Annotated in this window: 43 protein-coding genes and 1 pseudogene (1 of these 44 cut by a window edge); 24 read left to right on the forward strand and 20 right to left on the reverse strand. The window is 73.4% G+C overall.

Features of this window, described 5'->3' with window-relative positions; all coding sequences use genetic code 11:
• The 6 genes from OO63_RS21355 to OO63_RS21380 all read right to left on the reverse strand — a co-directional run.
• On the reverse strand, positions 1-1,608 hold the 5' portion of the coding sequence (locus tag OO63_RS21355; RefSeq protein ID WP_051811054.1) for an acyl-CoA reductase. The gene continues 951 nt to the left of window position 1, outside the view; 1,608 of the gene's 2,559 nt are visible here — the first part of the coding sequence; it begins with the start codon at positions 1,606-1,608; its stop codon lies beyond the left edge, outside the window.
• Positions 1,605-2,774 carry a LuxE/PaaK family acyltransferase gene (locus tag OO63_RS21360; RefSeq protein WP_030360595.1) on the reverse strand — a complete coding sequence of 390 codons (1,170 nt, stop codon included), beginning with the start codon at positions 2,772-2,774 and terminating at the stop codon, positions 1,605-1,607. The genes OO63_RS21355 and OO63_RS21360 overlap by 4 nt, the downstream gene beginning before the upstream one ends.
• The gene (locus tag OO63_RS21365) at positions 2,771-3,934 is read right to left on the reverse strand and encodes a GNAT family N-acetyltransferase (RefSeq protein ID WP_051811055.1); all 1,164 of its coding nucleotides are present in this window, start codon (positions 3,932-3,934) and stop codon (positions 2,771-2,773) included. Before OO63_RS21365 ends, OO63_RS21360 begins: the two co-directional genes overlap by 4 nt.
• Positions 3,931-5,190: an MFS transporter gene (locus OO63_RS21370; protein ID WP_051811056.1), complete on the reverse strand. Its 1,260-nt coding sequence runs from the start codon at positions 5,188-5,190 to the stop codon at positions 3,931-3,933. Before OO63_RS21370 ends, OO63_RS21365 begins: the two co-directional genes overlap by 4 nt.
• Positions 5,187-6,449, reverse strand: a complete 1,263-nt coding sequence (locus OO63_RS21375) for a phenylacetate--CoA ligase family protein (protein ID WP_030360598.1) — start codon at positions 6,447-6,449, stop codon at positions 5,187-5,189. Before OO63_RS21375 ends, OO63_RS21370 begins: the two co-directional genes overlap by 4 nt.
• A 330-nt stretch (positions 6,450-6,779) precedes the next feature.
• Positions 6,780-7,760, reverse strand: coding sequence for a ScbA/BarX family gamma-butyrolactone biosynthesis protein (locus tag OO63_RS21380; RefSeq protein ID WP_234311294.1), 981 nt, complete (start codon positions 7,758-7,760; stop codon positions 6,780-6,782).
• A 109-nt stretch (positions 7,761-7,869) separates the two neighbouring features.
• Between OO63_RS21380 and OO63_RS21385 the strand changes: the two genes are divergently transcribed.
• Both OO63_RS21385 and OO63_RS47390 read left to right on the forward strand, forming a co-directional pair.
• Complete coding sequence (locus OO63_RS21385; RefSeq protein WP_030360600.1) at positions 7,870-8,499, forward strand: ScbR family autoregulator-binding transcription factor; 630 nt, start codon at positions 7,870-7,872, stop codon at positions 8,497-8,499.
• Positions 8,496-9,530: an NAD-dependent epimerase/dehydratase family protein gene (locus OO63_RS47390; RefSeq protein ID WP_030360601.1), complete on the forward strand. Its 1,035-nt coding sequence runs from the start codon at positions 8,496-8,498 to the stop codon at positions 9,528-9,530. The genes OO63_RS21385 and OO63_RS47390 overlap by 4 nt, the downstream gene beginning before the upstream one ends.
• 52 nt (positions 9,531-9,582) lie before the next feature.
• On the opposite strand, the gene OO63_RS42340 is transcribed toward OO63_RS47390, so the two are convergent.
• On the reverse strand, positions 9,583-10,350 hold the full coding sequence (locus OO63_RS42340; RefSeq protein WP_078619267.1) for a TetR/AcrR family transcriptional regulator: 768 nt from the start codon (positions 10,348-10,350) through the stop codon (positions 9,583-9,585).
• A gap of 359 nt (positions 10,351-10,709) precedes the next feature.
• On the opposite strand from OO63_RS42340, the gene OO63_RS21400 reads away from it, so the two are divergent.
• Both OO63_RS21400 and OO63_RS21405 read left to right on the forward strand, forming a co-directional pair.
• Entirely contained in the window at positions 10,710-11,732 is a 1,023-nt protein-coding gene (locus tag OO63_RS21400) for an IS701 family transposase (protein WP_033264324.1), read from the forward strand.
• Between the two features lie 117 nt (positions 11,733-11,849).
• Positions 11,850-14,819 carry a helix-turn-helix transcriptional regulator gene (locus tag OO63_RS21405; RefSeq protein WP_030360604.1) on the forward strand — a complete coding sequence of 990 codons (2,970 nt, stop codon included), beginning with the start codon at positions 11,850-11,852 and terminating at the stop codon, positions 14,817-14,819.
• 34 nt (positions 14,820-14,853) lie between these two features.
• Here OO63_RS21405 and OO63_RS47395 read toward each other — a convergent pair whose 3' ends face one another.
• The 5 genes from OO63_RS47395 to mpaB are packed head-to-tail and all read right to left on the reverse strand — an operon-like array spanning position 14,854 to position 21,458.
• Positions 14,854-16,926, reverse strand: coding sequence for a YcaO-like family protein (locus OO63_RS47395; protein ID WP_030360605.1), 2,073 nt, complete (start codon positions 16,924-16,926; stop codon positions 14,854-14,856).
• Positions 16,923-18,113: an iron-containing alcohol dehydrogenase gene (locus OO63_RS21420; RefSeq protein ID WP_051811059.1), complete on the reverse strand. Its 1,191-nt coding sequence runs from the start codon at positions 18,111-18,113 to the stop codon at positions 16,923-16,925. Before OO63_RS21420 ends, OO63_RS47395 begins: the two co-directional genes overlap by 4 nt.
• Positions 18,110-19,423, reverse strand: a complete 1,314-nt coding sequence (gene mpaD / locus OO63_RS21425; RefSeq protein ID WP_078619268.1) for a daptide-type RiPP biosynthesis aminotransferase — start codon at positions 19,421-19,423, stop codon at positions 18,110-18,112. Before mpaD ends, OO63_RS21420 begins: the two co-directional genes overlap by 4 nt.
• On the reverse strand, positions 19,420-20,310 hold the full coding sequence (mpaM, locus tag OO63_RS21430; protein ID WP_157854021.1) for a daptide-type RiPP biosynthesis methyltransferase: 891 nt from the start codon (positions 20,308-20,310) through the stop codon (positions 19,420-19,422). The genes mpaD and mpaM overlap by 4 nt, the downstream gene beginning before the upstream one ends.
• A 2-nt stretch (positions 20,311-20,312) precedes the next feature.
• Positions 20,313-21,458, reverse strand: a complete 1,146-nt coding sequence (gene mpaB, locus OO63_RS42345; protein ID WP_157854022.1) for a daptide biosynthesis RiPP recognition protein — start codon at positions 21,456-21,458, stop codon at positions 20,313-20,315.
• Between the two features lie 290 nt (positions 21,459-21,748).
• On the opposite strand from mpaB, the gene OO63_RS45470 reads away from it, so the two are divergent.
• The 10 genes from OO63_RS45470 (at position 21,749) to OO63_RS21465 (ending at position 29,280) form a co-directional block, all read left to right on the forward strand.
• A complete protein-coding gene (locus OO63_RS45470; protein WP_157854023.1) occupies positions 21,749-21,916 on the forward strand; it encodes a hypothetical protein in 168 nt (55 codons plus the stop codon).
• Positions 21,917-22,092: 176 nt separating this feature from the next.
• A complete protein-coding gene (locus OO63_RS45475) occupies positions 22,093-22,251 on the forward strand; it encodes a hypothetical protein (protein ID WP_157854024.1) in 159 nt (52 codons plus the stop codon).
• Positions 22,252-22,439: 188 nt separating this feature from the next.
• Positions 22,440-22,589 (forward strand): hypothetical protein, encoded by a 150-nt coding sequence (locus tag OO63_RS45480; RefSeq protein WP_157854025.1) that lies wholly within the window; start codon positions 22,440-22,442, stop codon positions 22,587-22,589.
• Between the two features lie 148 nt (positions 22,590-22,737).
• Positions 22,738-22,896 carry a hypothetical protein gene (locus tag OO63_RS45485; RefSeq protein ID WP_157854026.1) on the forward strand — a complete coding sequence of 53 codons (159 nt, stop codon included), beginning with the start codon at positions 22,738-22,740 and terminating at the stop codon, positions 22,894-22,896.
• 27 nt (positions 22,897-22,923) lie between these two features.
• Positions 22,924-23,646 carry an ABC transporter ATP-binding protein gene (locus OO63_RS21440; protein WP_033264325.1) on the forward strand — a complete coding sequence of 241 codons (723 nt, stop codon included), beginning with the start codon at positions 22,924-22,926 and terminating at the stop codon, positions 23,644-23,646.
• A 44-nt stretch (positions 23,647-23,690) separates the two neighbouring features.
• Positions 23,691-24,413 (forward strand): ABC transporter permease, encoded by a 723-nt coding sequence (locus OO63_RS21445; RefSeq protein WP_030360611.1) that lies wholly within the window; start codon positions 23,691-23,693, stop codon positions 24,411-24,413.
• A 1-nt stretch (position 24,414) separates the two neighbouring features.
• Complete coding sequence (gene mpaP, locus OO63_RS21450; RefSeq protein WP_051811062.1) at positions 24,415-26,112, forward strand: daptide biosynthesis intramembrane metalloprotease; 1,698 nt, start codon at positions 24,415-24,417, stop codon at positions 26,110-26,112.
• 218 nt (positions 26,113-26,330) lie between these two features.
• The gene (locus tag OO63_RS21455; protein ID WP_078619270.1) at positions 26,331-27,866 is read left to right on the forward strand and encodes a DUF2252 domain-containing protein; all 1,536 of its coding nucleotides are present in this window, start codon (positions 26,331-26,333) and stop codon (positions 27,864-27,866) included.
• Positions 27,867-27,875: 9 nt separating this feature from the next.
• Entirely contained in the window at positions 27,876-28,799 is a 924-nt protein-coding gene (locus OO63_RS21460) for a J domain-containing protein (protein ID WP_030360614.1), read from the forward strand.
• A gap of 151 nt (positions 28,800-28,950) precedes the next feature.
• Positions 28,951-29,280: a rhodanese-like domain-containing protein gene (locus OO63_RS21465; protein WP_030360615.1), complete on the forward strand. Its 330-nt coding sequence runs from the start codon at positions 28,951-28,953 to the stop codon at positions 29,278-29,280.
• A gap of 127 nt (positions 29,281-29,407) precedes the next feature.
• Here OO63_RS21465 and OO63_RS21470 read toward each other — a convergent pair whose 3' ends face one another.
• The 6 genes from OO63_RS21470 to paaA all read right to left on the reverse strand — a co-directional run bounded on the left by OO63_RS21470 (position 29,408) and on the right by paaA (position 34,472).
• On the reverse strand, positions 29,408-30,559 hold the full coding sequence (locus OO63_RS21470; protein ID WP_030360616.1) for an acyl-CoA dehydrogenase family protein: 1,152 nt from the start codon (positions 30,557-30,559) through the stop codon (positions 29,408-29,410).
• Positions 30,560-30,735: 176 nt separating this feature from the next.
• Positions 30,736-31,803 carry a 1,2-phenylacetyl-CoA epoxidase subunit PaaE gene (paaE, locus tag OO63_RS21475; protein ID WP_030360617.1) on the reverse strand — a complete coding sequence of 356 codons (1,068 nt, stop codon included), beginning with the start codon at positions 31,801-31,803 and terminating at the stop codon, positions 30,736-30,738.
• Positions 31,803-32,330, reverse strand: a complete 528-nt coding sequence (gene paaD, locus OO63_RS21480) for a 1,2-phenylacetyl-CoA epoxidase subunit PaaD (protein WP_051811066.1) — start codon at positions 32,328-32,330, stop codon at positions 31,803-31,805. The genes paaE and paaD overlap by 1 nt, the downstream gene beginning before the upstream one ends.
• Before the next feature lie 59 nt (positions 32,331-32,389).
• The gene (paaC, locus tag OO63_RS21485) at positions 32,390-33,175 is read right to left on the reverse strand and encodes a 1,2-phenylacetyl-CoA epoxidase subunit PaaC (RefSeq protein WP_078619271.1); all 786 of its coding nucleotides are present in this window, start codon (positions 33,173-33,175) and stop codon (positions 32,390-32,392) included.
• Positions 33,172-33,462, reverse strand: coding sequence for a 1,2-phenylacetyl-CoA epoxidase subunit PaaB (paaB, locus tag OO63_RS21490; RefSeq protein WP_030360620.1), 291 nt, complete (start codon positions 33,460-33,462; stop codon positions 33,172-33,174). Before paaB ends, paaC begins: the two co-directional genes overlap by 4 nt.
• Positions 33,459-34,472 carry a 1,2-phenylacetyl-CoA epoxidase subunit PaaA gene (paaA, locus tag OO63_RS21495; protein WP_030360621.1) on the reverse strand — a complete coding sequence of 338 codons (1,014 nt, stop codon included), beginning with the start codon at positions 34,470-34,472 and terminating at the stop codon, positions 33,459-33,461. The genes paaB and paaA overlap by 4 nt, the downstream gene beginning before the upstream one ends.
• A 252-nt stretch (positions 34,473-34,724) precedes the next feature.
• On the opposite strand from paaA, the gene OO63_RS21500 reads away from it, so the two are divergent.
• From OO63_RS21500 to OO63_RS21510, 3 genes are read left to right on the forward strand one after another with little or no spacing between them, the layout of a single operon-like run.
• Positions 34,725-35,654 (forward strand): DUF5819 family protein, encoded by a 930-nt coding sequence (locus OO63_RS21500; RefSeq protein ID WP_033264326.1) that lies wholly within the window; start codon positions 34,725-34,727, stop codon positions 35,652-35,654.
• Entirely contained in the window at positions 35,651-36,952 is a 1,302-nt protein-coding gene (locus OO63_RS21505; RefSeq protein WP_030360623.1) for an HTTM domain-containing protein, read from the forward strand. Before OO63_RS21500 ends, OO63_RS21505 begins: the two co-directional genes overlap by 4 nt.
• Before the next feature lie 46 nt (positions 36,953-36,998).
• Entirely contained in the window at positions 36,999-37,811 is an 813-nt protein-coding gene (locus tag OO63_RS21510; RefSeq protein WP_030360624.1) for a TrmH family RNA methyltransferase, read from the forward strand.
• A gap of 34 nt (positions 37,812-37,845) precedes the next feature.
• Here the strand turns inward: OO63_RS21510 and paaN are convergent, their stop codons facing one another.
• The gene (paaN, locus tag OO63_RS21515; RefSeq protein WP_030360625.1) at positions 37,846-39,537 is read right to left on the reverse strand and encodes a phenylacetic acid degradation protein PaaN; all 1,692 of its coding nucleotides are present in this window, start codon (positions 39,535-39,537) and stop codon (positions 37,846-37,848) included.
• A gap of 216 nt (positions 39,538-39,753) precedes the next feature.
• Between paaN and OO63_RS21520 the strand changes: the two genes are divergently transcribed.
• Together OO63_RS21520 and OO63_RS21525 are read left to right on the forward strand one after the other, a co-directional pair.
• Positions 39,754-41,268, forward strand: a complete 1,515-nt coding sequence (locus OO63_RS21520) for a 3-hydroxyacyl-CoA dehydrogenase (protein ID WP_030360626.1) — start codon at positions 39,754-39,756, stop codon at positions 41,266-41,268.
• Entirely contained in the window at positions 41,265-41,858 is a 594-nt protein-coding gene (locus tag OO63_RS21525; protein ID WP_030360627.1) for a TetR/AcrR family transcriptional regulator, read from the forward strand. The genes OO63_RS21520 and OO63_RS21525 overlap by 4 nt, the downstream gene beginning before the upstream one ends.
• A 72-nt stretch (positions 41,859-41,930) precedes the next feature.
• Here the strand turns inward: OO63_RS21525 and OO63_RS21530 are convergent, their stop codons facing one another.
• Positions 41,931-42,431 (reverse strand): Lrp/AsnC family transcriptional regulator, encoded by a 501-nt coding sequence (locus OO63_RS21530; RefSeq protein ID WP_234311295.1) that lies wholly within the window; start codon positions 42,429-42,431, stop codon positions 41,931-41,933.
• Between the two features lie 192 nt (positions 42,432-42,623).
• On the opposite strand from OO63_RS21530, the gene pdhA reads away from it, so the two are divergent.
• The 5 genes and pseudogenes from pdhA to OO63_RS42350 all read left to right on the forward strand — a co-directional run.
• Complete coding sequence (pdhA, locus tag OO63_RS21535) at positions 42,624-43,766, forward strand: pyruvate dehydrogenase (acetyl-transferring) E1 component subunit alpha (protein ID WP_030360629.1); 1,143 nt, start codon at positions 42,624-42,626, stop codon at positions 43,764-43,766.
• Positions 43,763-44,767, forward strand: coding sequence for an alpha-ketoacid dehydrogenase subunit beta (locus tag OO63_RS21540; protein WP_030360630.1), 1,005 nt, complete (start codon positions 43,763-43,765; stop codon positions 44,765-44,767). Before pdhA ends, OO63_RS21540 begins: the two co-directional genes overlap by 4 nt.
• Entirely contained in the window at positions 44,767-46,440 is a 1,674-nt protein-coding gene (locus OO63_RS21545; protein WP_030360631.1) for a dihydrolipoamide acetyltransferase family protein, read from the forward strand. Before OO63_RS21540 ends, OO63_RS21545 begins: the two co-directional genes overlap by 1 nt.
• A gap of 90 nt (positions 46,441-46,530) precedes the next feature.
• Entirely contained in the window at positions 46,531-47,796 is a 1,266-nt protein-coding gene (locus OO63_RS43670; protein WP_078619272.1) for an NTP transferase domain-containing protein, read from the forward strand.
• A pseudogene (locus OO63_RS42350) lies at positions 47,793-48,663 on the forward strand (hypothetical protein); the annotation flags it as partial. The gene OO63_RS43670 and the pseudogene OO63_RS42350, both read left to right, overlap by 4 nt.

A 48,663-nucleotide genomic window follows, 5' to 3' on the forward strand; every position in this document is an offset into this window, starting at 1 on the left:
GAGGTTCGCCGCCCGGTCGTGGCGAGGGTCGAAGCCCGCCGCGAGGAGACCCTCGCCGGCGGCGCGCATCTGGGCGTCGTAGTCGTCCCAGGTGTAGACCCAGGTCGCGGGGCCGCTGGTGCTGCCGCCGCTGCGGACGTACAGCTGCGCGTGGTCGGGGTGGACGGAGTCGAGGGCGGCGAGCGCGTCGGACTTGGTCGTCAGGGGGCCCTCGGGGGCGGGGAGCCGGGGACCGGGGGCGGTCAGGTCGTCGAGGCAGCCGTCGGTGGCGAAGCGTTCGTCGGCCTGGAGGCTGACGCGGCGGCTGTAGCGCTGCAGGGCGTACACGCCGTCGTGCGGCTCGCCGGAGTAGCTGTCGAGCTGGCCGCCGGGGGCGGTGACGCGCAGGGCGCCCGCGCCGAAGAACGTCCTGGCGAGTTCGGCGGTGTCGGGCCGGTCGGCGGCCAGGCCCACGGTCTGGAGGTAGCGGCGCATGGGGTGCAGGACGGCCGGGATGTCCTTGCGGGGCAGGGGTTTGACCCACACGCTGCGGAACAGCGGCGAGGCGCGCAGGGCGGAGCGGGTGTCGGCGATGATCCGCCAGGAGCCGTCGGGGGCGGCGATCACGCGGGTCAGGCCGAGGTGTTCCTCCAGTTCGGCCACGATCTCGGTGTTGGTGATCTCCGCTTGTTCGGCGAGGCCGAGGTCGGGTGCGGGGGTGCGGGCGGAGGCCTCGGACAGGGCGGGGGCGAAGCGCTCGGCGAAGGCGAACACCTCGTCGGTGTCGTCGGTGTCGAGGTAGATCACCTGCGGGCTTGAGCAGGCCTGCTGTTCCATGCGGCACACGTCGTCGGCGAGTGCCCGCAGGGTGTCGGGCCGCGCCCACGCGTCGGCGGTCAGATACGCGAAGGAGATCTTGTGGCCCCACTCCACGAGGCGGCAGCCGGGCGGGACATGGGCGGCCACCCCCTCGACCGCGGCCTCGCCTCCCCACACGGCCACCGCGTCGGCCGCCCCGCACAGCAGCCGCAGCCAGTCGGTGCGGCCGGAGCCGAAGCGCAGCACGACCGTGTACGCCCCGATCAGGCCCGTCGGGTCGCAGTCGGCGAGCGCGGCGAGGAGCTCGTGCGTGAACAGGCCGTCCGAGCCGGGGACCTTCACCACGTTGACGTTGCCGGCCAGGAGGCCCTCGACGACGGTCAGGGCGCCGACGGTGGGCGCGTTGCCCGGCGCGATGTGGACCACCAGGCCGACCGGCGCCCAGGTCTCGAAGGTGAGCCTGCGGGGGTCGGGGCGGGTGAGCCGGTCGGGGCGTACGTCACCGAGCTCGGCGCGCAGTTTGCGTTCCAGGCCCTCCCGGCCCAGGAACGAGGTCAGGACGGCGAAGGCCGCGTCCGCCTCGTCCGTGGACTTGCCCGCGGCGTACAGGAGTTGGGCGAGTTTCGCCCGGGTCGGATGGTCCGCGGTGTCCAGGACGCGGGCGAGGCGGTCGCAGGCCTCGATCACGACGTCGGTGGGCAGCGGGCGGCGCAGGGCGTCGATCACGAGGTCCGGCAGGCCGGGAAGGCGGCGGGCCGCCTCGGCGTCGTCGATCCGGGTTCCCTGCCAGAGGTGGTTCAGCTCGCTCACGCGGCTGCTCCCTTCATGAGTTCGGCGGCGGCGACGGCGCAGCTGCGGTTCTTGCCGGTGCCTGCCCGGCCGTGGATGGTGAAGTAGGGGGTGTCGATGCCGCAGCCGCACTCCGAGCCCGGGTACTGGGACACCAGGTCGCCCATCAGGACGCTGTGCACGGGGGCCGACGTCATGTGCGGTGCCAGGAAGTGCGGATAGCCCTGCTCCCCGTACGGCAGGACCTGCCGGGTGCGTACGTCGCGGACGAACAGCCGGGACCAGACGGGCACATGGAAGCGGTGACGGGCGCACTCGGTGTAGGGGACGCTGTGTTCCACCGAGCCGTAGCCGTCCCTGACCCGGTCGGCCGGTATGCCCAACTGCTCCTCGACGAGCGCGTGCAGCTCCTCCTTGCCGATCTGCTGGTCGGCGTGGCCCTTCCAGCCGCCGCCGAGCAGCACCAGGGAGTCGGCGGGAAGGCGCAGGGGCGGCACGCCGCGCGCGCGGAGCTGCTTGAGGGTGAAGTACAGGAAGGACGGGAAGCCGAACATGCGCACCGGCAGCCCTTCCTCGGCGTACCGGACCAGGGTGTCGACGCAGCCGAACGGGTCGAAGGCGTGGTCGGTGCCGTTGTGGCGCAGGGCGTGGAAGACGCCCTTGGCCGGGGCGAAGTCGCAGAAGTAGTGCGTGGTGAACGCGGTGCCCCGGGATGCGCCGGGCGCTGGTTCGTAGCCGAAGACGAGGTAGTTGACCGGCTGGTCGGGGGTGATCCAGCCGTAGTGGTCGAAGATGCGGGCGACCATGCGCTGGCCGGCCCGGATCGACCAGGTGTCGAAGAACATCTGCGAGCGCTGGCCCGTGGTGCCCGAGGAGGTCAGGTGCAGCACCACGTCCTCGCGCGGGATCGACAACACCTCGTGCTGCTTCAGGAAGTTGGCGTGCAGGTAGGGCAGGTCCGCGGCGTCGGCAGCGGTGGTCAGCGGTGTACGCGGCCGGGACCGCCACAGCCGGCCGAAGAACGGTGAGCGCTCCGCGTGCCAGGCGTTGGCCTCGTTCAGGGCCTCGGTGAACAGGGCGTCGGTGGCGGCGGGGGCGAGGTAGGGCTCGGTGAGGTCGCCCAGGCGCTGGACGGCGGACAGGGCGGACCCGTCGGGGACGTCGAGGGGGGCCAGATGCGGATTCACGCTGATTCCTTGCTGTCCGTGGTGGTCAGATAGGTGGAGGTCCAGGCGGTGCAGTAGTGCTCGATGTAGGGCCGCAGGCTCGGGTCGATGTCCGCCGTGCGGAAGTCCAGGTGGTGCGGGGCGCGGGAGACGACCACGTAGTCCTCGAAGCTGTCGCCGACGCGGCGCATCGCCGGATAGAGGGCGCTGGGCACGAAGCCCTGGGCGTGGAAGGCACGCAGGGCGTCCTGGTCGCGCAGCGGCAGCAGCGCCTCGACATAGCGGGCCCCCGCCGCCTCGACCGACTCGACGATCTGCTCCAGGAGCGAGGCCGTCAGGAGGACGTCCGGGGTGATGTCCACCAGTGCGCAGGTGAGCAGAGACGGGTCGAGGGCGGCATAGACCTCGAAGCCGCCGCCGACCGGCGTGAGCATCGTGTTCGGCTGGTGGAAGGGGTAGAAGACGTTCCCGCGCGCCCCCTGGAGCTCCTGATGGCGGCGGCGTACGAAATCGGCCGCCTCGATCCGCTCGAACTCCACCTGCCGCTCCCGCGGCCTGGCGGGCGGCGGGGCGGGTATCGCGGTGGGCACGGCGGGGCTGACGCCGATGCCCGCGGCGCGTTCGGCGGCCTGCGCCAGGGGCCGTACCTCGGGGCTCAGCCGGGGCGGGACCGCGCGCCGGGCCAGGACGCCGTCGCGGTGGCGGACCATGAGCGCGATGTGTTCCCTGCGGCGGAAGAGCGTCGCGTTGGGCAGGACGCCCATCGGCCGGAAACCGGTGCGCAGGAGCATCCGCTGGGGGCCGCGGGTGGCGGTGCGGGCCGCGGCGTACACCGAGTCCAACTCGCCCGCGGGGCCCAGGGCTTCGGCGCAGAGCCGCTCCAGCATCCCGGCGGCGAGCCCGGCGACGCGGTGGTCGGGGTGGACGGCGACGCCTTCCAGGCGGCCGATGCGGGCGGCCGGGTCGCGGCGCAGCAGGGCGGAGGCGATGACCTGGCCGCTGCCGTGCAGGCGCGCGACCAGCCAGGTCACGGCCGGGTCGGCGATGGTGTCGGCCATGGTCTGCGGGCAGGTGCCGAGCTTGATGCGGTAGTCGGAGCCGTACACGGCGAAGTAGAGCTGCCGCAGCTCGGCGACGTCGTGAGCGGTGGCACGCGTGATGAGAGGGGCAGGGGTGGTCACGCCTTGCCTTCCAGGAGCGCGGTTCGGGTGGGCGGGGCCGTGGTCAGGGCGTGCTCGCGGCCGCGCAGCGCGTACAGCGCGCAGGCGGCGGGCAGCACGCCGACGGCCTGGATCAGACAGAGCGTCTGGGGCGAGAGGTGGTCGCCGAGCAGGCCGAAGACCAGGGACGCGACGGGGAACGTGGCGCCGATCATGGCCTGCATGAGGGCGAAGAAGCCCGGCTTGTCCGCCGCGGGCACGGCGCGCTGGAAGAGCGCCACGAAGCGCACCCCGACGGCCCCGACGCACCACCCGGCCACGACCAGGCAGCCGATGACGACCGGCCGTTGGGCGATCACGCCGGGCAGCGCCAGGGCGACGGCGAACCCGGTGACGCACACCGCCCCGACGCTCGTGGCGCGCCCCGTGAGGTGCTTGCCGCTGAGCGCGCCGAGCAGGGTGCCCACGCCGAGCCCGGCTTCGAGCAGGGCGAAGGTGGTGGCGTCGGCGTGCAGCACCGACTTGGTGTACAGCGGGAAGATCACGAAGACAGCGGTCGAGAAGAGGTTCACCGCGGCCAGGCACAGCAGGATCGAGCGCAGCAGCGGCAGGCCGGTGAGGATGTCGCGCAGTCGGCGCTTGTCGGGGGCCGACGCGGGCGTGGGCGGAGCCTGCGGGGGCCGGAAGCGGGCCAGGCCCGCCGCCGTCCCGGAGAGCGCGTAGCAGGCGGCGCAGGCCAGGACGAGTCCGGCGAGGCCGGTGTGCTCGACCAGGAGCGGCGCGGTGAACGCCCCGGCGAGACCGGCCATGGACAGCGTGGCCAGGGTCACCGCCGTGGCGTTCTCGATGTCCTCGGCGTCGACGAGCGCGGTGACCGACGTGGGGATGCACGGGTCGAAGAAGGCCTGGCAGACGGCGAGCGCGAGGGCGACGGGGTAGACGGCTGCCAGGGGCACGGTGCCCAGCGCGGCCCAGGCGGCGAGCGCGGCGGCCACGCAGGCGGCGACCCAGGTGGTGCGGCGCAGCACGTCTCGGCTGGCGTGGCGGGCGAGGACCCGGGCGACGACGGGGACGAGCAGCGCGGCCGGCAGGGTGCCGAGGACCATGAGCAGTCCGGTGGCGAGACCGCGGCGTTCGGCGGCCACATGGCTGACGATCCACCACACCAGGCCGACCTGGAGCATGCGGAAGGCGCCCTGGGCCGCGACCTGTGCCGTCCACACCTTGGCGAAGTCGGCGTTGCGCAGCAGCAGCGGGCGGGTGCGTACGTCGGTCACGAGGCCACCCGCTCGTCGACGACGCCGATGAGTTTGCCGGAGCGGGAGTTGACGACGAGGTCGCGGTGGGAGCTCCACTCCACCTCCAGCGGGTGCAGCTGACCGGCGGCGACGAACTGGTCGTACTCCGGGCGGGCCGCGCGGATCCCGGCGGCGATGGCCTCGCCGAGGACCGCCGGGGGGTGCTCGTGCCGGGCCGTGGCCAGGCGCAGCGCCAGCAGATCGCGCCCGTCGCGGCGGCGGGCGACCAACTGCACGCCGGTCACCAGGCCCTCGGTGTCGCAGGCGGCGATGATCTGCCGTACGTCGGCGGTGTAGAGGGTGACGCCGCTGACCCGGGCCCCTTCGCCGGAGCGGCCCGCGAGCCGGAAGGTGCCGTCCGCGCGCTCGCTCCAGGCGGCCCGGTCGCCGACGGGGTAGCGGATGACGGGCATGAGGCGACGGGTCAGTGCGGTGACGACGAGTCGGCCCGCGCGGCCGGGCTCGGTGATCGGCTCGCCGGTGTCCTCGTCGAGGATCTCGACGAGTGTCTCGGGGTGGTACGGGCGGTGCAGCGACGGGTCGTCGCCGGGGACGGGTTCGCCGAGCAGGCCCGCGTCCACGCTGGCGCAACCGAGCGACTGGACACGGGCGTTGGGGAACGCCTTGGCCAGGAGCGGGCGCTGGTCGTCGAAGAAGGCCTCCCCGGCGAACAGCAGCAGCTCGACGCCCGGCAGGGTGCGGCCCTGGGCCAGCAGGTGGTCGGCCAGTTGGCACAGCTTGGTCGGCAGGGTGGCGAGGACCTGGGCGTCGAAGTCCTCGACGACGGCCGCGGTGTAGGCGGGCGAGGCGCTGCCGCTGACGGGCAGGCGGACGTTGGTGACGGGCGCGTGCTCCAGGGACATGTGCGTGAACAGGAAGCTGGAGTACAACTCCCCCGCGTAGAAGGCGTTGACGACCCGGTGGTCCGGGCGCAGTCCCGCGGCGGTCATGCCGCGTCCGTACGCGGTGACGAACTCCCGCCACTCCTCTCGCGCGTAGCAGGAGAACTTCGGCGCTCCGGTCGTGCCGCCGGTCTTGAAGACCGAGGCGTCGGTCAGCGGTCCGGTCAGGACGCGGTTGTCGCGCAGGGTGTTGGCCGCCCAGAAGGCGGCGTGGTCCACCACGGGCAGGGCGGTGGGCTCGTCCACGCCCTGGGGCAGGCCCGCGTACAGCTCCTGGTAGTAGGGCGAGCGTTCGCGGGCGAAGGAAACCAACTCGCGGAGCGAGGGGGCAGGCATCACGGGGCTCCTTTTTCGGTCTTTCTGGTTCGGGTTTCTGCTGCGGAGGCGGTACGCGGTGGGGGAGCCCGTGCGGACGGCGCGCCGGCTGGGGACGCGTCGGCTGAGGAGGGTTCGCTTGAGGGCGCGTCGGCTGGGGACGCGCCGGCTAAGAGCGGGTCGTCGGCGGCCGTGTCGGCCGAGGCCCCATAGGCGTACAAAAGTGACTCCATGGGCAGCAGGGAAGGCGCGCACGGCGCCGGTGGGCAGGCGGACGCGCACCGGGCGGGGCGGCGGAGGCAGGGCGCGCCGGACGGGGCCCCGGTCGGTGGGGCCCCGTCCGGCGATCGGTCAGAGGTCGGTCAGCGTGCTGGTGGCACGGAACATCAGTCGGCCCTCCTGTACGGCGTCGACGCGCACGCCACGCGGCGCGTCGGCCGTGTCGGCCGGGACCTCCGAGGCCTCGATCCAGCAGGGGGAGTCGAATTCCACGTAGTGGTGGAAGACCGCCTCCATGGAGACGGGCGCCCGGCTGCCGTCCCCGGGCCGCAGGGCGTGGCCCGCCTGGCGCACCGCTTCCAGGAGCAGCATCCCGGGCACATGGTCGACGGCGTGGTCGAACAGGACGGGGTGGGTGGTATCGGCGCGCAGCCGCCAGCGTCCGGGGCCCGGCGCGTGGGCCAGGACGATGTCCTGGCGGCGGCCGCGGCCCGCGCCGGCGCGGGTCACGGGCGGCGGCGGGGGCGGGGCGGCGGCGAAGACGCGCCGGGCGTCGCCGCGCGGACCGCGCAGCCGCTGGTAGACGGCGGGCGCGAGGACGCCGAAGCGGGTGGCGGCCGTCGCGAACGGCTCGCCGTCCCGCAGGACGTCGACGGACATGCTCATCGCGGTGGGCAGCTCGCGCCGACGGCGGATGTCGAAGCAGCGGACGCGCAGTTCGATCTCGGCGGGCGCGGCCGCGAGGGCCATCGCCCGCGGGTCGAGCGAGTACTGGAGGTGGTGCCAGGTGAGCTGGTGGCCGAACGGCACGCCGTACGCGGCGTGGCTGAGCAGTGGAAAGGTCTGGCGGAAGGTCTCGCAGAGCATGAGCGGGTCGTACGACCCCTGCCCGGACTCGTAGAGCTCGTAGAAGCCGTGGCAGCGCGGCCACTGCGCGGTGACCTTGAAGGTGTCGTCGCCGACGGCCTCCCAGCCGGTCAGGAAGACCTCCGACAGCGCCGCCCGGTGCACGTACTCCCGGGGCACGGTGGTGGTCAGACGCCGCTCCCCCTCGTGCCCGAGCCTGTCCTGCCGGTGCGGGAGCGTGCTCCGCTCCCCCTTGTGTGTGAGCACAACGAGTTCCCCCCTGTGTGTGAGCACAACGAATCCGCGACAGCTCCCCTGCTGACGCGGCAGTAGTAAAATAATGGTTGTTCGTTTTCTTTGTCGAGGGAGAGACCGCATGGCGCCGCTCACGGAGCCGAAACAGGAACGGGCGGTGCGCACACGGCAGATCGTCCTGCGCGCCGCCGCCGAGGTGTTCGACGAGCACGGCTACGGCGGCGCCAGCATCAGCAAGATCATGCAGCGGGCCGGGGTGACCCAGGGCGGCATGTACTTCCACTTCAAGTCCAAGCTGGGCCTGGCCGAGGCCGTCATGGCCAGCCAGCAGGACTTCATCGAGCTGCCTCCCGGCGAGGACGGCCTGCAGCGGCTGATCGACATCACCGCCCACATCACCCATGAGTTGCAGCACAATGTCCTGTTCCGCGCCAGTGTGCGACTCGCGGTCGAGCAGGAGGAGTTCGGCCGCAACGACGACACCGCCTACCAGGAGTGGGCCGAGCGGTTCCGCGTCCAGCTCGTCGCGGCCCGCCGGCGCGGTGAACTCCTCGACGACGTGGACGAGGGGGAGTTCGCGAACGTCCTGGTGGCCGCGTACACGGGCACCCAGATCTTCTCGACCATGGCCAGCAAGCGCGCCGACCTGCCCGAGCGGACCCGCACCCTCTGGCGCTACCTGCTGCGCGCCATCGCCACCCCGCAGGCCCGCGAGACCCTGCGCCTGCCCGAGGCCGGTACCGCCACGTGAGCGGTACGCGCGTCGTCCTCACCGGCGCCACGGGGTTCATCGGGTCCACGGTTCTGCGGGAACTCGCCTCCGTCGGCGGGCGTGAACTCGCCTCCCCCGGTGGGGCGGACGGCGGGGGAGGCGCCCCGCACGGCCGCCCGCACATCACGGCCGTCGCCCGTTGCCCGCCCGCGCACCGGGACCTGGCCGACCGCTGGGTGGCCGCCGACCTCGCCCGCCCCGACACCCTGCGCGGCCTGTGCGACGGCGCCGACGTGCTGCTGCACCTGGCCTGCGCCCTGGGACCGGACGCCGAGACGTGCGCGGCCGTCAACGTGGCGGGCACCGCGGCCCTGATGGAGCAGGCGCGCCGGGCCGGGACCCCGCGCATCGTGCACCTGTCGACCGCCGCGGTCTACGGCCCGGGACCGCACCGCGGCGCCGACGTCCACGACCTGGTGCCCGCCCCCGTCTCACCCGCGAGCCGCACCCGCCTGGCCGGTGAGGCGCCCGCGCTCGCGGCCGGGGCGACCGTGCTGCGGCCCGGCCTGGTGCTCGGCCGGGGGGACCGCTGGGTGGTGCCCGCCCTGGCCGAGCTCGTCGCCCGCGTCCCCGCACGCTGGGACGGCGGCCGTGGCCTGCTGTCCGCCGTCGGCGTCACCGCCCTGGCCCGCCTGATCGCCCGCCTCGCCCTGGCCGCGCCCGGCGCTCCGGCGGGCGTCTTCCACGCCAGCCATCCCGAACCGGTGCGCTGCGGGGACCTGTTGGCGGAGCTGGCCGCCCACGGGGTGCTGCCCGTGGCCGACGGTGATGTCTCCGGGGGCGATCTCGCCTGGCGCGATCTCTCGTGGGACGAGTGCGTCGCGCGGCTGCGTGCGACGCCGGGCCGGGTCAGCGAGCGGCAGTTCGCGCTGCTCGCACGCGATCACTGGTACCGCAGTGACCGGGTCTGGGAGGTGGCGGGGTGCGCGCCGGGGCCCGGCCCTGTGGAGTGCGTGGGGGAGGCGGCCGGTTGGTATCGGGCGTTGGTGGCGGAGTCTCGGGGGGACTGAACGGGGGTGTCTGGGCGGGGTGTCTGGCCGGGGTGGCGGGGGGCCGTCCGGGCTAGGGCACGGCGTCGGTCGCGGTCGCGGTCTCGGTCTCGGTCGCGGCGCCGTCCGTCCGCCGGGGCCGGGGGGCGGGAAGGATCTGCTGGTCCGGCTGGCTCGCCCGATCCGGCTGGCCTGCCTGGCTCGCCTGCCCCGTCGTCGGAGGGGCGACCCCTTCCAGGACAAGGCTCCACACCCGCCGGAGCCGCGCCGCCGCGTCCTCGTACTCCTCGCGCGTACCGGCCGTCTCGCGGGCACCGGCTTCCTCCTGCGCACCGACCCCACCGATCCGGTCCCGCAGATACGTCTCCGTCCCGCCCACCAGATGCTCCACCAGCGTCGAGAGGTCCTCCGGACGGGCCGAATCGCGCAGCTGCCCCTCCTTGTGGGCCTCGACGAGCAAGGTGTGCACGGTCGGGAGCCACAGCTGGGACCACTGGCCCGCCCCCTGCCGCTCCCGCATCAGCCGCAGCGCGGCCCACGCGCAGACGTCGTCCTCCAGGAGCCGGGTGAGCTCGACGGTGAGGGCGAGGACCTGCCCGAGGGCGGGCCCGCCCGCGTCCGTGACGCGTTCGACAGCCGCCCGCGCGGCTTGTGCGCCCTCGGCCTGGACCGTGTCCGCCAGCTCGCTCTTCGAGGCGAAGTGGAAGGTCAGGGAGCCGACGGAGACCTCGGCGGCGGCGGCGATCTGGCGGTAGGTGACGTCTCCGTAACCGTCACGGGCGAAGAGTCCGGCCGCGGCGCGCACGACGAGAGCTCGGGTGCGGGCCGCTCTTTCCTGCATGGTTCTGCTCTCTCCACGGTGGCTCACCGACGGACATGGAGAGCCCCTCCGGCGGGGGCACAACTTCCCGGTCCTGCCAGGCTCGTTGCTGGGATGCGCCGAGTCTTCAGTGTCAAGGGGGCGTATCGCAATACTGACTTGCTGAAAATGCGGCGGAGTTCCGCAACTATCCGAAACATTCCCGGGCCGCTGCCGACGGGCCCGCGGGAGCGTATGCCCCGACGGGGGCAGCTATGCCCGGAATGGGGAGCGAGGAGATGTGTGCGCTGCGTGACGGTCCGGGCGGGTCTTGAAAAAAAAGAGATGTTCGTTATGGTTTTTGAAGATCGCCGTCCACATGCTGTCTCGGGGGAGAGATCATGGTCACGCACGTCACCGCAGGACCCAGGTCCGCAGTGTCGGCGTTCTCGCGACAGGTCTTCGCGGAGCTGCCGCGCGCCGACCAGCGCCGGTGGGCGCACGCGTTCCTGGTGAGCCTGCTGGCCACGCCCGGGAAGAAGTCGGTGCGCCGGCTCGCGGCCACCGTCTCGGACTCGCCGACCGCGTTCCTGTCCCTGCACCAGTTCATCAACGCGAGCCCCTGGGCCTGGGCCCCGGTCCGCGCGGAACTGGCCCGGTGGGCCAGTTGCCGGATGGGCCCGCAGGCGTACGTCATCGACCGCGCCGTGCTGCCCAAGCGCGGCCCGCACTCGTGCGGCGCGCACCGCAGGTTCGTCGCCTCGGCCGGGCGGCACACCACGTGCCAGGTGGGTCTGGCCGGGTTCCTCGCCACCGCCGAGGAAGCCGTTCCCGCCGACTGGCGGCTGCTGCTGCCCGGCCTCTGGGGCAGCGACCCCGCGCACCGGCTGCGCGCCCGCGTCCCCGACGAGGTGCCGGACGCACCGGCGGAGCAGCTGGTCCTCGACCTCGCTGACTCCCTGGCCGGGGCCACCGGCAACAGCTCCCTGCCGGTCGTCGCCGACCTGCCGGACGGCATCGACACCGTGGCCGTCGCCCGCGGGCTCGACCTGCGCGGCCGTGGCTTCCTCCTCGCCGTGCCGGGTACGCCGCCGGGACCGCGGCACGCCCCGGTGCCGGTGCCCCACCGCACCCACCGGATCGTCGCCCTCCCGGCGCTCCCGGCCCTCCCGCGCGAGCGCGGCCCGTCCCGTTGGTGGCTCACCAACCTGACGCACGCCCGCGCCGACCGGCTCCTCGCCCTGACGCAGGCGGCCGTACGGGCCGGGCGCAGCCTGGAGGAGCTGGAGAGCGGATTCGGCCTCGCCGACTTCGGCGGCCGGTCCTATCCGGGCTGGCACCACCACATGACCATGACGTCGGCGGCGTACGCGTTCAGCCGACTGGGCGGCGAGTGGGAGCTGCCCGACCTGATCGCGTCGTGATCGCGATCTGACGACCCGGCCGCGAGGGCCGGGGCAAGTGAGGCAGGGGAGCCACTGACAGCTCCCCGCGGAGCAGCGCCGGAACGCTGCCCGAACGACAACACACGGGGGACGAACATGAATCGAGCCGAGGGCACAGCACACGACGGCGACGCCTCGCGCGTCTCGTACGACGCGGACGTGGCCTATGACGCGGACGTGGCGCATGACGCGGACGTGTCCTACGACGCGGACGTGGCGCATGACCCGCACGCGTCGCCCGCCCCGCACGCCGAGCGCGAACCCACCGGACCCGCTCTCGTCGGTCGTGCCGGTGAGGTCGGTGAGCTGTTGCTCATGCTGGAGGACGCGCGGGTGCGCAGGCCAGGAGTCGTGCTGGTCGAGGGCGCGCCCGGAACGGGCAGGACCGCCCTCCTTGAGCGCCTCGCCCGGCACGGCCGGGCCCGGGACATGACCGTCCTGCGGGCGCAGTGCGGTGCCATGGAGCAGACCTTCGCCCTCGGCGTGATCCGCCAGCTGTTCAAGGCGGTGGACCACACCGGACTCACCGGCCAACCACCGTCCACCGAGTGGCTGTTCGGCCTCTTCGAAGGGCTGCTCCAGGAGACGACGCAGCTGGCGGAGCGCGCTCCCGTGCTCATGGTCGTGGACGACTTCCACTACGCCGACCTCCAGTCCGCCCAGTGGATCGACTTCCTGGCGCGGCGCCTGCGCAGCGCGCCCCTCCTCATCGTCCTGGCCACGGACCGGGACGTGCCCGCCGCCCATCAGGAGCTGACGGCGGAACTCGCGCTCAGCCCGTTGTGCCACACGATCGATCTCGGACCGCTCCCACCGGCGGCCGTCGCGGAGCTGACCGTCGGTGCGCTGGGCGAACCGGCCGACGACGCCTTCGTACGCCAGTGTCTGCACCTGAGCGGGGGCAATCCCCAGCTCCTGACCCTGCTGCTCCGCGAGTTCACGCGCGGCGGCATCGCGCCGCTGGCCGGTGAACGCGCGCGGGCGGCCGAGGCCGCCGCCCGGGTGGCGGAGGTCGTCGTGCCGAAGTGGCTGGCCCGCTACCCCGACGACCTGACCGTCGTGGCCGGGATGGCGGCCCTCCTCGGTGACGAGGCCGACATCGGCCTGCTGCAGCAGCTGACCGGGCTGAGCCACCGCGGTGTGTCCTCCGCGCTCACCCTCCTGGAGCGGACCGGGCTGCTGCGCGCCGACGGCTCGCGCCGGTCCGTCCACCCCGTCGTCCGAGCCGCCTTTTCCAGTCACCTCTCGCTCGCCGAACGCGCCGACATCCAGGCCCGCGCCGCCCATCTCCTCTTCACCCGGGGAGTACCGCACGAGAGGGTGGCCGACCTGATCCTGACCAGCGAGCCGACGCAGGAACGCTGGCAGGTCGGAGTGTTGCGGGCGGCGGCCACCGACGCGTCCGCGCGGGGCGCCACCGACCGGGCGATCAGCTATCTGCGCCGCGCGGCACAGGCGACCCCCTTCCTGCCCGAACGGGCTTCCATGCTCCTTGAGTTGGGCGCCCTGGAGTCGCGTACGGATGTCGCGGCGTCGGTGCGGCACCTGGAGGAGGGCACCCAGCTCACCGCCGATCCGGCCCTGCGTGCCCGCGGTGTCCCGCTGCTCGCCGACGGGCTGATCCAGTGCGGCCAGGCCCACCGGGCGGTGGAACTGCTCGACGAACAGGCCGCCGAGACGCCTCCGGACGACGCCGAGGCGCTTCGCCGCATCCGTGGGCAGCGGGCCATCGCCGCGATCGCGGCGGGCGCCGCCGACGGGGCCGCGCCGGCGGCGGAGCTTGTCGGGAGCGGTCCTTTTGGTGGTCGGCTGGACGCCGTGTCGACGGACGCCGTACCGCCGCACGCCGTACCGCCCGGCTCGACTTCCGGCGAGCGCGCCCTGCTCGCCGCCCACGCGCTGCACACCTCGTTGCGGATGGGGACGGCGGCGGAGGCCGTGACGGCGGCCGAGAGCGCGCTGCACTACTTCGACGCCGAGCGGGAGCCGCTCTGGGTCGCCGTGGTGGCGATCGAGGCGCTCCGCCACGCCGACCGGCTCGATTCGGCGAGCCGCTGGACCGAGACGGTCAGCGCCTTCGACCTCGGCGGCAGGCCACCGGCGATGCGGGCGGTCCTGCGTGCGCAGGAGGCCCAGAACCGCTTCCACCAGGGCGACCTGCCCGGCGCCCGGACGGCGGCCGACGAGGCGCTGCGGCTGCTGCCCGACCCGCACCCCTACGGGGCGCTCGTGGCGTCCGCCGTGCTGCTGCCCCTGGTCGAGAGCGGCCGGACCCAGGACGCGCGCCGCATCGCCGACGACCCGCGCTGGCGCACCGTGCCCGAGAACTGGCTCTGGCCCCACTTCCTGGCCGCGCGGGCCCAACTCGGTGCCGCCGAGGGCCACATCCACGCCGCGCTCCACGATCTGGAGCAGTGCGGACGCCTCTTGGCCCGGTATGCGGGCGACAACCCGGGACGCATCGCCTGGCGGTCCCAGGCCGCCCAGCTGCACCGTCAGCTAGGGCGGTCGCAGGAGGCACAGCGCCTCAGCGACGAGGAACTCGCCCTGGCCCGCCGCTGGGGCGCACCGATCACCCTCGCCAAGAGCCTGCGGGCCGCGGCCCTCGCCGACGCCCGCTCCGACGCCCCGGAACTCCTGGAGGAATCGGTGCTCCTCCTGGAGGACGCGGGCTGCGGGCTCGAACTGGTCCGGTCCCTGATCGCCCAGGGCACCGTCCTGCACGCCGCCGGGCGGACCGAGTCCGCACGGGAGATCCTGCGCCGGGCCCTGGGCCTGGCCCAGGCGGGTTCGGCGCAGCGGGCGGCGCAGGAGGCGTACCACAAGCTCCTCGCCACCGGAGCGCGCCCGCGCCGCTACTCCCAGGTCGGCCCGCGCGCCCTGACCGCGGGCCAGCGGCGCGTCGTGGAACTCGCCGTGCAGGGGCTGAGCAACGAGGACATCGCGGGTCGGCTGTACGTGACGCAGCGGACGGTGGAGTTCCATCTCACCAACGCCTACCGGAAGTTGGGGATCAGCGGGCGTACGGATCTGGCCCGTACGCTGCGGAGCGCCGTGGCGGCGTGAGGCCCCGGCGCTCCGGCGCTCCGGCGGGCCGCGGTCAGATCAGCGGGTGGGGTTCGGGGTCGGCTGTGGCGGGGTCCTGGCCGGACCCGAACCGTGCTCGCGCGGCCTGGAGGCGCTGCCCGTGCCAGGTGAACTCCAGCCGGTCGTCCATGCGCAGCGGCTGCATGCCGACGGGGATCACCTTGACGGCGTGCCAGCCCATGGCCCTGATGGGGTCGGGCAGGCGGTGGGTGAGGTCGACGGCGACGGGCCGGACGCCCTGCGCGCGCAGGGCGTCGAGCAGGTCGGTGACGGTGACGGCGTCTGTGGCAGTGGTGTCCGTCTCGGCCGGGGTGAACGTGGCGACCCAGCGCTCCACCGCCCGTACGCCCTCGGGTGCCGCGAAGTACTGGGCGCGCTCCAGGTCGCCCCGCGGGCGGCGGGACGGGTGCGGGGCCGGGTGTGTGCGCTGTACGAGGCGCAGGGCCGAGCGGATCTGCAGGGCTTCCTGGAGGGCCTTGACGGCGCTGGTCGCGGGGTCGTCGGAGGCGCTGGCCCCGACCGCGGCCAGCGGTCGGCCGCCGTCTGCGCCGTCGGTGTCCACGATGACGCCCACGGTGCAGACGACGCCGGGCACCTGGGTGGGGACGCGGGCGAGGACGGGGGACAGGCCGAGGGCGCGGGCGGCGTCGAGGGCCTGCCGGAACCGCCGTATGCCCGGGGAGCGCGGATCAGGGCTCTCGGAGACGAAGCGGTCCGCGTCGAGCAGGCGCAGCGGCAGTTGGTGGAACCAGGCGGTCAAAAAGGCGTCCCGCTCGACGACTTCGAGCAGCGCGGAGCGCAGCGCCTGCTCCCGGGTACCGCCCGACGCGGCCCCCGAGGGCGAGGGGTCGAAGCCGTCGGCGTCCTCGGCGCGGGCGGGATAGTCGACGAGCCCGGCGGGCACCTCAAGGGGAGCACCGCTGTCCAGCCACCGCGCTGGGTACCAGCGCAGCGGACGGTCCAGGACGTCGTCGGCGGCGAGGTGCGCGCCGGGGGCGGTGGGGTCGAGCACCGGGGCGGCGCCGAGGTCCTCGATACGGGCGAGTCGGCCTTCGCTGGAGGGCGGGTGCGGCGGGTGCGGCGGGTGCGGCGGGTTCTGTGGGGCCTGCGGGTGCTCCGGGGCTGTTGGGTCCGCCGGGTTTTCCAGGGGCGCGGGGTTCGCCGGGGCAACCGGGGCAACCGGGGCAACCGGGTCCGCCGGGTCCGCCGGGTCTGCCGAGTCCGCCAGGGCCGCCGGGCTGACTGAGTCCGCAGGGTTCGCCGGGCCCGCCGGGTCTGCCGGGTTGGTTGAGTCGGCCAGTTTCGCTGAGTGCGTCGGGTGCGTCGGGTGCGTCGGGTCCGCCGGGTTCGCCGGGCCAGCCAGGCCCACCGGGTTCGCCAGGGACACCGGGTCTGTCGGGTCTGTCGGGTCCGCCGGGTCTGCCGGGTTGGTTGAGTCGGCCAGTTTCGCTGAGTCCGTCGGGTCCATCGGGTCCATCGGGTCCGCCGGGTTCGCCGGGCCAGCCAGGCCCACCGGGTTCGCCAGGGACACCGGGTCTGTCGGGTCCGCCGGGTTCGCCGGGCCAGCCAGGCCCACCGGGTTCGCCAGGGACGCCGAGTCCGTCGGGTTCATCGGGTTCGCCAGGCCCACCGGGTCCGTCGGGCCCATCGGGTCCGCCGAGTCCGCCGGGTGCGCCGGGTCCGCCGGGGCGACCGGATCCGCCGGGTCCGCCGGGTCTGCCGAGTCCGCCAGGGCCGCCGGGCTGACTGAGTCCGCCGGGTTCGCCGGGTTCGCCGGGTCCGCCGGGTCCGCCGAGTCCGCCAGGGTCCCCGACCCCACCGGACCCACCGACCCCACCGGATACAACGCGAACCGCTCCACCGCCTCCCCCGCCGCGCGGGTCAGCGTGTCCGAAGGGGAGATCCCATAGGCGCCCACCACCGTGGGGCTGAGGGCCTCGTCCTGTTGTTCGTCGGCGCCGGTGCGGTCGCGGTGCAGCTCCGCGAGGCCCTGCCACAGGGGCTCGTCGGGGTGGTGCGGGGGGCGGATGGCGTAGGCGGAGGCCAGGCCGTTCTCGGGGGCGAGGGTGGCGGAGAAGTCGATCACTGGGGGGCTCCCTGGAGGGCCTCGGCGTAGAGGCCCGCGATGTCGTGGGTGCTGAAGCCGTCGAGCATGGGCAGCCCGGCGCCCCAGGCGCGCACCGCGCGGGCGGCCAGGGCTTCGGGGTCGACCGGGGGCAGCGGCCCGCCGACGCCCCAGGCCCCGGCCAGGTGCCGCAGGCCATGGACGGGGTCGAGGGGCAGCTCGGGCAGGCCGGTGCGCAGGGCGGTCCAGGCGGCCCGGAGCCGGTCCGCGTCGCCGAGGCGCGTGTCGCCGTCGAGGACGCGGGACCACACGACCGGGACGAGCGCCACGGTCGCGGGCATCTTGCGCACCCCGGCCACGGCGGACAGCTCGTTGGCGAGGTACCAGACCTTGCCCGCGAAGGAGTCCCGGCCGACGGCGGCGAAGCCGAGCACGGTGCGGGCGCTGAGCACGGCGACGTCCAGGGCGCTGCCGCCGGACCCCGTGGTGTGCGCCAGGTCGCGCAGCAGGTCGCGGGCCTCGGTGTCGGCGGTCGGCGGGAACCGGTGTCCCGGCCGCGGCAGATAGCCGTTGCACAGGCGCAGGATCGCCTCCAGGGCGCCTTCGCGCAGGGCGGCGGGGGACAGGGTGCGCGTCGCGGCCGGGTCGAGCGCGGCGACGTCGGCCGCCAGCTGGGGATGCATGACCAGCTTGCGGTGGCCGCCGACCAGGACGGTGGCGGCGGCGCTGACCTCCGCGGCCGTCCCCACGGTGGTCGGTACGGCGAGCAGCCGGGGGTACGGTCCCAGCTCGCTCGGCGCGGGCCCGCGCACAAGCCCGGGGCGCCCGCCGCCGAGCCGGATCCGGGCCACGGTGTCCGGCGCCGCGGCGAACAGGCGCGCCAGGGCCACGGTGTCCAGGACGGACCCGCCCCCCGCCGCGACCACCCAGTCGGCGCCGCCGAGCCGTTCGGCCAGGCGCACGCTGGTCTCCAGGTCGCAGTCCGCGGGGTCGACGTGGACCAGCTCGCTGTGCGTGGCCCGCGCCAACCGGCCGATGGTGTTGGGCAGTTCGGGCTGTCGGGCGTCCACGACGAGCAGGGCCCGGCCGGGTCGCTCCGCCGCCAGCGCCTCGGCGATCGCCCCCTGCCCGACGTGCACGCGGGTGGCCCGCTGCCAGACGGCGGGCGGCCCGGCGGGACGTGCGGCGGCGCCGACGGCGGTCGTCATCGGCGGCCCGCCGCGGCCAGGCCCCGCAGCAGCGCGTGGGCCAGGTCGTCGAGGTCCTGTTCGCTGCTGGTCAGCATGGGGACGAGCTGCACGCAGCCGGGGCCCGGATACACCAGGGCGCCGTGGTCGCGTACCGCCGCGATGACGTCCTGTACGGCCTGCCCGTCGAACCGGTCGCCGTCGGCGTCGCGCAGGTGCACCGCGCGGAAGCAGCCGACACCGCTGGTGCTGTGCACGGCCGGGATTCGTTCGGTCAGTTCGGCCAGGAGCGTATCGAGGCGCTCCGCGGTGCGCGCGGAGGCGGCGAGGACGTCCAGCTCGGCGAACTGCTCCAGCGTGGTCGTGATGGCCGCGCACGAGGCCGGGGTGCCCGCCTGCGTCTCGGCGTGCATCAGCACGGTGTCGTGCCGCTCGAAGGCCTCGGCGATCGCGTGCGAGACGAGGACGGCCGACGCCGCGCAGGTGCCGTTGGTCAACCCCTTGGAGGTGAGCAGCAGATCCGGGGACTCGGCCCACGCGGAGCTGGCGAACAGCGGTCCCGTACGGCCGAATCCGGTGGCCACCTCGTCGGCGACCAGCAGGAAGCCGTACTCCCGGCGCAGCTTCAGGACGGCGTCGACGAACTCGGCGGACAGCGGGTGCACCCCCGACCCGAGGACCGGCTCGCACACCAGCGAGGCCACCTGGGAGCCGTGCCGCTTCATGAACCGTTCGAGCTCGTCGGGCGACGAGGGGTCCACATGCCGTACGTTGCGCAGGTCCACGCCGTACATCTGCTGGCCGAGCGCCTCGCCGGTCAGTGAGTGCGCGCCGTAGGTCAGCCCGTGGTAACTGCCCTTGAGGCCGACGACGAGCCGCCGTTCGGGCTGCCCGCGCAGCACCGCGTACTGGCGGGCGAGCTTCATCGCGAGGTCGTTCGCGGAGCCGCCGGAGGTGGCGAAGACCACCCGCCGGTACGCCTCAGGACCGGCGGCGTTCACCAGGTCGCGGGCTGCCTGGAGCGCGTACGTGTGGGAGTAGCGGAACAGGTTCAGGTACGAGGCGTCGCGGCAGGCCTGGGCGATGGCGTCGGCGATGGCCGCGTTGCCGTAGCCGATGTTGACGTTCCACAGGCCGCTGGTGGCGTCCAGGACCTCACTGGCGTCGGCGAAGCGCAGCCGGGAGCCCTTGGCGCCGACCGCCCGCCGCTCGATGCGGCCCTGCTCGGCGGCGGGCAGCAGCGACTCCCACAGGGGGTAGTGGGTGCCGGGGGCGGTGGGTGCGGCCACGGCTGTGGGGGCGTTCAGGGGCGTGGGGGTGGCGGTGCTCATCGGGTGCTCCTAGCGACCAGGATGCTCAGTTCGGCGGCGGCGCCGGCGGCGGGGCGGGCCGTGCGGACCTCGTCGAGGTCGAACCCGGCGTCCCGGAGTTCCGCGGCGAGGGTGTCGGGGTCCGGCACGTTGACGGTGGACGTCAGGAGCAGCGGGCCGCCCTCGGCGGTCAGCCGCAGGATGGCGACCTGGCGCTGGTCGAGGCCGGGCTCGGCCTGGTCGATGACGAAGGTGACCGCCTGGGGGGTGATCACCGGGCGGACGGTGGGCTGGTCGCCGTGCCCGGTGTCCCCGGCGGACGGCGTGTGCGCGCTGAGCACGAACAGGCCGCCGGGCTCCAGGTGTTCGCGTACGGTGCGGAAGAAGCCGGGCCGGGCCGCGGGCGGGACCAGGCCGATGGTGGTGGTGCCGAGGAGCGCGGCGCCGAAGCGGCCGGGCAGCTCCAGGGCGCACATGTCGCCCTCGACCAGGGTCAGCCGCCGGGCGAGGCGCTGGGCGGCGGGCTCCGAAAGGCGGTCGCGCAGCTCCGCGAGGAGGCTGGCGGAGGTGTCGACGCCGGTGACGTCGTGCCCCGCGGCCAGCAGCGGCAGCGTCAACCGGCCCGACCCGCAGGCGAGTTCGAGTACCGGTCCCGGTACGCCGCGCAGCAGGGCCAGCACGTCGCGGACCTCGTGCGTGTCGCCCGCGGTGAGCTCGTGGTAGACGGGGCCGCCGAGGGGGCCGTAGAGCTCGCCGACGGTGAGGGAGTCGGCGAGGGTGTGGGCTATGTGGGCCGCCAGGCCGGAGAGGGCGGGGACGGGGGCGTCGGCGGTGGGCGCGGTGGTGGGCGCGGTGTCTGCGGCGGGCGCGGGGGCCGCGGTGCCGGTGGCGGGCGTGGTGGTGGGCATGGTCACGCACCGCCCGTCGTGGCGGCGGGTGCGCCCGCGAGGCCGAGCCGGGCCGTGAGGGCGGCGTGGGCGTCGCGCGCCTCGTCGTCCGTCATGTCGAGGAGGCGGGCGGCCGTGGCGGCGGCATGGGCGGCGTCCGTCGAGTTCGCGGCGTCCGGCGAACTCGTCGCGCCCAGCGGGCTCGTCGCGCCCAGCGCGCTGAAGATCTCAAGGAGCCGTGCCGAGCCCTTGCCGAGCCGGAAGAGGCGGTAGTCGTGCGTCCGGACCGCCAGGAAGTCGCCGAGGACCTCCACGAGGAGCACCTCGTCGGCGGACTCGACGGGATGCGCGGGCAGCCCCTCGGTGAAACGGCCGCCGAAGCCCGAGACGCGTACGTCCGTTCCGTACTTCGGGGCGAGTCGGCGGCGTACCTCCAGCGCCTTCGCGTAGCGCCCCAGCCACGGCCGCTCGGCCGCACCGGCCCGCAGCACGTCGTCCGGCACGACGGAGCCGAGCGACGGGTCGCCCGCGCCCGCGTCGAGGGCCGCGCGCAGGGCTTCGGACCCGGCCGTGACGGGTCCCAGGTCCTGGCCGCCCACGCCGGTGCGGACCTGGCCGTCGGCGGTGACGTAGAGCCTGCCGAGGCCGGTGTCCTTCGTCGGCGAGACGAGGGTGGTGAGGTCCGCGAGCTGCACCGAGGGGTGGGCGAGCCCTTCGGACCAGACGCCGTCGCGCAGGGCGCGGTCGGCATCGTCGAGGAAGGCCTCGTGGTCCTCGGGACCCGTCACGCGGACCACCGTCGGCCCGGCCACGGACAGGTAGGGCAGCGAGCCGTAGTCGAAGACCTGCACGTACAGATTGCCGGACATGACCAGTTCGTCGCCCGAGTACTCCACGCCGCCCTCGACCTCGACGGCACGCGGGCCGCCGCCCTCGGGCAGTTCGGCGGGCCCGGCGGCGACCACGTGGGCGTCGGCGGCGAACACGCACGCGCCGGGGGCGAGCAGGCCCGATTCCACGACGGCCCGGACGTCGCCACCGGACTGCACGAGAACCGAATGAGCGGCCGTACGCGCTCCGGCGACTTCACCCGCGAACCACGCACTCAATTGCTCGGCGGCCTCGGCTTCCGTGAGCTCCGCGTATTCCTGCACTGCTGTGTCCCCCACTACCCGGCCCTTCCCTATGAAATCGAATAACCAATCAGTACACCCGCACGCACGCCGGGAACAACCGAAGAGAATTCCCAGGAGCCGGTCCTGGCACGGAAGTTGGGGTGGCTGTGGCGCCCGCAGGTCTTTGCGCGGCGGACCGTAGGGATTTCTTTACCCGGCCGTAAAGCCCGCTGCGGCACAACGCAGTTGCGGCCGCAGAGAGAGCGGAAATGGCTTCCCGGAGCCATTTCGCTGTGTGCAGGATGTGTGCAGCACAGCGAAAACGTTCTCCAGGAGGAAACGACATGCACGCCGAATCCCTTTCCCTGCCGGGCAGCACCGGTTTCGCCCAGGACTTCGCCGTCGAGGAGCTGGAGGCGCTGGACGCCCCGGGCTTCCTCGGCTGGGACAAGGAGACCTGGCTGGGAGCGGCGATCGGCGGCGGCCTGACCGCCGGTATCGCGCTCACCTGAGACATCCACAGACTCGGTCCGGTTCGCACTGAACCGGACCGCGGGAGGCGGGTTTCGGCCCGTCGCGGGCTCCGGCCCGTGAGCGGGCCGCGGGCCCGCCGTCCCACACCGGTCCGGCTCGCTTCGAACCGGACCGCACCTCGCGGGCCTCGGCCCGCCGTCTCGAAGGAGCAACCATGCAGAACGACATGGAGCAGCAGCTGACCTCTTCCGCCGTCGCCGGTGACTTCGCCGTCGAGCAGATGGAGGAGCTGGCCGCACCCGGCTTCATGGACGGGTTCGCCGCGGGCGTGGGCATCGTCGGCGGCATCGCCGGCGCCGTCGCCCTGACCTGATCCGACCGGATCCGGTTCGGCCAGTGGTCCCGGGGCAGCGCCCGCACTCGCTGCGGGTACTGCCCCGCCCCTGGCGCGGCGGACGGGTTGCTCCCCCGCTGACGAAACCTCGTACCTCTTCGTACGACTGAGGTGCCATCTCGCACGCCTGTGATGCCACCTCGTATCACTGACAAAGGAGAAGAAGAATGAACCACGGTTCCATCGAAATGCCGCAGGATTCCACGGACTTCGCCGTCGAGGAGCTCGACTCCCTGGACGCGCCGGGCTGGAACGACGTCGTCCAGGTGACCACTGCCGGCGGTGCCGCGTTCGTCATCGGCCTCAGCATTACCTGATCGGCGAGCAGACCGGCCACATGTCGGCGTCCGGGAGCGCGTGCGTCTACTCCGCTCCCGGGGCCGGCTGGGCTGCCGTACGCTCCGAGCGGCGCCCCTCATAGACTCCAAGAGAAGCAAGTCGTCTTCTCACCATTGGATTTGGTCCATGAATAACCGCTATTCCTACGTCGTCCTGTTCAGCGCCGCGCTGCTCGGCACCGCGGCCCTCGCCAAGAACAGCGACGGAGCCCTGCAAATCGGCCTGTGGGCACTGGCCGTGGTGGAGGTCGCCGCCATTTGGTGGCTTCTGGCGCGCAGGCGCTGACATGCCCGAGACCCGAAAGTCAACCGCGTGGATCCAACGATTGTTTGCAAGGACCTGACCAAGGTCTACGGCTCCCGCCGAGTCGTCGACGAGGTGTCCTTCCAAGTCCCGGCCGGCTCCGTCACGGCCCTGGTGGGCCGCAACGGCTCAGGCAAATCGACCACCCTCCGCATGCTGCTGGGGCTCACCGCCCCGACGGCCGGAACCGCATTGATCAACGGAGTCCCCTACCGGGACCTGCCCGCGCCCGCCCGGGTCGTCGGCGCGGCCACCACCGACGTGCCCGGGCACCCGGCACTCACCGTTCGTGCCCAGCTCCGCCTGGTCGCCCGTTCCCTGGGCATGCCGGTCACGGCCGCGGACGGCGTCCTGGAGACCGTGGACCTCACCGACGCCGCGCACCGCAAGATCAGCGCACTGTCGCTGGGCATGCGGCAGCGGCTCTCCCTCGGCTGCGCCCTCATCGGCGCGCCCCGCGCGCTGGTCCTGGACGAGCCCGCCAACGGCCTCGACCCCGACGGCATCCGCTGGCTGCGCGCCTTCCTGCGGGCCTTCGCCGACGGCGGCGGCGCGGTCCTGGTCTCCAGCCACAGCCTGGACGAGATCGAGAAGACCGCCGACGACGTGGTCGTCCTCAGCCATCGCGTGCGCTACGCGGGCACCGTCAGCGCACTGATGGCCCATGAGCACCAAGCGTCCCTGGAAGACGCGTTCCACAGCGTTCTCGACCGGGAGGCGGCAGCGGTATGAGCGACGGTATGAGCAGCGGTATGAGCAGCGGTATGAGCAGCGGTATGAGCAGCGAACTGGCAAGCGAGTTCCGCAAGCTGTGGGCAGGCCGCGGCCTCCTGTACACCGTGGCCATCGGCCTCGGCCTGATCGCGATGGCGGGCTACGGAACCATCCAGACCGTCAACGACCAGGGCACCACCGGCGCCGACGCGGCCGAGCAGATCGTCCGCCAGGGGTTCGCGGGCCTGCTCTTCGCGACGGTCGCGGGCTCCCTCCTGGTGACCGGTGAGTACCGGCACCGCACCTGGACCCGCACCTACCTCATCACCCCACGGCGGGGCCGGGTGCTCGCCGCCAAGGCCCTGGTCGCCTTCCTCGTCGGCATCCCCGTGGGCGTCCTCTCGGTGCTCACCAGCACCCTGGTCGCCGTCCTCGGCGGCCACGCGCCCACGTACACCGGCGACATGATCCGGCTCAACGCGATGATCGTCGTGATCAGCGCCCTCGCCGGGCCCTGGGGCGTCGCGCTGGGGTATCTGATCCGCAACCAAGTGGCCACCGTCATCGCCATCGTGGCCTACACGTCCGGCATCGAGGCCGTCCTGATCGTCGCCGCCCCCTCCTTCGGGCGGTTCCTGCCGGGCGGCGCCCAGCTGTCCCTGCTGCACGACCCCGAACTGACCATGCCCTTGCAGGCATGGGCCGCCGTGGCCGTACTGCTCGGGTATGTCGCCGTCGCGCTCGTGTGCGCGCTGAGGCGAGAGAGAACTGCGGAGGCGCTCTGAGATGGGGGTCAGCACATCTGAGGTCAGCGCGTCCGACGTTTTGGAGGGTGTACCGGAGGGTGGCATTCCCGTACGGCCCGAGCTGCGTCCGGACATCGAGTTCCTCCCGCCGGAGGAAGGCGAGCGCTCCTGGACCATCGCGGACGAGCGGCACCGCCGCTTCACCCGCCTGGGCGGCGGGGCCGCCGCTCTCCTGCGCGGCCTCGACGGAACCCGGGACCTCCAGCAGGTCAGAGCCGACTTCGGACCGGGCGTCGCCCAGGAGCAGGTCGAGGCGGCACTGCGGAAGTTCACCGAACTCGGCCTGCTGGTGGGAACGGACACCCCGCCCGCCAAGGAGAGCCGGTTCCGCTTCCAGCCGCCCGCCTCCCTGCAGTTCACCGTCCTCGACCGGCCGGGCTTCCTGGCCCCGGGCCGCCTGCTGCCCCGTCTGATGGCGAACCGTGTGGTGGCGGCGGGCTGTCTGCTCGCCGTCCTGGCCGGACTCGTCGCCGTGAGCCTCGGCGCGGCCGAGGTCGCCAAGGCCGCCTGGCATCCGATGCCCTGGCAGCACTGGCTGATCGCCGCCGCCGTCGTCATCGCCGTCAACGCCGTCCACGAACTCGCGCACGGGGCCGTCCTGGCCCGCTTCGGCGGCCGGCCGCACCGCATCGGGGCCATGCTCTTCTACTGCGCCCCCGCCATGTTCTGCGACGTGACCGACCTGTGGCGGTTGCGTACCCGCGGCCAGCGTGTCCTTGTCGCCCTGGCCGGAGTGATCTGCCAGCTCGCGGCCGCCGGACTGCTCGCCGCGGGCTCGGCCCTGTGCTCCGGCGAACTGGCCGAACTCCTCGGCCTGTGCGCCCTGATGACCGCGTTCACCGGCATCCTCAACCTGCTCCCGTTCATCCGGCTCGACGGCTACATCGCCCTCATGGCCTGGGTGAACATCCCCAACCTGCGGGACAAGAGCATGGCCGACTGCCGCGCGGTCATGAACTGGACGGTCTTCGGCGGCCCGCGCCCCGAGCGCACACTCCCCGACGGCTGGGCCGTCTTCGGCGCCTTCTGCCTGCTGTATCCGTGGGTGCTCGTCTTCAACCTCCTGGTCATCGCCCACGGCTCACTGATGGCGTACGGGGCATGGGGCGCCCTGAGCTGGCTGTCCCTGCTGGCCGGTGTCATCGGATACGTGCTGTACCGGCTCGCCCTGATGTACCGCGCCTCGGGTGCCCGCAACCCCGTGCGCGGCCTGATCACCCTCGCCGCGCTCGGCGCGGGACTGATCGCCCTGGGGCAGTCGCAGCCGCACACGGAGAAGGTGTACGGCGCCTACACGACCGCGGGCGGGAGGACCGAGGCCGTCTTCCCCGATGCTCCGGGGGTGCTCGCGCCGCTGCCCGGCGGATCTGTGGAGCTCATGCATGGAGGGATCCTGGGGCGCCGGACGGTGGGGTCGGGGACCACGGGCCCGGGGGGAGGGACCACCGGCCCGGAAGGAGGCCGGGCGAAGGCGCCGCTGGACCTCTTCGTACCGTTCGAGGGCATCCCAGGAGAGCTGGCCGTACGCTCCTACCGCCTCGAATCCGTCACTCTCCGGACCGGTGCCCCGTCCCGGGGGGTGGCTGTGGCCAGGGCCGGGACGACGACGTGGCTGGGCCATGTGAACAGGCTCGCCGTCACGGATCCCTGGAAGACGCTGAGCGGGGTGTGGCGGTGACTTCGCCGTCGGGCCGTCATGGTGGCTGCCGCGGGGGCCGTCGCCGGGGCCGTCACGATGGCCGTTGTGGGGGAGTTGTCCACAGGCTGTGACGGGGATTCGCGGGCGGGGTACCGTCGGTGTCAGTTGAGTGCGCGAGGCCCGGCGATCGAGTGCGCGGGGCCCGCGACCGGGTTCGCGGGGCCGACGACGGCCGTGTGTCAGCAGCGGGGGCGGCGATGGGTGTGGGCGGGTACGGAGAGGCGTTCGCGGGAGCCGACGAGCGGCCGGGCGCTCGTCGGCTGCCGCACGTGGAGGGGTTCGCGCACTGGCCCGATGGCGGTACGGGCGGTACGGGCGGGATTGTGCCCGGGGGCTCCGCCGGGCCTGTGCGGCCCAAGCAGGAGGGCAAGGCGCTGCGCGGGCACACCCCGCGCTCCGCGCACGCGGAGTTCGTCGCGGACGACCACCGCCCCGACCCCGTCTCCGCGATGGAGGAGACCAACAGAGGACGGCTCGCGGAGCTGACGCCGCTCAGGGTGGCCAGGATGGCCGCGTCCCCCTTCGCCTTCCTGCGCGGCTCCGCCGGACTCATGGCGTACGACCTCGCCCGCACCCCGCTCACCGGCATCGGCGCCCAGATCTGCGGCGACGCCCACGCGGCCAACTTCGGTCTCTACGGCGACGCGCGCGGCGGACTCATCATCGACCTGAACGACTTCGACGAGACGGTGCACGGGCCGTGGGAGTGGGACGTCAAGCGCCTCGCCACCTCCCTCGTGCTCGCCGGACGCGAGGCGGGCGCCGACGACGCCACGTGCGCCGAGGCGGCCTACGACGCCGTCGGTGCCTACCGCCGCACGATGCGCCTCCTCGCCAAGCTCCCCGTCCTCGACGCCTGGAACGCCATCGCCGACGAGGAGCTGGTCTCCCACACCGACGCCCGCGACCTGCTCGGCACCCTCGACCGCGTCTCCGAGAAGGCCCGGCAGAACACGAGCGCCCGCTTCGCCGCCAAGTCCACCGAACCGGTCCCGGGCGCCGGGACCCCGGCGGGCCACGTCACGCCCCGGCGCTTCGTCGACGCGCCCCCGGTGCTGCGGCGGACACCGGACGAGGAAGCCGCGGCGGTCGCCGCGGCCCTCGGCGAGTACCGCACCACCCTGCCGGAGGACCGCCTCCCCCTCCTCGCGAGGTACTCCATCCAGGACGTCGCCTTCCGCGTCGTGGGCACCGGCAGCGTCGGACTGCGCTCCTATGTGGTGCTGCTCCTCGACCATCGGGGGGAGCCGCTGGTCCTCCAGGTCAAGGAGGCCGGGCCCTCCGCGCTGCTGCCGCACCTGCCCGTGGCCGGCTTCAAGGAGCAGGCGAGCGAGCACGAGGGCCGACGGGTCGTGTTCGGCCAGAAGCGCATGCAGGTCGTCAGCGACTTCCTGCTCGGCTGGACGACGATCTCCGGACGGCCTTTCCAGGTACGGCAGTTCAGGAACCGCAAGGGCAGCGTGGACCCGGCCGCCCTCGCCGCCGACCAGCTCGACGACTACGGCCGCATGACCGGCGCCCTGCTCGCCCGCGCCCACGCGCACAGCGCCGACCCCCGGCTCATATCCGGGTACTGCGGCAAGAACGACGAGCTGGACGAGGCCGTGGCCGCCTTCGCGGTGACGTACGCGGACCGCACGGAGGTCGACCACGCCCAGCTGGTCGCCGCGGTGCGGGAGGGGCGGCTGCGGGCCGCGGACCAGGAAACCGGGACCCCGGGAGCTGTGGCCTAGGCTGGACAGGTGACGACCCCGGAAGCCGAGCCGACGAGCCCTGAGACGCCCGAGCAGCCGCAGGAGGCGGCCGCGCAGCCGCACGAGACGGCGGAGCAGCCGCACGAGACGGCGGCGCAGCCGAGTGCGGCGGCGGCGGACGGTCAGGCGGGTGCCGGTGCGCGGCCCGAGGAGCGGCTTGAGAAGGCCGTGCGCGCCGCCGAGCAGGCGCTGATCGAGTACGAGATCGCGGTGGAGACGTTCCGGGTCGAGGTGGAGAACTTCTCCCGGCTGCACCACCAGAAGCTCGGCCCGATGTACTCGCGCCTGGACGAGCTGGACGCCCTGATCGCCGAGGCCGTGGCGGCGCGGTCCGGTGACCCGGAGGACCTGCGCAAGGCGGACGAGGCGCGGGCGCGGGTGCTGCCGATGCCGGCGGTCGAGGAGCTGTTCCACGGCTGGATGGACGGCGACGGGCTGTTCCCCGAGGCCGCGGCGATGCTCACCGAGCAGCCCGTGCGGCCGCCGCAGCGGGTGCGGCCGAGCGACGAGGTCCGCAAGCTCTACCGGGATCTGGTCCGTAAGGCCCACCCCGACCTCGCGCAGGACGAGAAGGAGCGCGAGCGGCGGGACGAGTTCATCACCCGCGTGAACGCCGCGTACGGCCGTGGCGACGAGGCGCTGCTGCGGGAGCTGCTCGCCGAGTGGGCCGCTGGTCCTGTGCCCGAGGAGCTGCGGCCCACCCCGAGCGAGGAGCTGTACGCCCGGCTCGAATGGCTCGCCCGACGCAAGGAGCTGCTCTCCGTCGTGGCCCGGGAGCTGGAGGAGAGCGCGATCGGGTCGATGCTCAAGCTGGCACCCGACGACCCGGACCGGCTCCTGGAGGAGATCGCCGAGCAGCTGCTCGCGCAGGTCGCGGAGCGCGAGGCGGAGCTGGAGCGGCTGACGGCCTGAGGGCCTGGCCGCCTGGCCGCCCGAGCTGGACGGCAGTGCGGTGCCGTGCCGTGCCCGTCGGCCTCCGGTGCCGCCCGCCGTGTGCCGTGGGTGGGCGCCGCCGGGGTGATGGCGGTCGGGTAGCGTCGGATGCATGGAATTCGGATCTGGTGTGCCCACGGTCACGGTCGGCGACCTCTCGGACGGAGCCTTCCTCCTTGACGTCCGTGAGGACGATGAATGGCAGGCGGGTCACGCGCCGGGGGCACTGCACATCCCGATGAGTGACTTCGTCGCGCGCTTCGGCGAGTTGACCGAGGCGGCGCCGCAGGACGGCAAGGTCAATGTGATCTGCCGGTCCGGCGGCCGTTCCGCCCAGGTGACCATGTACCTCGCGCAGCAGGGCATCGACGCGGTGAACGTCGATGGTGGCATGCAGGTCTGGGAGGCCTCGGGCAAGACCGTCGTCGACGACAAGGACCAGCCCGGCACGGTGATCTAGCCCGGTCGGTCTCCGTGATCCAGCCCGGTCGGGCTCCGCGATCCGGTCCGGTCGGGCTCCGTGCTCCTGTACGGCGTGGGAGTGCGAGTGGGTGTGGTGCGCCGTCGTCCGGTCGTGAGCCGTCGTCTCAGCTGAGGGAGTGCGCCGCGAGCAGGTCGCCCAGGGCGTCCTCGTGCGCCGCGGCCGGGCCGAGCGCGAGCTCCAGGTGCTTGGCCCAGGCGTGGTAGCGGTGCAGGGGGTAGTCCGTGTCGGCGCCGAAACCGCCGTGCAGGTGCTGCGCGGTCTGCACCACCCGGCGCACGCCGTCCGACGCCCAGATCTTGGCCACCGCCACGTCCCCGGAGACCGGGAGCGGCCCGCCGTTGCCCGCGCCCGCGCGGTCCGGTGAGCCGATGCGCCAGGCGGCCTGCCAGAGGGTGACCTCCATCGCGCGCAGGTCGATGTAGCGGTCGGCGGCCTGCATGGCGACCGCCTGGAAGGTGGCGACGGGGAACCCGAACTGCTCGCGTTTGCCGGTGTATTCACTCGTCATGCCGAGCACGCCCGTACCGAGCCCGAGCGCGAGCGCGCAGGTGCCGGTCGCGAGCAGGTCCCGCAGGAAGTCCCAGGCCCCGTCCGCCGTGATCACGTCCCGGGCGTCGACCCGCACCGCGTCCAGGCGGAGTTCGCCGAGCCGCTCCCCGCTGGTGGAGAACTGCTCGGCGAGGGCGAGCCCGGACAGGCCGCGCGGCACGAGAGCGAGGACGGCGCGGCCGTCGGGGGCGGTGGCGGGCACGACGGTGATGTCGGCGTCGTAGGCCCAGGGGACGCCGGTCTGGAGGCCGTCCAGGATCCAGTGGTCGTCGTCGGGGCGCGCGCTGACGGCGAGCTCGGCGCCGTCGTGACCGGTGCGGCCGTTCGCGGCGACGGTCAGCACGGTCCCGCCGCGCGCGGCCGACTCCAGGACGGCCCGCTTCAACTCGTCGCCGCCGTGGCGCTGGACGGCGTACGCCGCCGCGCAGCTCTCCAGGAGCGGGACCCGTGCCAGCACCTTCGCCGACTCGCGCAGCACCAGGCAGAGCGCGATGGGGTCCAGGCCCGACCCGCCGTACTCGGGTGCCGTCAGCAGGCTGAGCAGGTCGGCGTCGGCGAGCTTGGCCCACAGCGCGCGGTCGAAGTCCTCCGCGACGGCCCCGGGGGTGAGGGCGGGGCTGGGCACGCCGTCCGGGGCGACCCCGGCGAAGATCGCCTTGGCCGCCTCGAGTGCCGCCTGCTGCTCCTCGGTGAAGGTGAAGTCCACTGCTTGTCCCTCCGCACCGGCCGGTTCGGTCTCGTCGGCTCCGCCACTGTTTCTGACGGGTCGTCAAGATAGAACACGTTCTACGGGAAGGGAACAGGCATGGCGAGTGGTCCGGCCAGTGCTCCGGTGAGCGGTCCGGCGCCGGGCCCCGGGTCGGGCGCCGCGTGCTGGGCCGCTCAGCGGTCGAAGTCCAACTCCACCTTGTCCGTGGTCGGATGCGACTGGCACGCAAGCACGTAACCGGCCTCGGTCTCCTCCGGTTCCAGCGCGAAGTTCCGGTCCATGCGGACCTCGCCGGACACCTTGAACGCCCGGCACGTGCCGCACACTCCGCCCTTGCAGGCGAACGGCGCGTCCGCGCGGTTGCGCAGCACCGTGTCGAGCAGGGACTCCCCCGCCTGCACCGGCCAGGTGCCGGAGCGGCCGTCGAGGGTGACCGTGACCGTGCTGTCCGCCGGGGCGGGCACCGCCGGTGCCGTGGTGACGCCGTCGTCCACATGGAATATCTCCTCGTGGATGCGCCGCCGCGCCACCCCCAGCGCCCGCAGCGTCCGCTCCGCGCCCTGCACCAGGCCGTAGGGGCCGCACAGGAACCAGCCGTCGACCTCCTCGACCGGCAGCAGCGCGGGCAGCAGCCGCGCGAGCCGCTCCTCGTCCAGACGCCCCGAGTTGAGCCCCGCCTGCTGCTCCTCGCGGGAGAGCACCGTCACCAGCTGGAAGCGGTCCGGCCAGCGGTCCTTCAGGTCGGCGACCTCGTCGAGGAACATCGTGGACGCGGCCGTGCGGTCGCTGCGTATCAGACAGAACTCGGCGTCCGGCTCGCGCTCGAGGAGCGTGGTGACGATGGAGAGCACCGGTGTGATCCCGCTGCCGCCGACCACCGCGGCATACCTCCCCGGAGCCGGATCCAGAGTGAAGCGGCCCGCCGGGGTCATCACCTCAAGATAGTCCCCGACGACGACCTCCTTGCGCGCGTACGTCGAGAAGGAGCCGCCCTCCACCACGCGCACCCCCACCCGCAACTGCCTGGGCTCACCGGGAGCTTGGGGGTCCGGGGCCGGGGAGCAGATCGAGTACGTACGCCGGATCTCCGTGCCGTCGACGACGCGGCGCAGGGCGAGGTGCTGGCCGGCGGCGTATCTGTACTCCTCGCGGAGGTGTGGCGGCACCTCGAACGTCAGCGTCACGGAGTCGTCGGTGAGCTCCTCGACGGCCGCCACGCGGAGCGGGTGGAAGCGCGCCATCACAGCTCCTTGAAGTGGTCGAAGGGCTCCCGGCAGGTGACGCAGCGACGCAGCGCCTTGCAGGCGGTGGAGGAGAAGCGGCTGAGCAGTTCGGTGTCCGTGGAGCCGCAGTGCGGGCAGCGGACCGTGAGGGTGAGCGGGATCGGTCCTTCGGCGGCGTGCGGACGGGGCGGCGCGATGCCGAACTCCGCGAGCTTGCGGCGGCCTTCGGCGCTGATGTCGTCCGTCGACCAGGCGGGGGAGAGCACCGTGCGCACCGTGACGTCGTCCTGGCCGTCCTCGCGGAGGACCTGCTCGATGTCCGCGCTCATGGCCTCTATGGCGGGGCAGCCCGTGTACGTCGGGGTCAGCTCGACGTCCACATGGCCGGTGGCGCCGACCCGGACGGAGCGGAGCACGCCGAGCTCGGCCAGGCTGAGGACGGGCAGCTCGGGGTCGGGCACGGAGCCCGCGAGGGCGTGGAGCCGGGCTTCGAGGGCCGTGGGCGCGGGGGCCGTCGCCGACTCGGCGGGTGCCGTGGGTGCCATGGCTGCCGAGGGGCCGACGGGCTCGGTGTGCGTCGCCGTGGGTGCTTGGGGGGCCTTGGTCACCATGACGCCCCCGGGTGGCTGCGGTGCAGGTGCTGCATCTCGGCGAGCATCCGGCCGAACGACTCGGTGTGCAGGCCCTCGCGTCCGGCGCCGGCCGTCCACGCCCCGCTCTGAGGGCCCTCGGGCACCGTGAGCGTCGCCTTCTGGAGCACGGCGGTGACCGTGGCCGTCCACTGCTCCCGCAGGGCTTCCCGGTCGAGGTCGAGACCGGCCACGGGCGCGAACATCTCGCCGGTGAAGCGCCAGAGGGCGTCCACGCCGCGCTGCATCCGCTCGTGGCTCTCGGCCGTGCCGTCGCCGAGCCGGAGCGTCCACTGCTCGGCGTGGTCCTGGTGGTAGGCGACCTCCTTGACGGCCTTCGCGGCGAGCGGCGCCAACGGGCTGTCCGTCGCGGCCAGTTGGCCGTACATGAGGTTCTGGTACACGGAGAAGTACAGCTGGCGGGCGATGGTGTGGGCGAAGTCGCCGTTCGGCTGCTCGACCAGCTGGAGGTTCCGGAAGGAGCGCTCCTCGCGCAGATACGCCAGCTCGTCCTCGTCACCCGCCAGGGAGAGCAGCACCCGGGCCTGGCCGAGCAGGTCCAGCGCGATGTTCGCCAGGGCCACCTCTTCTTCGAGGACGGGGGCGTGGCCCGCCCACTCACCCAGGCGGTGCGAGAGCACCAGGGCGTCGTCGCCCAGGGCGAGGGCCGCGGTGTGGACGGCGGGGGCGTCGGGGGCCGGGGTGGCGGCGGGCGCGGCCTCGGTGGCCGACGGTGCGGGGGTCGTGGGCGTGGGGGTCACAGGTGCTTCACTCCTTCCGGGATGTCGTAGAACGTCGGGTGGCGGTAGGGCTTGTCGGCGGAGGGCTCGAAGAAGGAGTCCTTCTCGTCCGGCGAGGAGGCGGTGATCTCCGCGGACGGCACGACCCAGATGGAGACGCCCTCGTTCCTGCGGGTGTACAGATCCCGGGCGTTGCGCAGGGCCATCTCGGCGTCCGGGGCGTGCAGGCTGCCCGCGTGCGTGTGGGACAGGCCGCGGCGCGAGCGCACGAACACTTCCCACAGCGGCCATTCGGTCGAGCCGGTCATGCGGTCGCCTCCTTGCGCTCGCTCTGCTTGGCGGCGTACGCGGCCGCCGCCTCACGCACCCAGGCGCCCTCTTCGTGGGCTCGTCTGCGCTGCGTGATCCGCTGGTCGTTGCACGGGCCGTTGCCCTTGAGGACCGACCAGAACTCGCTCCAGTCGATGGGGCCGAAGTCGTGCTGCCCCCGCTCCTCGTTCCACTTCAGGTCCGGGTCGGGGAGCGTCAGGCCGAGCGACTCGGCCTGGGGGACGCAGATGTCCACGAAGCGCTGACGCAGCTCGTCGTTCGAGTGGCGCTTGATCTTCCAGGTCATGGACTGCTCGGAGTGCGACGACTCCGCGTCCGGCGGGCCGAACATCATCAGCGACGGCCACCACCAGCGGTCTACGGCGTCCTGGGCCATCGCGTGCTGTGCCTCGGTGCCGCGGCTGAGGGCGAGCAGCAGTTCGTACCCCTGGCGCTGGTGGAACGACTCCTCCTTGCAGACGCGGACCATCGCGCGGGCATAGGGGCCGTACGAACACCGGCACAGCGGGACCTGGTTGGTGATCGCCGCGCCGTCCACGAGCCAGCCGATGGCGCCTACGTCCGCCCAGGTCAGGGTGGGGTAGTTGAAGATCGATGAGTACTTCTGGCGGCCCGAGTGGAGCTTGTCGAGGAGGTCGTCGCGGCTCGCGCCGAGCGTTTCCGCGGCGCTGTACAGATACAGGCCGTGGCCCGCCTCGTCCTGGACCTTGGCCATCAGGATCGCCTTGCGGCGCAGGGACGGCGCGCGCGTGATCCAGTTGGCCTCGGGCTGCATGCCGATGATCTCGGAGTGGGCGTGCTGCGCTATCTGGCGCACGAGCGTGGCGCGATAGGCGTCCGGCATCCAGTCACGCGGCTCGATGCGCTCGTCGGCCGCGACGGCCGCGTCGAAGGCCGACTCCAGCACCGTGGTGTCCACGGCGCCGTCCACGGCGGCGGCCGCGGGCTTGTGCGGTGCCGTGGTGAACGGCTGGTGCGCTGTCGCCATCTCGGTCCCCCTCGACCTCGGGCAGTGTCTCGGCAACTCTCGTCCTGCCGGTGCGCCTCGCAAACCGGCTTTCCGGCACTCCGTCGAACCCGCCGACCGACCGATCGTTCGGTTCGTTGGAATTCAATGGTGCGGCGCCTCGCCATAAGGTGTCAACCCTGTGGATAACCTCCGGGACGCTGGGCCTGGCGGGCGGGCCTGAGTACGGTTCCGGCGGCAGGGTTCGGTCGTGGGGTCGAGGAACGGGGCGAGATGGACAGGCACGACAAGGATGTGGGCGGCGAATCCGCCGGGTCCGACGCCGCACCCACGGGCTCCGATGCCGTGCCCACGGGCCCTGACGCGGCACCCACAGGCTCCGGCGCCGCATCGGCACCCACAGGCTCCGCGGCCGCATCCGCATCCGCAGACTCCGGTGCCGCACCCGCACCCACAGGCTCCGCCGCACCCGCACCCGCACCCGCAGACTCCGGTGCCGCACCCGCCCGTACCGGCATCGCCGCCCTCTCCCGCCGCTCGCAGGTCGTCGCCGCCCTCGTCCTCGCCGTGGTCGTCGCCACCGTCTGCGTCCACGTCGGGATGGTGTTCCTGCACGTGGCGCCGTCGAACACCGTCAGCAAGGAGCACGGCCGGACCGTCGACGACTGGATCTACCCGGAGTTCGAGCAGAACTGGAAGCTGTTCGCGCCGAACCCGCTGCAGCAGAACGTGGCGGTGCAGGTCCGCGCGCAGATTCGCACCGCAGACGGCACCGGCCGGACCACACGCTGGTACGACCTGTCCGCACAGGACGGCGCCGCCATCGACCACAACCTGCTGCCGAGCCACACGCAGCAGAACGAGCTGCGCCGCGGCTGGGACTTCTTCGTCTCCACGCACGACGCGCAGAATCGTCCCACCGGTCTGCGCGGCGAGCTGTCGGAGCGCTACATCCGCCGCATGGTGCTGCTGCGCCTCCACCGGCACGAGCCGCTCGCCCGCGGGGAGGCGTTCGACCAGGTGCAGGTCAGGTCCCGGACCACGGCCGTACAGCCGCCGGAGTGGAGTGACGAGAAGATCAACGGCAAGCCCGTGCTGCGGGTGCTTCCGTGGTGGTCGGTCACGCCGGGCGACCTGCCGCTGGCCGGTGAGGACCGCGCGCGCAGAGATGTGGCCGTGGCGCAGAACGGGGGCGTCCGGTGATCAGTTTCGATCCGCTCGCCCGGGGCGTGCAGCGTGTCACGGCCCAGGCCCTCGGTCCGTACCAGACCGCGGTGGTCCGTATCGGCTTCGCCGCCACCTGGCTGCTCTTCCTGCTGCGTGAACTGCCGCACCGGCGTGAGCTGTACGGGCCCGACGGCCCGTGGAGCTGGGACATGGCGCGGCAGCTCATCTCCGCCAACGACGCCTTCACGGCGCTGATGTGGTCGGACGGCCGGCTGTGGTTCGAGATCGTCTACTTCCTGGCGATCGTCTCCAGCGCCCTGTTGCTCGTCGGCTGGCGCACCCGCACCATGTCCGTCCTTTTCATGATCGGTGTGCTCTCGCTGCAGAACCGCAGCATCTTCATGGGGGACGGCGGCGACAACGTCATCCACCTCATGGCGATCTACCTGGTGTTCACGCGGTGCGGCCAGGTCTGGTCCCTGGACGCGCGCCGGGCGGCACGCGCGCGTGCCCCGCAGCACGACCATGGGGACCGCGGCAGCCTTGGTGCGGACGGCAGCCGTGCCGTTGATGACGACCTGCATGCCGACGGTGGAGGCCGTGTGGGCGGGGGTGACCGGGTCGGTCCCGCCCTGTGGTGGGTGCTCGGCCTCGCGCTGTCCGTGGTGACGTTCCTGGGGGAGCTCAGCTGGTTCTGGCTGCTGCTGTTCTGGGGGATGTGGGTCGCGCACGGGCTGTGGTGGGCGGCCGTCCGGCGCGCGCCGGACGGCGAGGCGCGTGTGCTGCTCGACGTCGTCGCCAACCTCGCCCACAACGCCGCCCTGTTGGTGATCATGGTCGAGGCGTGCCTCATCTACGCCACGGCGGGCTGGTACAAGATCCAGGGCAGCCGCTGGCAGGACGGGACGGCCGTCTACTACCCGCTCCAGCTCGACTACTTCTCGCCCTGGCCCGAGCTCGCCGACCTGCTGACCTCGCACGGCGTCCTGGTGATGCTGGTGACGTACGGGACGGTCGCCGTGCAGGTCGCCTTCCCGTTCACGCTGTTCAACCGGCGCGTGAAGAACGTGCTGCTCGCGGTGATGATCTTCGAGCACGCCGTCATCGCCGTCGTCCTGGGGCTGCCGTTCTTCTCGCTCGCGATGATCGCCGCCGACGCGGTGTTCCTGCCCACGTCGTTCCTGCGGCGCCTCGGCCGCTGGGTGGCCCGCACGCGCGAGCGGCTGCTCGCGCGGGTGCCGCGGCTTTCCCGCGCGGAGGTGCCGCAGGGGCCGCCAGGGGAGGAACAGCCCCGGGATGCCGCTGAGCCCGCGCGCGTAGGCTTCGGTGCGTGAGCGGCAGTGGCGGTACGGGTCGGAGAAACAGCGGCGGTAGTGGGCGATGAGCGGTAGCAGTCGTACGGACGGCGCGGGTGACCGTGGTCCGCGGAGCGGGGAGCCGTCCGAGCCGGTCCGTGTCTGGCAAGGCCTCGCCGACACCTCCGTACTCCTGGACGGCTTCCACGCCCTGAAGCACGCGCTTCGCTTCGGAGCCTCCATCCCTGTGGCCCTGACCAGCGACAAGGCCGCCGTCCTCGCCCTCGCGCAGGACTTGGCGCCGGACGTTTCAGACGCGCTCGACGCGCTGCTCGCCGAGACCGACGAGGCGACGTTGCGCGCGCTCGTGCCCCGGCTTCACCCCACGGCCGTGGCTGCCTTGGCGGTACGTCCGTCGCGCGGCGCCAACCTGCGGGCGCTGGAGCACACCCCCAGGGTCGCCCCCGTGGTCGTCCTCGACGACCCCCGCAACCTCGGCAACGCCGGGGCGGTGATCCGGCTCGCGGCGGGCTTCGGCGCGACGGGAGTGGTGACGACCGGCACCCTCGACCCCTGGCACCCCACGGTCGTGCGCGGTGGCGCGGGCCTGCACTTCGCGACGGCCGTGGAGCGCGTGGACGTCGGGGAGCTGCCCAAGGGGCCCCTGTTCGCCCTGGACGCGGAGGGCGAGGACATCCGGGGCGTCGAGATCCCGGATGACGCCGTGCTGGCCTTCGGGTCCGAGCGCAGCGGCCTGTCGGCCGAACTGCGCGCCCGGACCGACCACTTGGTGGCGCTGCCGATGAGGCCGCAGGTGTCGAGCTACAACCTCGCCACGAGCGTCGCGATGGCGCTGTTCCACTGGTCGTCGGGAAGGCCCCCGAAGGCCCAGGCCTGAGCCTGCTCCCGCGGGGGCCGTGGCGCCGTCCGGCTCATGCCTCCTTGCGGATCTCCACCACGCGGAAGCGGTTGGCCACGAACGCGCTGTCGCACAGCGCGGCGTTCGCCGCCGGGTTGCCGCCGGAGCCGTGGAAGTCCGAGAACGCCGCCGTCTGGTTCACATAGACGCCGCCCGTGAGGTTCAGCGACAGTTGGGCGCTCTCCTCTAGGCAGGTCTCCTCGACGGCCGAGGACACCTCCGCGGACGTCGTGTACGCCCCGACGGTCATCGCGCCCTTCTCGCGCACCGTGCGCCGCAGCAACTCCACCGCGTCCGCCGCCGAGTCGACCGCGACGGCGAACGAGACCGGGCCGAAGCACTCGCTGAGATACGCCGCCTCGGCGTCCGGCTTGGCGCCGTCGAGCTTGACGATCACCGGGGTGCGCACCACGGCGTCGGGGAACTCCGGGTTGCTGACCTGCCGTGAGGCGAGAGCGACTTCGCCGATGCCGGGGGCCGCGTCCAGGCGGGCCTTCACGTCCGGGTTGACCAGGGCGCCGAGGATGCCGTTGGCCCGGGCCTCGTCGCCGAGGAGGCCGTCGACCGCGCCCGCGAGGTCCGCGACCACCTCGTCGTACGACTTCGCGCCCGCGTCCGTCGCGATGCCCTCGCGGGGGATCAGGAGGTTCTGCGGGGTCGTGCACATCTGGCCGCTGTACAGCGACAGGGAGAACGCCAGGTTCGACAGCATTCCCTTGTAGTTGTCGGTCGACTCGACGACGACCGTGTTGACGCCCGCCTTCTCCGTGTACACCTGCGCCTGGCGGGCGTTGGCCTCCAGCCAGTCGCCGAAGGACGTCGAGCCCGTGTAGTCGATGATCTTGATCTCGGGGCGGGTGGCGAGGGTCTTGGCGATGCCCTCTCCGGGCCGCTCGGCGGCGAGCGCGACCAGGTTCGGGTCGAAGCCCGCCTCCGTCAGGACCTCGCGGGCGACGCGCACCGTCAGGGCCAGCGGCAGCACCGCGCGCGGGTGCGGCTTGACCAGGACGGGGTTGCCGGTGGCCAGGGAGGCGAACAGGCCCGCATAGCCGTTCCATGTGGGGAAGGTGTTGCAGCCGATCAGGAGGGCGATGCCGCGCCCGACCGGCGTGAAGCGCTTGGTCAGTGCGAGCGGGTCGCGCTTGCCCTGGGGCTTGGTCCACTCCGCGGCTTCCGGGGTGCGGGACTGCTCCGCGAAGGCGTACGCCACCGCTTCCAGGCCGCGGTCCTGGGCGTGCGGGCCGCCGGCCTGGAACGCCATCATGAAGGCCTGGCCGCTGGTGTGCATGACCGCGTGCGCGAACTCGTGCGTGCGGGCGCTGATGCGCGACAGGATCTCCAGACAGACCGCGGCGCGGGCCTCCGCGCCCGCGTCGCGCCAGGCGCGCATCCCGGCCCGCATGGCGGGCAGCAGGGTGTCCACGTCCGGATGCGGATACGTGATGCCCAGCTCGGGGCCGAACGGCGAGGTCTCCGCGCCCGTCCAGTCGTCGGTGCCCGGCTGGTCGAGGTCGAAGGGGCTGTTCAGGAGGGCCTCGAAGGCCGCCTTGCCCTCGGGCAGGCTCAGGCTTCCGTTCTCCCCGTAGGCCTTGGGGTGTTCGGGGTGCGGCGACCAGTACGCGCGTGTGCGGATCGTCTCCAGCGCCTGGTCGAGGGTGGGCCGGTGCTTGGCGATCAGCTGGTGCGCGGTGAGTTCGGCGGCCATGAGGGACCAACTCCTCGTCGAGTCAGCTCTCCTTCGAGCTGGCGAGCTGGGCAGGGGCAGTGGGCAGGAACAGCTGGACAGAGCTAGAGTAACCGAACGATCGGTCGGTACAAGGGGGTCTGCCGAACCTGTGGAAAACCTCCCCCCGGCTGCCCCGAACCCCTGGCCAAGACCCCTGTTCCCCGGCCAACACCCCCGTGCGGGAGGATCGCGAGCATGACAGCACTCGATCTCAGCGGCCCCGTCGCCGTGGTCGGCACCGGCACCATGGGCCAGGGCATCGCCCAGGTCGCGCTGGTGGCGGGCCACCCCGTGCGGCTGTACGACGCCGCGCCCGGCTTCGCGAAGACGGCGGCCGCCGCGATCACCGCCCGCCTCGACCGCCTCGTGGCGAAGGGCCGCCTCGACGCGGCCGCCCGCGACGCCGCGACCGGCCGCCTGAGCGCCGTCGAGGACCTCGCCGACCTCGCCGGGTGCGACCTCGTCGTCGAGGCCGTCCTGGAGCAACTGGACGTGAAACAGCGGCTGTTCCAGGACCTGGAGGAGGTCGTCGCCGAGAGCTGTCTGCTCGCGACGAACACCTCGTCCCTGTCCGTGACCGCCGTCGCGGGCGCCCTGAAGCACCCCGGCCGCTTCGTCGGACTGCACTTCTTCAACCCCGCCCCGCTGCTGCCCCTGGTCGAGGTCGTCAGCGGCCACGCCACGGACGAAGCGGCGGCCACGCGCGCGTACGACACCGCGAAGGCCTGGGGCAAGACGCCGGTGCGCTGCGCCGACACCCCCGGGTTCATCGTCAACCGCGTCGCCAGGCCCTTCTACGCCGAGGCGCTGCGCCTCCACGAGGAGCGCGCCGCCGACCCCGCGACGATCGACGCGGTCCTGCGCGAGTGCGGCGGCTTCAAGATGGGCCCCTTCGAACTCACCGACCTCATCGGCCAGGACGTCAACGAAGCCGTCACCCGCTCGGTGTGGGAGTCGTTCTTCCAGGACCCCAAGTTCACCCCGTCCCTCGCCCAGCGCCGCCTCGTCGAGTCACGGCGTCTGGGACGCAAGTCGGGCCAGGGCTGGTACGCCTACGGAGACGACGCCGAGAAGGCCGAGCCGCACACCGCGGCACCCGCGCCCGCCCCGGAGTCCGTCGCCCTGCACGGCGAGCTGTTCCAGGCCGCCGCGCTGGTCCCGCTCATCGAGGCCGCGGGGGTCCGCGTCGAGGCCGGGGACGGCACGCGCCCGGACTACCCCGGCTGGCTCGAACTGCCCAGTGGCGTCCGCCTCTGCCTGGCCGACGGCTCGTCCGCCGACGCCGCCGCCGAGCCCACCGTCCAGTTCGACCTGGCGCTCGACTACGCGGCGGCCACCAGGATCGCCCTCGCACCGGCGGCCCGTGTCAGCGAGCAGGACCTCGCCGAGGCGGTGGGGCTCTTCCAGGCGCTCGGCAAGAAGGTCAGCGTCGTGGGCGCGGCCCCGGGGCTGATCGTGGCCCGTACGGTTGCCCAGCTCGTGGACTTCGCGCACGACGCGGTGGCGCGCGGCGTGGCCGGTGCCGACGACATCGACACCGCCATGCGCCTGGGCGTGAACTACCCGCGCGGACCGCTCTCCTGGGGAGCCGCACTCCGTACGTACTGGGTGGCGGAGTTCCTCGACAGCATGCACGGCGAGTACCCCACGGGGCGCTACGCCCCCTCACAGGCGCTGCGCCAGGCAGCCGCGCGGGAGGAGCACTCATGACCGCGGCCCGGCGCGACACGTACACCCCGGAGACCCTCCTCGAGGTCGCCGTGCGGGTCTTCAACGAGCGCGGCTACGACGGCACGTCCATGGAGCACCTCTCCAAGGCGGCCGGCATCTCCAAGTCGTCGATCTACCACCACGTGGCGGGCAAGGAGGAACTGCTGCGCCGCGCGGTGAGCCGGGCGCTCGACGGGCTCTTCGGGATCCTCGCCGAGGAGCACGCGCGCGAGGGCAGCGCGGTGCGACGCCTGGAGTACGTCACGCGCCGCACCGTAGAGGTCCTGGTCGCCGAGCTGCCCTACGTGACGCTGCTGCTGCGCGTGCGCGGTAACACGGACACCGAGCGCTGGGCCCTGGAGCGGCGCAGGGAGTTCGACCACGAGGTCGCCGGGCTGCTCAAGGAAGCCGTCGCGGACGGCGACCTGCGCTCGGACGTCGAGCTGCGGCTCGCCACCCGGCTGCTCTTCGGAATGATCAACTCCATCGTGGAGTGGTACCGCCCTGACGCCCACAACGCCGCGAGCGGCCAGGAAGTCGCCGACGCCGTCGTGCAGATGGCCTTCGCGGGGCTGCGCACCGACGGCTGACACGGGCCCCGCACCGACGGCTGACGGGGAGGGTGCCCGGGGCCGCACCGCGCGGTTCGCAGGCACCCGGCGTCAGCCCTCCGCCTCCAGGTCGTCCTCTTCGAAGACCAGCAGTGTGCGCGTGCTGAGGACCTCCGGCATGGCCTGGAGACGCGTGAGGACCAGCTCGCGCAGCGCGCGGTTGTCCGGTGTGTGCACCAGGAGCAGTACGTCGAAGTCCCCGCTGACCAGCGCGATGTGGGACGCGCCCGGCAGGGTCCGCAGCTGCTCGCGCACCGTGCGCCAGGTGTTCTGGACGATCTTCAGGGTGATGTAGGCGGAGGCGCCTTGGCCCGCCCGCTCGTGGTTGATGCGGGCGCCGAACCCACGGATGACGCCGTCCTCGATGAGGCGGTTGATGCGCGCGTAGGCGTTCGCCCGCGAGACGTGCACCCGCTCGGCCACGGAGCGTATCGAGGCGCGACCGTCCGTGTGCAGGATCTGCAGGATGTCGCGGTCGATCGAGTCCAGTGGGCGGGGCTGGGGTTCCGGACGTCCCGCCGCGTTCCCGTCGACCATTCGTTCAGGTGCCATGTCCCCCCGCCTCCTTACCATGGACGTACTGCGTTCATCTCAGGCTGTGGAGAACCGTTTGTCCACAGCCTGGAGGTGCCTGTAGCCAAAATGTGCCGACGACCGAACAATCGGTAGGTGAGGCGCATCACATCGTTGCGCCTCTGTTGCCGCTCCCCACGAGGAGATCGCTTCCCACCAGGAGGTGCCGTCATGACGGTCATGGAGCAGCGGGGCGCCTACCGGCCCGCCCCGCCCCCCGCATGGCAGCTCAGGACCGACCCCGCGCCGCTGCTGCCGGAAGCCGAGCCCTATCGCGTGCTCGGCACGGACGCCGCGCGCAAGGCGGACCCGGAGCTGCTTCTCCGCCTCCATGGCGAGCTCGTGCGCGGCCGGCGGTACAACACGCAGGCGACCGCCCTGACCAAGCAGGGCAGGCTCGCCGTCTATCCGTCCAGCACCGGCCAGGAGGCGTGCGAGATCGCCGCCGCGCTCGCCCTGCGCGAGCAGGATTGGCTGTTTCCCAGCTATCGCGACACCCTCGCGGCGGTCGCCCGCGGCCTCGACCCGGTGGCGGCCCTGACGCTGCTGCGCGGCGACTGGCACACCGGCTACGACCCGCGGGAGCACCGCATAGCGCCCCTGTGCACCCCCTTGGCCACCCAGCTCCCGCACGCCGTCGGTCTCGCCCACGCCGCCCGCCTGAAGGGCGACGACGTGGTCGCGCTTGCCATGGTCGGCGACGGCGGCACCAGCGAGGGCGACTTCCACGAGGCGCTGAACTTCGCCGCGGTCTGGCAGGCACCCGTGGTCTTCCTCGTGCAGAACAACGGCTTCGCGATCTCCGTGCCGCTCGCCAAGCAGACAGCGGCGCCGTCCCTCGCCCACAAGGCCGTCGGGTACGGCATGCCGGGCCGCCTGGTCGACGGCAACGACGCGGTCGCGGTGCACGAGGTCCTCTCCGAAGCGGTGGAGCGCGCCCGTGAGGGCGGCGGCCCCACCCTCATCGAGGCCGTCACGTACCGGATGGAGGCGCACACGAACGCCGACGACGCCACGCGCTACCGCCAGGACGCGGACGTCGAGGCCTGGCAGGACCACGACCCGATCGTCCTCCTGGAGCGCGAACTCACCGAGCGCGACCTGCTCGACGAGGACCGCAGGCGCGCGGTCCGCGAGGACGCCGAGGAGATGGCCGCGGACCTCAGGGCCCGGATGAACCAGGACCCGGCCCTCGACCCCATGGACCTGTTCACGCACGTGTACGCCGAGCAGACCAGCCAACTGCGGGAGCAGGCGGCCCTGTTGCGGGCCGAGCTGGAGGCCGAGAACGAGGCGGACGGAGCAGGACGATGACCACTGTCGCCGTGAAACCGGCCACCATGGGGCAGGCCCTCGGGCGCGCGCTGCGCGACGCGATGGCCGACGACCCGTCCGTGCACGTCCTCGGCGAGGACGTGGGCACGCTCGGCGGGGTCTTCCGGGTCACCGACGGACTCGCGAAGGAGTTCGGCGACGACCGCTGCACGGACACCCCGCTCGCGGAGGCGGGCATCCTCGGTACGGCGGTCGGCATGGCGATGTACGGGCTGCGGCCCGTCGTCGAGATGCAGTTCGACGCGTTCGCGTACCCCGCGTTCGAGCAGTTGATCTCGCACGTGGCGCGGATGCGCAACCGCACCCGGGGCGGCATGCCGCTCCCGATCACCATCCGGGTGCCGTACGGCGGCGGGATCGGCGGCGTCGAGCACCACAGCGATTCCTCCGAGGCGTACTACATGGCGACGCCCGGGCTGCACGTCGTCACGCCCGCCACGGTCGAGGACGCCTACGGCCTCCTGCGCGCGTCCATCGCCTCCGACGACCCGGTCGTCTTCCTGGAGCCGAAGCGCCTCTACTGGTCCAAGGCGGACTGGAACCCGGACGCGCCCTCGACCGTTGAACCCATCGGGAAGGCCGTGGTGCGGCGAGCGGGCCGCAGCGCGACGCTGTTGACGTACGGCCCGTCGGTGCCCGTCTGCCTGGAGGCCGCCGAGGCGGCGCGGGCCGAGGGCTGGGACCTCGAAGTCGTCGACCTGCGCTCGCTGGTGCCGTTCGACGACGAGACGGTGACGGCGTCCGTGCGGCGCACGGGGCGCGCGGTCGTCGTGCACGAGTCGGGCGGCTTCGGCGGCCCCGGCGGGGAGATCGCCGCGCGCGTCACGGAGCGGTGCTTCCACCACCTGGAGGCGCCGGTGCTGCGGGTCGCCGGGTTCGACATCCCCTATCCGCCGCCGATGCTGGAGCGGCACCATCTGCCCGGCGTCGACCGGATCCTGGACGCGGTGGCACGGCTGCAGTGGGAGGCGGAGAGCTGATGGCGCAGGTCCTCGAGTTCAAGCTGCCCGATCTCGGCGAAGGCCTCACGGAGGCGGAGATCACCCGCTGGCTGGTGCGGGTCGGCGACGTCGTCGAGGTGGACCAGCCGGTCGTGGAGGTGGAGACCGCCAAGGCGATGGTCGAGGTCCCCTGTCCGTACGGGGGCGTGGTGACGGCCCGCTTCGGCGAGGAGGGCACGGAACTCCCCGTGGGCGCGCCGCTGTTGACGGTCGCGGTGGGGGCGTCGGTCGCTGACCTGGAGAGCGGTGCGGCCGACTCCGGTACGCGCGCGGGTGCTTCCGCAGACGGCGCTTCCGAGGCGGGCGGTGCTCCCGAGGGGGGCCGGGACGAGGCGTCCGGGAACGTCCTCGTCGGATACGGCACGGCGGCGGCGCCCGCGCGACGGCGCCGGGTGCGGCCCGCGCGCGAGGGCGCGTCGGGGGCTGCCGGGCAGTCCGGGGGGAGCGGTGCGGACACGGCGTCCGGTGCTGGTGCCGGTACGGGTTCGGGTGCGGGTTCCGCGGACGCGGGTGTGGGCCTTCGCGCCGCCTCCCGTGCGGAGGGCTCAGCGGCGACCGTGACGGCAGGGGCGGCGGACACGGCTGCCGCGGCCGAAACCGGGGCCGGCCCCGGTCCGGGTGCGGCACCCGCCCACGGGGACGGCCCGGTCCCCGTCATCTCCCCGCTCGTCCGCAAGCTCGCCCGGGAGAACGGCGTGGACCTGCGGGAGTTGGTGGGGTCCGGTCCTGACGGGCTGATCCTGCGGGCCGACGTGGAGTACGCCATGCGGGCGTCGGCGGCGGTCACGCCGGTCGCGGGCCCGTCGTCGGCGTCCGCGGCGGCACGGGCCGTGGCGTCGGGCATCGGCGCCACCTTCGGGAGCCCCGGGACGGGCGTCACCGAGGGCGCGGCGGCGCGGGCGCAGACACCGGCCGACGCGCGCGGGGCAGTCGGCGGCGCACGGTCTGCCGCGGTCTCCGGGAGCGGTACGCGGATCCCCCTGCGCGGTGTTCGCGGCGCCGTCGCCGACAAGCTGGCGCGCAGCCGTCGTGAGATACCGGACGCCACCTGCTGGGTCGACGCGGACGCGACGGAACTGATGGTCGCGCGCCGGGCGATGAACGCGGCGGGCGGCCCGAAGGTCTCCCTCCTCGCCCTCCTCGCCCGCGTCTGCACCGCCGCCCTCGCGCGCTACCCCGAGCTCAACTCCACGGTCGACATGGAAGCCCGTGAGATCGTGCGGCTCGACGAGGTGCACCTCGGCTTCGCCGCGCAGACCGACCGCGGCCTCGTCGTGCCCGTCGTGAAGGGCGCGCACGCACGCGACACGGAGTCCCTGAGCGCGGAGCTGGCCCGCCTCTCGGACGCGGCCAGGACCGGGACGCTGACGCCGGGGGAACTCACGGGGTCGACGTTCACGTTGAACAACTACGGGGTGTTCGGGGTCGACGGATCCACGCCGATCATCAACCACCCCGAGGCGGCGATGCTCGGCGTCGGCCGGATCGTGCCCAAGCCCTGGGTGCACCAGGGCGAGCTGGCGGTCCGTCAGGTCGTCCAGCTCTCGCTCACCTTCGACCACCGGGTGTGCGACGGCGGCACGGCGGGCGGATTCCTGCGGTTCGTCGCGGACTGCGTGGAGCAGCCCGCGGTGCTGCTGCGGTCGGTGTGACGCACGCTCCGGCGCGCACCGGGAGTGCGGTGCGGGCCGGAGCGCGGGTGCGGGGGTGGCATTGACCGGGGGTGCGCCCATACTCGGGGGATGACCTCGCGCACAGCTCCGGACACCGCCGCGTTCGACGCCGTCGTGCTCGCCGGCGGGCGGGCCGCGCGGCTCGGCGGCGCGGACAAGCCCGGCGTGCGGGTGGGCGGCAGGGCCCTGCTCGACCGGGTGCTCGCGGCGTGCGCCGGGGCCGGGACCACCGTCGTCGTCGCGGCGCCCCGGCCCACCGGACGGCCCGTGGAGTGGGCCCGCGAGGAGCCCGCGGGCGGCGGTCCGCTCGCCGCCCTCGACGCCGGGCTGCGGCGCACGCGCGCCGAGCTGGTCGTGGTGCTCTCCGCCGACCTGCCGTTCCTGCGGCCGGAGACCGTACGCCGACTCGTCACCACCCTCGCCACGGCCGACGGCGCGGACGGCGTGCTGCTCACCGACCCCGAGGGCCGGGACCAGCCGCTCGTCGCGGCCTACCGGAGCGGGGCGCTGCGGAGGGAACTGGCGGGGCTGAGGGGGGCGGCGGGAGCTGCGGGTTCCGCGGGCGGCACGGGTTCCGGTTCGGGTTCGGGTTCGGGTTCGGCGGAGTCTGCTGCCTCTGCGGGCGGGACGGGTTCGGCGGAGGCCGGGGGTGCTGCGGGAATCGTCGGGGTGGCAGGGCCCGCCGGGGCGGCAGGAACCGTTGGTGCCCCGGACGCCCCGGACGCCCCGGACGCCCCGGACGCCCCGGACGCCCCGGACGCCCAGGTGGGCCGTGGCGACGTGCCCTCGTCCGGCGTGGCCGAGAGCGCGCGCGGCCTCACCGGGCTGCCCCTGCGACGCCTCACCGCCCACCTCAAGCTCGTCCGCGTCACCGACCCGTTCGCCGCGTTCGACTGCGACACCTGGGACGACATCGCTACGGCCCGCGCGCGGATCAGGGAGCATGGGCACGTGTTGGATGAATGGATTTCCGCAGTCATGGACGAACTGGGCATCGAGCTCGACGTCGACACCGGCATCCTGCTCGACCTCGCCCGCGACGCGGCGCACGGCGTGGCGCGGCCCGCGGCGCCCCTGACCACGTTCCTCGTCGGGTACGCGGCGGCGCTGGCCCAAGCGGGCGGGGGCGGCCCGGAGGCCGTGGCCCAGGCCGCGCGGAAGGCGGCGGCGCTCGCCGTCCGGTGGGCGGACGAGGACCAGCCGGACGAGCCTGGCGGTGCGTCGGCGCCCGGGGCGGGGACGTCGACGCCGTCCGGCGAGCAGGACCCCTCCAGCACGCAGCCCCCCGGCACGGCCGCCGGCGCGCCCTCCGGCACGGAGTCGGGCCCCCGATGACCGGCCAACACGCGGCCGACGCGGAGTTCGACGAAGCCCTCGCCCTGGTGAACGAGGACCGGGCCAGGACCGGGGCGGGCGCCGCACGCCCCGGCCACTCAAGCCACCCGGACGGCTCGGGCAACCCGGCCCACCTGGACGGCTCGGGCAACCCGAACAACCCGCCCCACCCGGACGACGTGGAACCCGCCCACGCCCCCGGCACAGGCTCCGGTCACGCACCTGGCACAGGCTCCGCCGACGCCCCCGGCACAGGCTCCGCCCACACCCCCGGCGCCCACGGCACGGCCCCCCGTACACCCGGAACCCGGCGCAGCGCCCCCAGCACACCCCCCACCCCGCGCGAAGCCACGTCCAACACCCAGGCCGACCCCCTCACCCCGCCCGGCGGCTGGCCCCCCGGCCCCGGCGACCGTCCCACCGCCACCGGTGCCTGGCCAGACGTCTCCGACCCTCCGCCCGGCCCACCCGGCGCCCGCTTCACCAACCCCGGCGACCAGCCCACGGACCGGGGCGACCAGCCCACAGGCCGTGGCACCCACCACACGGCCCCGGGCACGCAGCCCACGGGCCCGGGCACGCAGCCCACGGGCCCGGGCACGCAGCCCACGGGCCCGGGCACGCAGCCCACAGGCCGTGGCACACACCCCACAGCCCCGGGCGACCAGCCCACGGCCCCGGATGCCCACCCCAAAGCCCCGAACACCCGCGCCACCCCCTGGCCAGAAGCCCGCACCATCGCGCGCCGCGCCGGAGCCGCAGGGGCCACCCCGGCGCCCCGGGCCACCCAGGCACCTCCGGCCACCCCGGCGTCCCGGACCACCCCGGCGCCCCCGGCCACCCCGGCGCCCCCGGCCACCCCGGCGC

It is taken from the genome of Streptomyces alboflavus (genome assembly GCF_000716675.1).
In the GTDB taxonomy this organism is placed as follows: Bacteria; Actinomycetota; Actinomycetes; order Streptomycetales; family Streptomycetaceae; genus Streptomyces; species Streptomyces alboflavus.

Excerpts from the sequence above, each read along its gene's own strand:
- mpaD (WP_078619268.1), bottom strand. The coding sequence starts at position 19,423 with ATGAGCACCGCCACCCCCACGCCCCTGAACGCCCCCACAGCCGTGGCC.
- OO63_RS21375 (WP_030360598.1), bottom strand. The coding sequence starts at position 6,449 with ATGCCTGCCCCCTCGCTCCGCGAGTTGGTTTCCTTCGCCCGCGAACGC.
- paaA (WP_030360621.1), bottom strand. The coding sequence starts at position 34,472 with ATGGCGACAGCGCACCAGCCGTTCACCACGGCACCGCACAAGCCCGCG.
- OO63_RS21420 (WP_051811059.1), bottom strand. The coding sequence starts at position 18,113 with ATGACGACCGCCGTCGGCGCCGCCGCACGTCCCGCCGGGCCGCCCGCC.
- OO63_RS21455 (WP_078619270.1), top strand. The coding sequence starts at position 26,331 with ATGGGTGTGGGCGGGTACGGAGAGGCGTTCGCGGGAGCCGACGAGCGG.
- paaN (WP_030360625.1), bottom strand. The coding sequence starts at position 39,537 with ATGGCCGCCGAACTCACCGCGCACCAGCTGATCGCCAAGCACCGGCCC.
- OO63_RS21445 (WP_030360611.1), top strand. The coding sequence starts at position 23,691 with ATGAGCAGCGAACTGGCAAGCGAGTTCCGCAAGCTGTGGGCAGGCCGC.
- OO63_RS43670 (WP_078619272.1), top strand. The coding sequence starts at position 46,531 with ATGACCTCGCGCACAGCTCCGGACACCGCCGCGTTCGACGCCGTCGTG.
- OO63_RS21545 (WP_030360631.1), top strand. The coding sequence starts at position 44,767 with ATGGCGCAGGTCCTCGAGTTCAAGCTGCCCGATCTCGGCGAAGGCCTC.
- mpaP (WP_051811062.1), top strand. The coding sequence starts at position 24,415 with ATGGGGGTCAGCACATCTGAGGTCAGCGCGTCCGACGTTTTGGAGGGT.
- OO63_RS45470 (WP_157854023.1), top strand. The coding sequence starts at position 21,749 with ATGCACGCCGAATCCCTTTCCCTGCCGGGCAGCACCGGTTTCGCCCAG.
- OO63_RS21540 (WP_030360630.1), top strand. The coding sequence starts at position 43,763 with ATGACCACTGTCGCCGTGAAACCGGCCACCATGGGGCAGGCCCTCGGG.
- OO63_RS45485 (WP_157854026.1), top strand. The coding sequence starts at position 22,738 with ATGAATAACCGCTATTCCTACGTCGTCCTGTTCAGCGCCGCGCTGCTC.
- paaD (WP_051811066.1), bottom strand. The coding sequence starts at position 32,330 with ATGGCACCCACGGCACCCGCCGAGTCGGCGACGGCCCCCGCGCCCACG.
- OO63_RS21405 (WP_030360604.1), top strand. The coding sequence starts at position 11,850 with ATGAATCGAGCCGAGGGCACAGCACACGACGGCGACGCCTCGCGCGTC.
- pdhA (WP_030360629.1), top strand. The coding sequence starts at position 42,624 with ATGACGGTCATGGAGCAGCGGGGCGCCTACCGGCCCGCCCCGCCCCCC.
- paaB (WP_030360620.1), bottom strand. The coding sequence starts at position 33,462 with ATGACCGGCTCGACCGAATGGCCGCTGTGGGAAGTGTTCGTGCGCTCG.
- paaE (WP_030360617.1), bottom strand. The coding sequence starts at position 31,803 with ATGGCGCGCTTCCACCCGCTCCGCGTGGCGGCCGTCGAGGAGCTCACC.
- OO63_RS21385 (WP_030360600.1), top strand. The coding sequence starts at position 7,870 with ATGGCGCCGCTCACGGAGCCGAAACAGGAACGGGCGGTGCGCACACGG.
- OO63_RS21525 (WP_030360627.1), top strand. The coding sequence starts at position 41,265 with ATGACCGCGGCCCGGCGCGACACGTACACCCCGGAGACCCTCCTCGAG.
- OO63_RS21520 (WP_030360626.1), top strand. The coding sequence starts at position 39,754 with ATGACAGCACTCGATCTCAGCGGCCCCGTCGCCGTGGTCGGCACCGGC.
- mpaM (WP_157854021.1), bottom strand. The coding sequence starts at position 20,310 with ATGCCCACCACCACGCCCGCCACCGGCACCGCGGCCCCCGCGCCCGCC.
- OO63_RS21400 (WP_033264324.1), top strand. The coding sequence starts at position 10,710 with ATGGTCACGCACGTCACCGCAGGACCCAGGTCCGCAGTGTCGGCGTTC.
- OO63_RS45475 (WP_157854024.1), top strand. The coding sequence starts at position 22,093 with ATGCAGAACGACATGGAGCAGCAGCTGACCTCTTCCGCCGTCGCCGGT.
- OO63_RS21530 (WP_234311295.1), bottom strand. The coding sequence starts at position 42,431 with ATGGCACCTGAACGAATGGTCGACGGGAACGCGGCGGGACGTCCGGAA.
- OO63_RS42340 (WP_078619267.1), bottom strand. The coding sequence starts at position 10,350 with ATGCAGGAAAGAGCGGCCCGCACCCGAGCTCTCGTCGTGCGCGCCGCG.
- OO63_RS45480 (WP_157854025.1), top strand. The coding sequence starts at position 22,440 with ATGAACCACGGTTCCATCGAAATGCCGCAGGATTCCACGGACTTCGCC.
- OO63_RS21500 (WP_033264326.1), top strand. The coding sequence starts at position 34,725 with ATGGACAGGCACGACAAGGATGTGGGCGGCGAATCCGCCGGGTCCGAC.
- OO63_RS21510 (WP_030360624.1), top strand. The coding sequence starts at position 36,999 with ATGAGCGGTAGCAGTCGTACGGACGGCGCGGGTGACCGTGGTCCGCGG.